Raw genomic sequence first — 56,707 nt, forward strand, 5'->3', positions numbered from 1 at the left:
CCAACGCCGACGACGCCACCCGCTACCGCGGTGACGCCGAGGTCGAGGCATGGCGCGCCCATGACCCGATCGAGCTGCTGGAGGCCGAGCTGACCGCGCGCGGGCTGATCGACCAGGCCGGCATCGAGGCCGTCCGGCAGGAAGCCGAGACGATGGCCGCCTCCCTGCGTGACGGCATGAACCGGGACCCCGAGCTGAACCCCATGGACCTCTTCGACCACGTCTACGCCGAGACCACGGCCCAGCTGCGCGAGCAGCGCGCCCTGCTGCGCGCCGAGCTGGAGGCCGAGCAGGAGCAGCACGGCGCGCAGGAAGGCGGCGCCCGATGACCACCGTCGCCGTCAAGCCCGCCACCATGGCCCAGGCCCTCACCCGGGCGCTGCGCGACGCCATGGCCGCCGACCCCACCGTGCACGTCATGGGCGAGGACGTCGGCGCCCTCGGCGGTGTCTTCCGGGTCACCGACGGCCTCGCCAAGGAGTTCGGCGAGGACCGCTGCACCGACACCCCGCTCGCCGAGGCCGGCATCCTCGGCACCGCCGTCGGCATGGCCATGTACGGGCTGCGCCCGGTCGTGGAGATGCAGTTCGACGCCTTCGCCTACCCGGCGTTCGAGCAGCTGATCAGCCATGTCTCGCGGATGCGCAACCGCACGCGCGGCCGGATGCCGCTGCCGATCACCGTCCGCGTCCCCTACGGCGGCGGCATCGGCGGCGTCGAGCACCACAGCGACTCCTCCGAGGCCTACTACATGGCCACCCCGGGGCTGCACGTCGTCACGCCCGCGACCGTCGCCGACGCCTACGGCCTGCTGCGCCAGGCCATCGCCTCCGACGACCCGGTCGTCTTCCTCGAACCCAAGCGGCTGTACTGGTCCAAGGACTCCTGGAACCCCGAGCAGCCCACGGACGTCGAGCCCATCGGGCGGGCGGTCGTCCGCCGCGCCGGCCGCAGTGCCACCCTCATCACCTACGGCCCCTCCCTCCCGGTCTGCCTGGAGGCCGCCGAGGCCGCCCAGGCCGAGGGCTGGGACCTGGACGTCGTCGACCTGCGCTCCCTGGTGCCGTTCGACGACGAGACGGTCTGCGCGTCCGTCCGGCGCACCGGCCGCGCGGTCGTCGTCCACGAGTCCACCGGGTTCGGCGGACCGGGCGGCGAGATCGCGGCCCGGATCACCGAGCGCTGCTTCCACCATCTGGAGGCGCCCGTGCTGCGCGTGGCCGGGTTCGACATCCCCTACCCGCCGCCCATGCTGGAGCGGCACCACCTGCCCGGCGTCGACCGCATCCTGGACGCCGTGGCCAGGCTCCAGTGGGAGGCCGAGGGCTGATGGCACAGGTGCTGGAGTTCAAGCTGCCCGACCTCGGCGAGGGCCTCACCGAGGCGGAGATCGTCCGCTGGCTGGTCCAGGTCGGCGATGTCGTCGCCATCGACCAGCCCGTGGTCGAGGTCGAGACGGCCAAGGCGATGGTCGAGGTGCCCTGCCCCTACGGCGGTGTGGTCACCGCCCGCTTCGGCGAGGAGGGCACCGAACTGCCCGTCGGCGCCCCGCTGCTGACCGTTGCCGTCGGCGAACCGTCGGCGGCCCCGGAGAGCTCGGGGAACGTCCTGGTCGGCTACGGCACCTCCGAGGCGCCGCCCCGGCGCCGCAGGGTCCGTACGGCCGCCACGGCGCCCGTCCCGGCGGAGCGCCCCGCGCCCGCCCCGGCCGCCGCCGCCCCCGCAGCGACCGCGGCCCCCGCTGCGCCCGGCCCCGCGCCCGCGCGGCCCGCCGCGGCGGGCACCGGCCCGGTGCCCGTCATCTCCCCGCTGGTGCGCAGGCTCGCCCGGGACAACGGCCTGGACCTCAGGCAGCTGTCCGGTTCCGGCCCGGAGGGGCTCATCCTGCGCGCGGACGTCGAGGGCGCCCTGCGGGCCAGGGCCGCAGGCCCGGCGACGGCCCAGCCGCTCCACCAGGCCCCCGCCCCGGCGGAGCCCGGCCACGCCACAGCGGCCACGGTCCGGCCGACGCCCGTCGGTACCCCGCGGGACGGCGTCCGCGTGCCGCTCAAGGGCGTCCGCGGTGCCGTCGCCGACAAGCTGTCCCGCAGCCGCCGGGAGATCCCGGACGCGACCTGCTGGGTCGACGCCGACGCGACGGAACTCATGCGGGCGCGGGCCGCGATGAACGCCGCCGGAGGCACCAAGATCTCCCTGCTCGCGCTGCTCGCCCGGATCTGCACCGCCGCGCTGGCCCGGTTCCCCGAGCTGAACTCCACCGTGGACACCGAGGCCCGCGAGATCGTCCGGCTCGAACAGGTCCACCTCGGCTTCGCCGCGCAGACCGACCGCGGGCTGGTCGTGCCCGTCGTCCGGGACGCCCAGGCGCGCGACGCCGAGTCGCTGACCGCCGAGTTCGCCCGGCTCACCGAGGCGGCCCGCACCGGCACCCTGACACCCGGGGAACTCACCGGCGGGACCTTCACGTTGAACAACTACGGGGTGTTCGGCGTCGACGGCTCCACCCCGATCATCAACCACCCGGAGGCGGCCATGCTCGGCGTCGGCCGCATCGTCCCCAAGCCATGGGTGCACGAGGGCGAGCTGGCCGTGCGTCAGGTCGTACAGCTCTCGCTCACCTTCGACCACCGGGTGTGCGACGGCGGCACGGCGGGCGGCTTCCTCCGCTATGTCGCCGACTGCGTGGAACACCCGGCGGTGCTCCTGCGCACCCTGTGACGCACCGCCCCTGACGTCCGGGCCGCTGTCCGCCCTGTGAGGCACCGGCCCGGCCGCGGGAGCGCGCAGGACATACTCGGAGGGTGACCTACACCGCCCCCGCCACCCCCGCGGGCCCCGGCCCCGCGCCGTACGACGCCGTCGTGCTGGCCGGCGGGGCCGCCCGGCGGCTCGGCGGGGCCGACAAGCCGTCCGTCCGCGTCGGCGGCCGCGCGCTGCTCGACCGGGTGCTCGCGGCCTGCGCGGGCGCCGGTACGACCGTCGTCGTGGCCGCCCCCCGGCCCACCGCCCGCGCGGTGCGCTGGACGCGCGAGGAGCCGCCCGGCGCCGGCCCGGTCGCCGCGCTGGAGGCGGGCCTGCGGCACACCACGGCCGAGTACGCCGTCGTCCTCTCCGCCGACCTGCCCTTCCTCGCACCGGCCGTGCTGGAACGCCTGTTGACCGCGGTGCGGGACACCGGCGCCGACGGCGCGCTGCTCACCGACGCCGACGGCCGCGACCAGCCGCTCGTGGCCGCCTACCGCACCGCCGCCCTCCGCCGCGAGCTGACCGCCCTCGCCGCCGCGCCCGACGGCCTCACCGGGCTTCCCCTGCGCCGGCTGACCGGCGCCCTCCGCCTCACCCGCGTCCCGGACCCGCTCGCGTCCTTCGACTGCGACACCTGGGACGACATCGTCAACGCCAGGGCACGCATCAGGGAGCATGGGCACGTGTTGGATGAATGGATCTCCGCAGTCAAGGACGAGCTGGGCATCGACCTGGACGTCGACACCGGCCTCCTGCTCGACCTGGCCCGGGACGCCGCACACGGCGTCGCCCGGCCCGCCGCCCCGCTGACCACCTTCCTCGTCGGCTACGCCGCCGCCCGCGCCGAGGGCGGCCCCGAGGCCGTGGCCGAGGCCGCCCGCAAGGCCACCGCGCTGGCCCTGCGGTGGGAAGCGGAGAGCGGCGGGGGCACCGGCGCCCCGGACGCCGGATGACCGCCCCCGGAACCCGCGCCGGGGAGAGCGACGACCTCGACGTCGAGGAGGCCCTGGCACTCGTGAGGGAAGCCGGTAAGGACCCCGACCACGACCCCGGCAGGAACCCCGGCGCGGAGACCGGCAGGGAACCCGGCGCCGGCGACGCCGGGCACGTCCCGGCCCCGGCAGCCCCCGCACCCGACCGGCGCGCGGCCGCACGGCACCGGGCCACGCCCTGGCCCGAGGCCCGCGAGACCGCTGCCCGGGCCGCCCGCACCCGGGCCCGCCGCGCCCCCGTCTCCGTGCCGCTCGGCGACGCGCTCGGCCTGGTCCTGGCCGCCCCGCTCGACGCGCTCACCGACCTGCCCTCCTTCGACACCTCCGCCATGGACGGCTGGGCGGTCGCCGGGCCCGGCCCCTGGCAGGTACGGGACGAAGGGGTGCTCGCCGGACACGCCCAGCCCGCGCCGCTCACCGACGGAGAGGCCGTGCGGATCGCCACCGGCGCCCGCATCCCCGCCGACACCACCGGCGTCCTGCGCACCGAGCACGGCCGCACCGACGCCCAGGGACGGCTGCACCCCACCCGGGAGATGGTCCACGGCCAGGACATCCGCCCGCGCGGCCAGGAGTGCCGCAGTGGTGACCAGTTGCTGCCCGCCGGCACCCTGGTCACCCCTGCCGTCCTGGGCCTCGCCGCGGCGGCCGGCTACGACACGGTCGCCGCCGTCCCGCGCCCCCGCGTCGACGTCCTCGTCCTCGGCGACGAGTTGCTGACCGAGGGACTGCCGCACGACGGGCTGATCCGGGACGCGCTCGGCCCGATGCTGCCGCCCTGGCTGCGTGCGCTCGGCGCCGAGGTGTCCGCGGTGCGCCGCATCGGTGACGACGCCCGGGCGCTCCTCAAGGCGGTCACCGGCTCCACCGCCGACCTGATCGTCACCACCGGCGGCACCGCCGCCGGACCCGTCGACCACGTCCACCCCACCCTGGAACGCATCGGCGCCGAACTCCTCGTCGACGGCGTCAAGGTGCGCCCCGGCCACCCCATGCTGCTCGCCCGCACCAAGGACGACCAGCACCTCGTGGGCCTGCCCGGCAACCCCCTCGCGGCCGTCTCCGGCCTGCTGACCCTCGCCGAGCCGCTGCTGCGGACCCTGGCCGCCCACCCGGCCCCCGAGCCGTACACACTGCCGCTGAGGGAGGCGGTGCAGGGCCACCCGTACGACACCCGGCTCATCCCGGTGACGCTGCGCGGCGACCGCGCCGTACCGCTGCACTACAACGGCCCCGCCATGCTCCGGGGCATCGCCGCCGCCGACGCGCTGGCCGTCGTACCGCCCGGCGGAGCACGGCAGGGCGCGGAGACGGAACTGCTGGACCTGCCCTGGGCGACCGGCGGAATCGGGGTGTGTTTCACGTGAAACAACCCGGCCATCACGCCATCGCCCATGGCGCGGTGTGTTTCACGTGAAACAACCGGGCCATGAGGCCATCCCCCCCGACGCGCCCGGCACCCGGGTGACCTCGGACACCCGCCCCGCGCGAGACGGGTGACAAGCCCGGCGGCGGAGTAGCGTCACGGGCATGTATGCGATCACGATTCCCGAATTCGGCGATCCTGACGTGCTGGTGTGGGAAGAGGTTCCCGATCCGGTGCCCGGCGAGGGCGAGGTGCTGGTCGAGGTGGCGGCCAGCGCCGTCAACCGCGCCGACATCATGCAGCGCCAGGGCTTCTACAACCCGCCGCCCGGCGCCTCCTCCTACCCCGGCCTGGAGTGCTCCGGCACCATCGCCGCACTCGGCCCCGGGGTGTCCGGCTGGGCCGTGGGCGACACGGTGTGCGCGCTGCTCGCGGGCGGCGGCTACGCCCAGAAGGTCGCCGTACCGGCAGGGCAGCTGCTGCCCGTGCCCGAGGGCGTCGGCCTGAAGCAGGCCGCCGCACTGCCCGAAGTGGTCTGCACCGTCTGGTCCAACGTGTTCATGGTCTCCCATCTGCGGCCCGGAGAGACCCTGCTGGTGCACGGCGGCTCCAGCGGCATCGGGACCATGGCGATCCAGCTCGCGAAGGCCGTCGGCGCCAAGGTCGCGGTGACCGCCGGCACCAAGGAGAAGCTGGAGCGCTGCGCCGAGCTGGGCGCGGACATCCTCGTCAACTACCGGGAGCAGGACTTCGTCGAGGAGATCCGGCAGGCCACGGGCGGGGCGGGTGCCGATGTCATCCTCGACAACATGGGCGCCAAGTACCTGGACCGCAACGTCCAGGCGCTCGCCGTCAACGGCCGGCTCTCGATCATCGGGCTCCAGGGCGGGGTCAAGGGCGAGCTGAATCTCGGCATGCTGCTCGGCAAGCGGGCCGCGATCAGCGCGACGTCGCTGCGGGCGCGGCCGCTGGACGAGAAGGCGGCGATCGTGGCGGCGGTGCGGGAGCATGTGTGGCCGTTGGTCGAGGCCGGGCACGTCCGGGCGGTCGTGGACCGTGAGCTGCCGATGGACCAGGCGGCGGAGGCACACCGTGTGGTGGAGGCCAGCGGCCATATCGGCAAGGTGCTGCTGGTCGCGCCGTAGTCACGTCCGGGTGAGGGCCGTGGCCGTGGCCGTGGTCGCAGGCGCGTCTCAGCTCTTGCGCAGCCGCAGGCCCAGGAACGCGAGGCCGAGGCCCAGCCCGATGAAGACCAGGCCGCTGCCCAGCGGAAGGATGTCCAGCACCGGCTCGCCGGCGTCCTGGCTCTGCTGGGCGGCGTTCTGGGTGGCGGCCGGCCGCAGCGGGGGACGCGCGGGGTCGAGGCCGGCCTCCTCCGGCGGCTGCGAGGCCGCCGGTGACTGTCCGGCGGGATCCGCGGTCTCCGGCTCCTCCGGTATGCCGGCGGGGTCGGGCGGCTGTGTGGGTACGGCGTCGTCGTCGCCCTCCACCTCGGCGGCGGGCCCGTCCGGCCGGCCCGGACGCATCCGCCCCTGGCCCGCCAGGCTCCCCGCCCGGGACGGATCGGGGTCCGCGGGCCGGAACGAGGCGGACGCGGAGTCGGAGGGCATGACCACGGGCGACTCCTCGGCCGGAGCGGGCGGATCCTGGCCGGGGGCGTCCGTCGCGCCGGCCGATGCCACGGGAGCGTCCGGTGTGTCGTCGTGCGGCCGCCCGTGCTGCCGGGCGTCCTGCCGGACATGGCCGGGGGAGCCCGAGGCGGCCGGATGCCCGGAGCCGAAGAGGTGCGTGGGACCGGGCTCCGGGGCGTGTACGGGCGCGGCGCAGGCGGGGGTGGCGGTGTACGCCGCCAGGGTCGCCGTGAGGGCGAGCAGCAGCCGTACGCGGTGGAAGGTGAGTCGCTGCCTTGGAGTCACGTCGGTGACCTCCCGGAGCCCAGAGGCCGTAATCGATGGATAACGAGAGAACAAGCCTCACATTCATGACTTAACAGGGCATTTTGGATTGCTCCGTCAGGTCTAAACGGTGGATCAGTCCCGCGAGGGGGCACCACGGTGATGAGGTGTACTGGTGCGAGAGAATGGCGGCATGGAGATGCCGAGGAACGAACGGTCGCCGGAGAATCCCCAGATCCTCGTCGTGGGCCAGGACGGGATGGCACTCGGCGGCGGGGACGAGGAATCCCGCGAGACCCCGGTGACGGAGCAGGTCGAGCAGCCGGCCAAGGTCATGCGGATCGGCAGCATGATCAAGCAGCTCCTGGAGGAGGTGCGCGCGGCTCCTCTCGACGAGGCCAGCCGGGCCCGGCTGAAGGAGATCCACCACAGCTCGGTGAAGGAGCTGGAGGACGGCCTGGCGCCGGAGCTGGTCGAGGAGCTCGAGCGGCTGTCCCTGCCGTTCAACGACGACACCACCCCCAGCGACGCGGAACTGCGGATCGCCCAGGCGCAGTTGGTGGGCTGGCTGGAGGGCCTGTTCCACGGGATCCAGACCACGCTGTTCGCCCAGCAGATGGCCGCGCGGGCCCAGTTGGAGCAGATGCGCCGCGCGCTGCCGCCGGGCATGAGCCACGAGGGCGGGGACGACCCCCGCACCGGTGGCCGCTCGGGCGGGCCGTACCTGTAGACCGTCAGCACGACATCCGAGATCACACCGCATGAGAAGGGGCCCGGCGGACGACCGCCGGGCCCCTTCGTCAGCGCGTGCGCCTCACTGCGGCGGGTTGCCCGTCGACACGCTCAGCTCGATGGTGCCCGGGTCCTTCTTGTCGACGTCCGAGCCCTGGGACGGGAACTGGTCCAGCACGGTGCCGTCACCCCAGGTGTTGTTGTCCACCTTCTTGATGTTCATCATCCAGCCCGCGGCCTGGAAGCAGGCCTTCACGGAGTTGATGTCCTTGTACCGGAAGTCGGGCAGTTCGATCTTGCTCGCGTCGTCCCACGCCTTGGTGGGCTCCGTGCACTGGGTCTTGTCGATCACCTTGGAGCGGTCCGGGGGGCGGTAGCCCGACCGGTGCGCGGAGGACGTCGAGGCGCTGGCGCTGGCGCTGGCCCCGCCGCCCCCGCCGGTGTCGTCGCTGCTGCTGCTCATCGACATCGCGACGATCAGACCGACGACCGCGACGAGCGACACCGCGATCGAGCCGATGATCACCGGCTTGTTGCTCTTCCCGCCGCCGGAGCCGCCGGAGCGCCCTCCGGTCTGCGTGGCCGGCTGGGGCGAGATCGTGTACGGCGGCGGGGTCGCGGCGCCCTGCGGGCCGTAGCCGACCGGGGGCGCCGTCTGCTGGGCCTGCTGCGGGTAGCCGTAGGCAGGCGCGGGGGTGTGCGCGGCCGGGGCGGCCGTCTGCGGGCCGTACGGACCCGGCTGGTACGGCGTCTGCACCGGCCCGGGGGCCGTCTGCGCGGCCTGGCCGACCGGCGGGAACACCGCGGAGCCCACGCCCGAACCGCTCTGCTGCGGCCCGGCGCCCGGCACGATGCTCGGCGGGGCCGCCTGGAAGGACGCGGCGATCCGCAGGCACTCGTCCCGCATGGCCTCGGCGGTCGGGAAACGCTCGTTCGGGTTCTTCTTCAGCGCGCGGGCGACGAGCGCGTCCACGGCGGGCGGCAGGGAGCGGTTGATCGAGGAGGGCGCGACCGGCTCCTCCTGCACATGCGCGTAGGCGATCGCCAGCGGCGAGTCCGCGTCGAACGGCAGCCGCCCGGTGACCAGCTGGAACAGCATGATGCCGACCGAGTACAGGTCGGAGCGGGCGTCCACGCCCCGGCCGAGCGCCTGCTCCGGCGAGAGGTACTGCGGGGTGCCGACGACCATGCCGGTCTGGGTCATCGAGGTGACACCGGACTGCATGGCGCGGGCGATGCCGAAGTCCATCACCTTGACCACGCCGCGCTTGGTCACCATCACGTTGCCCGGCTTGATGTCGCGGTGGACCAGCCCCGCCTCGTGGCTGATCTCCAGCGCCGCGAGCACGTCCGCGGTGACCTTCAGGGCCTTGTCCGCGGGCATGGCGCCGTACTGCCGGACGTCCTCCTCGAGGACCGAGCCCAGCGGGCGGCCCTCGACGTACTCCATGACGATGTACGGCATCGCCATGCCGTCCAGCTCGTCCTCGCCCGTGTCGAAGACGGAGACGATGTTGGTGTGCGTGAGCTTCGCCACGGCCTGCGCCTCGCGGCGAAAGCGCTCGCGGAAGGCCTGCTCCCGGCCGAGTTCCGTATGGAGCGTCTTGATCGCGACCTGGCGGTCGAGCACGGCGTCGTACGCCAGGTGCACCGAGGCCATGCCGCCTTCGCCGAGCAAGTCGCGCAGCTGGTAGCGGCCGCCGGCCAGGCCCTGCCCCGCGTACCGGCCGTGTGCGCCGTCCTGGCTCATGTCTCCGCGTCCCCCACTGCCCGTCCGGCGCCGTCGTCGATCGCGTCGTATCCGCTGCTGATCAGACGCCGGCCGCGCAGGCCTTGATCGAATGTGTCATTACCGGCCAAGTCTGCCCCAGGCCACTGACACGTCAAGCTCGGTGCCCGTTCCGTGACCGTACGCGAAAGAAGCGTCGCGCAAGCGTTACAGGGGGCGTACGACCGGCACACAGAATTTGCACGACAGCGCGTGCTACAGGTTTGATGGCCGGTCCGGCGCCGGACCGGTCCCGGTTCCGGTTCCGGACCGGCGGGCCCGACGGAGGCTGTAGCGTGGCCGACGGAGACCGTGACAACACCGCGCGCACCGCGGGCAGAAACGACGGCGAGGACTGATGGCACAGACGCAGCGCGCCCAGGGCCCGTCCGACCCCGAGGCGACTGGCGGCGGCATGTCGGACGCGCCGGAGATGTGGGGCAACGGCGGGCTCGTCGGCGACGGCCGGTACCGGCTCACGCACCGGCTGGGCCGGGGCGGCATGGCCGAGGTGTTCGCCGCCGAGGACGTCCGTCTGGGCCGTACCGTCGCGGTGAAGCTGCTCCGCGCGGATCTCGCCGAGGACCCGGTCTCCAAGGCCCGCTTCACCCGTGAGGCGCAGTCGGTCGCGGGCCTCAACCACCACGCGATCGTCGCCGTGTACGACTCCGGCGAGGACGTCGTCGGTGGCCAGTCCGTGCCGTACATCGTGATGGAGCTGGTCGAGGGCCGCACCATCCGTGACCTGCTGATGACCGCCGACGCGCCGGGTCCCGAGCAGGCGCTGATCATCGTCTCCGGGGTGCTGGAGGCGCTCGCCTACTCGCACCAGCACGGCATCGTGCACCGTGACATCAAGCCGGCCAACGTCATCATCACGCACAGCGGCGCGGTCAAGGTGATGGACTTCGGCATCGCCCGCGCCCTGCACGGCGCGTCCACGACGATGACCCAGACCGGCATGGTCATGGGCACGCCGCAGTACCTCTCGCCGGAGCAGGCGCTCGGCAAGGCCGTCGACCACCGCTCCGACCTGTACGCGACCGGCTGTCTGCTGTACGAACTCCTCGCGCTGCGGCCCCCGTTCACCGGCGAGACCCCGCTGTCGGTGGTCTACCAGCACGTCCAGGACATGCCGGTGCCGCCGTCGCAGGTCTCCGAGGGCTGCCCGCCGGAGCTGGACGGCCTGGTCATGCGCTCGCTCGCCAAGGAGCCGGACGACCGGTTCCAGACGGCCGAGGAGATGCGCGGCCTGGTCCAGTACGGCGTGCAGATGCTGTACGACCAGGGCGGCTACACCGGCACCTGGAACACCGGCCCGGTGGAGGCGCACGACGGCCGGCACACGCCGGCGGGCGGCTTCGCGGGGACGACCGCGATGCCGCACCCCATGGACGGCGCCGGCACCGCGCAGATCCCGCAGTCGATCCTGCCGCAGGGCTACGGCGGCGGTGACGACGGCGGCTTCGAGGGACACGGCAACAGGGGCAGCGGCCGCGGCAAGCTCTGGGTGCTCGCCGTCCTCGCGGTGATCGCCATCGCGGCGGGTGTGGCGCTGGCGCTCAAGAACACGGGCACCACCCACAGCCCCGGCACGGACACCAAGCCGACGACGACCCACTCCAAGTCCACGGACCACAAGACCGACTCGCCGACCCCGTCCGACAACGGCACCGGTCAGACCTCTGACACCGGAACGGGCAGCGGCTCGGACACCGGCTCCGGCTCCCACTGGACGTCGCCGACGCCCACGCCGTCGGACACCCCGTCGCAGCCGGACACCACCGACCCGTCCACCGCGCCCACGGACCCGGCGACCTCGCAGTCGCCGCCCACCAGCCCGACGGACGGCGGCACCGGCACCGGCACCGTGGACGGCGGCACCGGCACGGGCACCGTGGACGGCGGCACGGACACCGGCACCACGGTCGGCGGCGGTACGGACACCGGGGCCACGGACGGCACCACGGGCGACACCGGTCCTTGAAGGTCACCCACGGCGACCGTCCCGCCGGGCACCCCGTCGCCCCGCGGGACGTCGTCCTGAGGGCGGTCGCCGTCAGCCGGTGAACGCGTCGCACACCGCGTCGTACGCGCGTGTCCACCACACCACGAGCGCCGACGCGGCCGGGAACTGGCAGTCCGCGCGCGTGTCGCCGCGTTCGTAGTGCCAGCGCAGCATCCAGAAGTCGTTCAGCCGCTCCCACCACACCCGGTGCACGGCCGCCGCCAGCTCCGAGGGCGCCGCACCGGCCGCGCGCCGGTACGCGCGCGCGTAGGCGCGCACTTTCGGCAGGTCCAGCGTGCCCGCCGGCCGTACGAAGAAGATCGCGGCGGCGCGTACGGCCTCCTCCGCGCGTGGCTGCACGCCGAGCCGGTCCCAGTCGACGATCGCCGCGGGTGCGTCGTCGTCGGTGTAGAGCAGGTTGAACGGGTGGAAGTCGCCGTGCACCCAGCCCACCGAGGCGCCGCGCGGCGGGCGCCGGTCGGCGTGCTGCTCCAGCAGGGCGCGGCGCTCCTGGAGCCGGTGCCGGGCCAGTTCGTCGAAGGCGTCCGCGGGGCGGTGGCGGTCGACGTGCGCGAGCAGGCCGTCGATGACGGTGAGGGTGTCGGCCGGGTCGGCGCTCTCCACCGGGTGGGGGCTGGTGGCCGGGCGGGTGCGCCCCTTCGGCGGCATCACGCGCTCCAGGCAGGCGTGCACGGCGCCCAGGAGTGCGCCGAGGCGTGCGCTCTCCCCACGGGTGAGCTGGCCGCCGTGGCGGTGTCTGCCGTCGATCCACGGGTGCAGGGCGTAGGCGTGGCCGCCGATGACGGCGACGGTGCGGCCCTCGCGGTGGGTGAGCGGCAGGGCGACCGGGACACCGAGGTCGGCGAGGCGCTGGGTGGCGCGGTGCCGGCGTTCGATGGCGGCCGGATCGGCGGTGTCCGGGTCGAAGTGGTGCTTGAGGAAGTAGCGGCCGCGGGTGGTGCAGAGCCGGTAGCCGCGGTTCAGCAGGCCCTGTTCGACCGGTTCACAGGTGAGGGCCGTACCAGCGGCGTAGAGGTGCAGCAAGGGGCCGAGAGGGGGCGCGTGGGGCACGGCGGGTGGTACACAAGAGCGCGGCACGCGGCAGATGCTAGGGCACGAAAAGAGGCCTGTGAGCTGCGGGTTATCACAGACAGTCGCTGGTGATCGCTTTCGGTCATGCGGCGGGCTTTATCAAATGTTTCCGTTGCTTCCGCTCTTTTCCGCCTGCATTCGGACTACATCGGGCCGCGCAGGAATTCTTGATCGTCTTCTCGGCGGGACACCCCGCTGGGGAGGATTGCCATGATTTTTCGGTCTTGGCACGGCGAACCGGTCTCGCACGCAAACTCTTCCCGTGAGCTGGGTGAGCGGGATAACGTGCGCATGTTCCGGCCGCGACAAGGCTGTGACCAGCACGCTTGCACACCACCCCGATTTACTTGGAAATCCAAGCAAAATCGCAGGTCAGGTGGGGTTTCACAGAATTGTGAAGCACTGGGTAACGTAATGGTTGCAGGGCGCTCGCCGGGGCACCTGTCACGCCTGTTCCCGGCCGAGTGGCACCCACCCCGTGCCCCGTGGTCGAACAGGTGAGCCGCACTGGCCTACCGGCAACCCCGGGGGCCGGAACGACGGAGGAGCACACGTGACCGTGGAGAGCAGTGCCGCGCGCAAGCCGCGACGCACCGCCGCAGGCAAGGCCGGCACCACCGGCGACAAGACCGGTACCGCCGGGAAGACGTCCGGGGCCACCGGCACCAAGCGCACCACCCGTACCAACCGCACCACCGCCCGGAGCACCGGGCCGGAGCTGGTACAGCTCCTGACCCCCGAGGGCAAGCGGGTCAAGAACGCCGAGTACGACTCCTACGTCGCCGGTATCACCCCCGAAGACCTGCGCGGCCTGTACCGCGACATGGTGCTCACCCGCCGCTTCGACGCCGAGGCCACGGCCCTTCAGCGCCAGGGCGAACTGGGCCTGTGGGCGTCCCTGCTCGGCCAGGAGGCCGCCCAGATCGGCTCCGGCCGCGCGCTGCGCGACGACGACTACGTCTTCCCGACCTACCGCGAGCACGGCGTCGCCTGGTGCCGCGGGGTCGACCCGACCAACCTGCTCGGCATGTTCCGCGGCGTGAACAACGGCGGCTGGGACCCGAACGGGAACAACTTCCACCTGTACACGATCGTCATCGGCTCGCAGACGCTGCACGCCACCGGCTACGCCATGGGCGTCGCCAAGGACGGCGCGGACTCGGCCGTCATCGCCTACTTCGGCGACGGCGCCTCCAGCCAGGGCGACGTGGCCGAATCGTTCACCTTCTCCGCGGTCTACAACGCGCCCGTCGTGTTCTTCTGCCAGAACAACCAGTGGGCGATCTCCGAGCCCACCGAGAAGCAGACCCGCGTCCCGCTCTACCAGCGCGCCCAGGGCTACGGCTTCCCCGGCGTCCGCGTCGACGGCAACGACGTCCTGGCCTGCCTCGCGGTCACCAAGTGGGCGCTGGAGCGCGCCCGCAGCGGCGAGGGCCCCACCCTGGTCGAGGCGTACACCTACCGCATGGGCGCCCACACCACCTCCGACGACCCCAGCCGCTACCGCGGCGACGAGGAGCGTCTGTCCTGGGAGGCCAAGGACCCGATCCTGCGCCTTCGCCGCTACCTGGAGGCCGCAAACCACGCGGACGAGGGATTCTTCGCGGAACTCGAGGCCGAGTCCGAAGCGTTGGGCAGGCGAGTGCGCGAAGCGGTCCGCGCCATGCCCGACCCGGACCACTTCGCCATCTTCGAGAACGTGTACGCGGACGGGCACGCGCTCGTCGACGAGGAGCGAGCCCAGTTCGCCGCCTACCAGGCGTCGTTCGCGGACGCAGAAGGGGGTCACTGAGATGGCCGAGAAGATGGCGATGGCCAAGGCCATCAACGAGTCGCTGCGCCGCGCCCTGGAGACGGACCCCAAGGTCCTCGTCATGGGCGAGGACGTCGGCAAGCTCGGCGGTGTCTTCCGGGTGACCGACGGCCTCCAGAAGGACTTCGGCGAGAGCCGGGTCATCGACACCCCGCTCGCCGAGTCCGGCATCGTCGGCACCGCGATCGGCCTGGCCCTGCGGGGCTACCGCCCGGTGGTGGAGATCCAGTTCGACGGCTTCGTCTTCCCGGCGTACGACCAGATCGTCACCCAGCTCGCCAAGATGCACGCGCGCTCGCTGGGCAAGGTCAAGATGCCGGTCGTGGTCCGCATCCCCTACGGCGGCGGCATCGGCGCGGTCGAGCACCACTCGGAGTCCCCCGAGGCCCTGTTCGCGCACGTCGCCGGCCTGAAGATCGTCTCTCCGTCCAACGCCTCGGACGCCTACTGGATGATGCAGCAGGCCATCCAGAGCGACGACCCGGTGATCTACTTCGAGCCCAAGCGCCGCTACTGGGACAAGGGCGAGGTCGACACCGAGGCCATCCCGGCCCCGCTGCACAAGGCGCAGGTCGTCCGCGAGGGCACCGACCTGACCCTGGCGGCCTACGGACCGATGGTGAAGCTCTGCCAGGAGGCCGCCGCCGCGGCCGCCGAGGAGGGCAAGAACCTGGAGGTCGTGGACCTCCGCTCGGTCTCGCCGCTCGACTTCGACACCCTCCAGACCTCGGTGCAGAAGACCCGCCGTCTGGTCGTCGTCCACGAGGCGCCGGTCTTCTTCGGCTCCGGCGCGGAGATCGCCGCGCGGATCACCGAGCGCTGCTTCTACCACCTGGAGGCCCCGGTGCTCCGGGTCGGCGGCTACCACGCCCCGTACCCGCCGGCGCGTCTGGAGGAGGACTACCTGCCGGACCTGGACCGCGTGCTCGACGCCGTCGACCGCTCGCTGGCGTACTGAGGGAGAGGGTCGTGACGACGATGACGGAAGCGTCCGTACGCGAGTTCAAGATGCCGGACGTGGGCGAGGGCCTCACCGAGGCCGAGATCCTCAAGTGGTACGTCCAGCCCGGCGACACGGTCACCGACGGCCAGGTGGTGTGCGAGGTCGAGACCGCCAAGGCGGCCGTCGAACTCCCCATCCCCTACGACGGCGTGGTCCGCGCACTCCACTTCCCCGAGGGCACCACGGTGGACGTGGGCACCTCGATCATCGCCGTGGAGGTCGCGGGCGCCGCACCGGCGCAGGCACCGGCCGCCCAGCCCGCCGCCCAGCCCGCCGCAGAGCCCGCGGCACCGGCGGAAGAGCCCAAGCCCGAGGGCCGCAAGCCGGTCCTGGTCGGCTACGGCGTGGCCGCCTCCGCCACCAAGCGCCGCCCCCGCAAGGGCCCCGAGGTCACCGTCCCGGCAGCCGCGCAGGCGCTCCAGAAGGAGCTGAACGGCCACAGTGCCGTGCCGCAGGACCGCCCGCTGGCCAAGCCGCCGGTGCGCAAGCTGGCCAAGGACCTCGGTGTCGACCTGGCCACCGTGGTCCCGTCCGGCCCGGACGGCGTCATCACGCGCGAGGACGTCCACGCGGCGGCCGCGCCGAGGACCGCGGAGCCGGCCGCCCCGGCGGCCCCGGTCACCCCCGCCCCCGCGCCGGCGGTCACGTCGTACGACACGGCACGCGAGACCCGCATCCCGGTCAAGGGCGTCCGCAAGGCGACGGCGCAGGCCATGATCGGCTCGGCCTTCACCGCCCCGCACGTCACGGAGTTCGTGACGGTGGACGTGACCCGCACGATGAACCTGGTCGAGGAGCTGAAGCAGGACAAGGAGTTCCAGGGCCTGCGCGTCAGCCCCCTCCTCGTCATCGCCAAGGCCCTGCTGGTCGCCATCAAGCGCAACCCCGACGTCAACGCGTCCTGGGACGAGGCGAACCAGGAGATCGTGCAGAAGCACTACGTCAACCTGGGCATCGCCGCGGCCACCCCGCGCGGCCTGATCGTGCCGAACATCAAGGACGCGCACGACAAGACCCTGCCGCAGCTGGCCGCCGCGCTGGGCGAGCTGGTGACGACGGCCCGCGAGGGCAAGACCTCCCCGGCGGCCATGCAGGGCGGCACGGTGACCATCACCAACGTCGGCGTCTTCGGCGTCGACACCGGCACGCCGATCCTGAACCCCGGCGAGTCGGCGATCCTCGCGGTCGGCGCGATCAAGCTCCAGCCGTGGGTCCACAAGGGCAAGGTCAAGCCGCGCCAGGTCACCACCCTGGCCCTCTCCTTCGACCACCGCCTGGTCGACGGTGAACTGGGCTCCAAGGTCCTCGCCGACGTGGCGGCGATCCTGGAGCAGCCGAAGCGGCTGATCACCTGGGCGTGAGGCGGTAACACCGCACCACCCGGAGGGGGCGAGCGCGACACGGGCTCGCGACCGCCCCCTCGCTCACACCCCGCGCTCAGCTCCGGGGCGCGGGCTGCGCACGGAACCAGTGGCCACCGGTGCTCCAGCCCAGCAGGCGGCGGCCCGTGCCCGCGTCGGCCGGGGTGCCGGCCAGGGCCTGGCTCAGGCCGGTGAGGGCCGGAGCGAGACGTCCCGCGACATGCCAGGGCTGACGGGCGGTCTCCTCGGCCAGGCGGCCGACAGCGTGCCGCTGGGCGTCCGCTGTGCACAGCGACAGGAAGAACACCATCTGCCGCCAGGCGTAGGCGACGTCCTTGATGGTGCCGAGTGGGCGCGGGTGGTGCTGCACCTGTCCGGTGAGCCGGCATACGGTGCCGAAGCAGCGCAGCGCCAGCTCGTCCCAGCCGATGCCGGGTTCGATGCCCGCCCGGTGCACGAGCGTGGCCAGGTTGTGGGTGGTGAGGATCTGCGCCTGCTCGATGACCGTCCCGTTCCGGGCGACCCAGGAGGTGGACGTCCCCGCGCCCGGAGCGAACCGTTCCGCCCGCTCCCGGCACAGCGCGGCGAAGCCGGGCGACGTATGCGCCCCGCCGGACGGGTATGGCCCAGGGGACCGCAGTGCCGTGTTCCCCGCCTCCACGATCGCGAGGTTGCGCAGCGCCCGGTAGTCGATGGCGTAGTACCGCTCGTAGAGGGAGCCGTGGAGGAGTTCGGCCGCGACCCGCGCGGCCGTCAGGAACTTCGGGCTGAAGGTGCCCATGAAGATGTCCGCCGCGAGTTCCTCGGTGAAGGGCGCCCCCAGCTCGGCCTGGCGGGCCAGCACGGACAGCTCGCGGATCAGCGGGTTGGGCAGGATCGTGCCGGGGAAGGCCCGCACCGCGAGCCCGCCCAGCTCGCGCAGCGCGGCGGCCGCCACCTCGTCCGCCCCGGCGTCCGTCCGGTGGGCGGCGACGGCCCGGACCCAGGGCAGCTCCTCCACCCGTACCTGCCGCTCCAGGTTGAACAGCAGCAGGGAGCGGCGGTTGCGGAACGCCCGGTAGTTCGCGGCGGCCAGCGAGCGCAGGGCCGGTTCACGGTGGGCCGCGGCGGTGGTGGCGGCGACCAGCTGGGGGACCAGCTCGGCGAGGACCTCCGCCGAGGGCACGACACCGCGGTCCACGAGCGTCCCGACGGGTGCGCTGAGCGCCGCCTCGACCGGCCGGCGCACGGCCGGTGGAATCACCGCGCCCACCGGTACACCTGCGCCGCCGGGCACACGGGCGCCGCCGGGCACACGGGCGCCGCCGGGCACACGGGCGCCGCCGGACACACGGGCGCCGCCGGGCACACCGGTGCTGCCGCCTGCCCCGGTCGCGTCCGGCACGGCCGTGGCGGCGGCCTCCTCGGCGCTCACCGGTGCGACGGCCGCCGCGACATCGCTCACCCCGTCGTCCCCGGGCAGGCCGGACAGCCGCCCCAGCACCACACGGGCCAGCGCATGGTGCGAGGGCAGTGCGGCCTGGGCGGCCTGCGCCCGGCGCAGCGCGGTGTGCTCCGCGGAACCGGGCAGGCCGCGCCGCCGGACCATGGACGCGACGGCGTGCCGCACCAGCCCGAGCCGCCGCGGTGCCAGATCCTTCCCGGTGACGACCTCCGCCAGCGCCCCGCACAGGATGCCCAGGTTCTCCTTGGGCTTGCGGTGCTTGGTGCAGTGGGTGTGGCGCCGGCCCAGTTCGCGGTAGCGCCGCAGCAGCCCGGCCGAGCGGGCGTGCCAGTCGCCGTCGGTGGCGCGCGGGAGGCGGACGTACCCCTGCTCGTCCGTCACCTCCAGCCAGTGCCGCAGCAGTTCGTCGCCGAAGGGCTGCCAGACGGCCAGGGCCTCGCGCTGGGTCTCGACGGCCGTGCTGGGCTGCCGGCGGGCGAGCGCCGCACGGGCGTCGGCGACGGTGGAGCGGTGCACGGCGTCGGGCCGGGGCGCGGGCCGGTCGGCCGGCCGCGGACAGAACCGCAGCCGGTCCGCGAAGGGGGCCAGCTCCTCGACCAGGTCCAGTGCCGCGTCCGTCTCCCCGGCCCGGACCAGCCAGGCCACGGTGAGCAGGGCGGCCTCCTCCGGCACGGTCACCTCGTAACGACCGCTGTCGAGAAGGCCGTAGAGCCGCGCGAGTCCCTCCTCGGTCAGGAAGGAGGCGAACAGCGCCTGCCGCTCCTCCCGGACGCCGGCCCGGCGCGCGGCGGCGATCTCGTGGTCGAGCAGCGGGCCGCCCGCGCTCGGCCGGCCGGTGGCGAAGCCGCCACGCACCACCTCGGGCGTGACCCAGGCGGGCAGTCCGGCGACGGGGGTGCGGGAGCCGATCGTCAGCCGGCCGCTCGCCATCCCGTCCAGGACCGCACGCCACCTGCGGCCGCGTTCCTCGCCACGGCGGCGGGTCTCGGGGTCAGGGTGGGTGGCGGCCGTACGGAACGCGGCGGCCAGCTGACCGGCCGCGTATCCGGGGTTCGCCTGCGCGAGGTGCTGCTGCTCAGCGTCGTCCTTCATAGCCGGCATGGCGGGTTCCGCCCCCGCGCCCTCCGGGTGAAGAGCCCGGTGCTCTGCTGCTGAGCTACATGCCGATGCCCCGAAGCTAGACGGCGGGCCGCTGCCGTACAAACGGGTTTTCGCCGCGCAGGCCGGGAGGCGTCGATCACCTCGCCCGGAGGGGGCACGGAACTGCCGTAGATTGACTGCATGTTGACGGGGACCAAGGAATCGGCTCGGCATGCGAGGCGGCGGACCGCGGCGGACGGGGGCGGGCTCGCCCGGTCGTCCGCGCTGATGGCCATGGGGACCGTGGTGTCCCGCGGGACCGGTCTGATCCGCAATGTGCTCCAGGCCGCCGCGCTCGGCACCGGTCTCCTCGCCACCACGTACAACACGGCGAACACCGTGCCCACCAGCCTCTACACCCTGATCGTCGGCGGTGCCCTGAACGCGGTGCTCGTGCCGCAGCTCGTACGGGCCCGGAACACCCACCCCGACGGCGGGCGGGCGTACGAGCAGCGGCTCGTCACCCTCGTCGTGACCGTGCTGGCCGTCGGTACGGCCCTGGCCGTGTGGGCGGCGCCGGAGATCGTGGACCTGTACATCCGCGACACACCCGACAGTCACCAGGCATATCAGCTGACCGTCGTCTTCGCCCGGTTCCTGCTGCCGCAGATCTTCTTCTACGGCCTGTTCTCCATCTACGGCCAAGTGCTCAACGCGCGCGAGAAGTTCGGCGCGATGATGTGGACACCGGTGCTGAACAACGTGGTGCTCATCGCCATGTTCAGCGTCTACCTCGGCATGATGACCGTGCCGCACACCGTCGCCGACGTCACCGACGTCCAGGTGCGGTGGCTCGGCGTCGGCACCACCGCCGGTATCGCCCTACAGGCGCTGGCGCTGCTGCCCTTCGCGCGTGCCGCCGGATTCCGGTTCCGGCCCCGGTTCGACTGGCGCGGCACCGGGCTCGGCTCCGGGATCCACGCGGCCAAGTGGACGCTGCTGTTCGTGCTCGCCAACCAGGTCGCGCTGACGGTCGTCACCAACTACGCCAACGCCGCCGACCGCGCGCTGCCGAATGCGGGTGTGGGCTACACCGCCTACAGCTATGCGCAGACGATCTGGCTGCTCCCGCAGTCGATCGTGACCGTCTCCCTGGTCACCGCCCTGCTGCCGCGGATGAGCAAGGCCGCGGCGGAGGCCCGGGTCGGCGATCTGCGGGCCGATCTGTCGCGGGCGCTGCGCATCAGCGGGGTGGTCATCGTGCCCGCCGCCTTCCTGTTCGTCGCCCTCGGGCCGCAGATCGCGACGCTCCTCTTCGCGCACGGCACCGCCGACCCGGCCTCCGCCCGGCCGCTCGGGCACATGCTCCAGGCGTTCGGGCCGGGGCTGATCCCGTTCTCGGCCCAGTACCTGCTGCTGCGCGGCTTCTACGCCTTCGAGGACACCCGTACGCCCTTCTTCATGGCCGTGTGGATCGGCGCCGTGAACATCGCCCTCGCCACCGCCTGCCATCTGCTGCTGCCCGCGCAGTGGGCGGTGACGGGGATGGCGGGCGCGTACACCGTCTCCTACCTCGCCGGACTCACCCTCACCGCCCGGCTGCTGGCCCGCCGCGTCGGTGGCCGGCTGGACGACGGCACGCTGCGCACGACGTACGCCAAGCTGCTGTGCGCGGGCGGCGCGGGAGCGGTCGCGGGATGGGCGGCGGCCCGGGCGGGTACGGGGGTTCTGGGCGGCGGTACGGCGGGCACCGCGCTGGCCACGGCCGCGGGCACCCTCGCGCTGGGCGCGGTCTTCCTGCTGCTGGCCCGGGTACTGAAGATCACCGAACTGCGCCGGCTGCCCGGGTTCCGGTCCTGAGTCGGAGCGGTGCGGGATCGGTGCCGGATCGGAGCCGGATCGGTGCGGGATCGCTGTCGGGTCGCTGTCGGCCGCTGGATCACGACCTGACCCTGACCCTGACGCTGGGTCAGGGGTGGCTCGGGGTCGGGCCAGGGCTGTCACGGATAGTGCTGGGCGGGCCGCGGGCGGCACGCTGGTGTCATGTCGAAATCGCGTGTTGCTCCGGTCCGTTGGTCCTCGTTCGTGCGTCGTCTCGCCGGTGCCGCAGGCGCGGTGGCCCTCGCCGGTACGGCGGCGGTGTGCACGGCGGGAGCTGCCCAGGCGACCCCGGCCACGTCCACTCTTTCCGCGTCTTCCACTGCTTCCACCACTTCCATCGGCTCCGCCGCCTCGGCCGCCGACTTCCGTGACTGCCCGCCCCTGCCCGCGGGCGTCGACCCGGCCCGCTGGAGATGCGAAGTGCACACGGCCGCGCCGCGGTTGACCCTGGGCAAGGTCGCGGTGGACCTGGCGCCGATCACCATGACGCATGCCGAGGGCCCCATGCCCGACGGCGGCAACGGGCAGGTGTGGGGCACCATGCACACCCCCCCGACCGCTGTGCCGGGCGGGTTGACCGGGACCCCGGCCGGTGACCGCTCGCCGGTGCTGGGGCTGGCGATACAGCCGGAGTACGGCGGTCGGTTCGACGCCTACACCGGGACGTTCAGCCTGCGGTTCCGGCTGCTGAGCCCGATGCTGCCGCAGGGCTGCACGGTCGGGGCGAGCGCGCCGGTCGACTTCCGGCTGAAGCGCTCGGGCCCGTCGAAGTGGATATCCCAGGACCCGCCGGTGATCGAGTTCTCCGCCTACGACGACACCTTCACCGCCCCGGCGGCCGAGCACTGCGGCCCACTGGCCGGGCCCCTCAACCGCAGGCTGGGGCTCCCGGCGGACAGCGGCAACCTGCTGTCGTACGACGCGTCCTACACCTTCAGGACATACGACCAGCTGCGCTGAGAGAGGAGCCCGACCCTGGCCGGCGACCCGGCCTTCGACCCGGGCCGTCCAGCCCAGCCGTCATCCTCGGTCGTCGTCGCCGGCCTTCGTCCCCGGCCGTTCAGGCCGACTGCCGTGCCCGCAGGGTGTTCAGCAGGGCCGCGCCCCGCTCCGCGTCGTCCACGCTCACCGCGAAGTCGGTACGGCGGCCCCGGGGCCGTATCACCAGACAGTCACCGGCGCGGAGCATGACGGTCGTGCCGAGGCCGCTGAAGCGGTATCCCCAGCCGCCGACCTGGGCCGGCCGGCGCTGCTCGGCACGGGCGGACTCGATGGCGGTCGCGGACCAGTGGCGGGCGGGCCAGCCGAGCGGACCGAACGTCACCTCCAGGCCGGCGTCCGACACCTTGGCCTGGACGGAGGAGCAGGCGGCGCCGGTGAGCGAGATGACGGTGCCGGCCACCAACACGGGCCAGAGAAGGCAGGCAGAGGCCAGACCGAGAGCGAGTGCCACCAGCGCGGCGACGGCGACCAGACCGGTCAGCGCCGCCATCAGCTGGAGCCAGGGGTTGGCCGCGCGGGAGAACCACACCACCCGCTCGTCCTCGGGGAGGTCCAGCCGGGGACCCGTCGCCGGGGCCGTGGCGGCGGCGTGGCGGACGGTCAGCCGCCAGGCCGCCACCCCCGCGAGGGCGGCCAGGACCAGCATCGCCACGCTGCCCAGGACGGGCTCGCGGGCGTCGTGCCAGTCGGCGCGGTCCAGGTTCGCGCGGACCACGCAGAGCTCGGCGCCGGTGAGGATCACCGCGGTGGGGGCCAGCGCGATCGCCACCCAGGGGCGGGGCGAGGGCCAGGAGCGGCGCCACCGCACGCTGATCGCGATGGCGAGGAGCAGCCACAGCGCGGCCGGGAAGAGGGAGGCGGTGCGCAGCGGCATCGAGCCGTCGGGGGCGGCACCGCCGCTCCAGTGGGTGGCCAGCCGGTCGGGGAGCCGGTCCCGCACGGCCCACGGCAGCCCGGCGATCAGCGCGGCCACGGCGGCGATCCCGCCGGCGCACGCCCCACGCCGGGCCCCACTGCCCGGCCCCCACCCTCTGCCCCGCCTCTGTTCCTGTTCCCGGTCGAGAGTCCGGTCCCGGCCTTGCTCCCGCCTCCCGTCCTGTCCGTCGTCCTGTCCCTGCTGCCGTCCGCGGTCGTGCTCTGTCGCGGTGTCGTCGGGCACTGGCTCGTCCGTCATGACAACCCCCGGATCATGTCGATGAGATCGGTCCGGCTGTAGCCCAGCCGGGAGGCCTCCGTGACCAGTTCCCGCACCTTGATCTGGAGACCGGAGTGCCGGGACGCGTCCTCGGCGACGGTGATGCCCCGGCCGCGGCGGAACTCCAGCAGGCCCTCGTCCCGGAGTTGGCGCAGTCCGCGCAGGACGGTGTTGACGTTGATGTCCAGGGCCGTCGAGAGGTCGCGGGCCGAGGGCAGGCGGTCACCCGGGCGGCACTCGCCCTCGGCGACGGCCCGCCGGATCGCGGCCGCGACCTGCTCGTGCAGGGGGCGGGTGTCGGTCTTGTCCAGGCGCAGCAACATGGTGCTAATGAAGCTAGCACCATTCATTCCATCTGTCTTGGCAATCCGGTGGCTCCGGGAGGGCCGGGCAGCAGAACGGGCCCGCAGCCGGGGGCTGCGGGCCCGTCAGGGCCTCAGAGGTGAGGAGGGGTCAGCGGAGCCGGGCGAAGCCGTAGTCGAGGAGCTTCGTGGCGTCCTTCGCGCGCTGCGCGTACGAGGAGGAGGCCAGGACGGTTCCGATGACGGTCTTGCCGTGGCGGGTGGCGGCGAAGACCAGGCAGGCGCCGGCCTCGGGGCCGGAGCCGGTCTTCACACCGATGGTGCCGCTGTAGCTGGACAGCAGCGTGTTGGTGTTGGTCCACGGGGTCATGGTGCGGGTGCTGCCCGTCCTGGTGACCGTGTGGGCCGTGTAGGACTTGGTCTTGACGATCGTGCGGAACGTGGCGTTCTTCATCGCGCTGCTGGCGATGGTCGTCAGGTCGCGCGGGGTGGAGTAGTTGTTGCCGTTGCCGATGCCGTCGAAGGAGTCGAAGTGGGTGTTCTTCAGCTTCAGGCTCTTGGCGGCCGAGTTCATCTTGCCGATGAAGTTGGAGACGCGCGCGGCCCGGGTCTTGCCGGAGCCGAACGTGTCGGCGAGGGCGTAGGCGGCGTCGCAGCCGGACGGCAGCATCAGGCCGTAGAGCAGCTGGCGGACGGTGACCCGGTCGCCGACGATCAGGTGGGCCTGGGAGGCCTGGTTCTTGACGACGTAGTCGCTGTACGCCTTCTGGATCGTCACCTTGGCGTTCAGGTTGAGGTTCGGCTGCGCGAGCACGACCTTGGCAGTCATGATCTTGGTCGTGGAGCCGGTGGAGCGCTTGGTGTCCGCAGCCTTGGTGTACAGCGTCCTGCCGGTGGCGTTGTTCATCACATAGCCGCCCTTGGCCACGATCGAGGGAGTCGTGACGGCCTGGGCGGGTGCAGCGGTGAGGGCACCGGTAGCGAGCAGGGCGCCGGTCGTCACGGCGGCGGCGGTTGCTCTGCGAAGGCGGGTGCCCTTGATGCCGGTAATCAAAGTAAAGTACCCCGATTGTCTGGAAAACCCCTGGAATGCGGCCCAGTTGAGGTGAAAGGAGCGGGGCCGCATATGTGTGACACGTAAGTAGCACAGAAGGTTGTGCGGTCGCTGCGGGCCGGTTTGGGCCACGTCCGCATGATGGACGGCGGCAGCGCTTGCGTACGTGTTGTATCTATGATGTGGACATGAACACGGCCGTTCAGCAGACCGCCCCCAAGACCCCTCAGCCCCTCAAGCAGCCGCCCGCCGCCGACCGCGTCTACGCCCATGTCAAGCACGGAGTGCTCGACCGTCGCTACGAGGGCGGGACGCTCCTCACCGAGGGGGAGCTGGCCGAGGCCGTCGGGGTCTCCCGTACGCCCGTCCGGGAGGCGCTGCTCCGGCTGGAGGCGGAGGGGCTGATCCGGCTCTACCCGAAGAAGGGCGCCCTGGTCCTGCCCGTCTCCGCGCAGGAGATCGCCGACGTGGTGGAGACCCGGCTGCTCGTGGAGGAGCACGCCGCCCGCAAGGCCGTACCCGCACCGCAGCGCCTGCTGGAGCGGCTGGCCGAGCTGCTGGAGCAGCAGAAGGCGCAGGCCGCCGCCGGTGACCTGGCCGCCGCCGCGGTGACCGACCGCTGCTTCCACGCCGAGATCGTCCGCAGCGGGGGCAACGAGATCCTGTCCCGCCTCTACGACCAGCTGCGCGACCGGCAGCTGCGGATGGGCGTCGCCGTCATGCACTCGCACCCCGACCGGGTCGCCAAGACGCTCGCCGAGCACGAGGAGATCCTCCAGGCGCTGCGCGCCGGGGACGCGGAGGCGGCCGTCGGAGTCGTGCACCGGCATGTGAGCTGGTTCTCGCACCTCGCGCGGGGTGAGGTCCGATGAGCACTCCGGCCAGGAACGCCACCCTTCCGGGTGATCCGCCGGGCGGCCGTCGTGCGCTCGCCGTGTGGTCCATAGGCGTCGCCGTCTACTTCGTCGCCGTCATCTTCCGTACGTCGCTGGGCGTGGCGGGGCTGGACGCGGCGGACCGCTTCCATGTCAACGCGTCCGCGCTGTCCACGTTCTCGATCCTCCAGCTGCTGGTCTACGCCGGCATGCAGATACCCGTCGGCCTGCTGGTGGACCGGCTGGGCACCAAGAAGGTGCTCAGCCTGGGGGCGGTGCTCTTCACGGCCGGGCAGCTGGGCTTCGCGTTCTCGCCGACGTACGGCACCGCGCTCGCCTCCCGGGCGCTGCTGGGCTGCGGAGACGCGATGACCTTCATCAGCGTGCTGCGGCTCGGCACCCGCTGGTTCCCGGCCCGGCGCGGGCCGCTGGTCGCCCAGTTCGCCGGGCTGGCCGGCATGGCGGGCAACCTGGTCTCCACCCTCGTCCTCGCCCGGCTGCTGCACGGCCTCGGATGGACGCCGGCGTTCGCGGGCAGCGCGCTCGCCGGGGCCGTCGTCCTGGTCCTGACGCTGCTGTTCCTCAAGGACCACCCCGAGGGGTACGCGCCCGAACCGTCGCCGCACCAGGGCTCGGCCTATGTGCGGCGGCAGATCGCCGCGGCATGGCGGGAACCGGGGACCCGGCTCGGACTGTGGGTGCACTTCACCACCCAGTTCCCGGCGATGGTGTTCCTGCTGCTGTGGGGGCTGCCGTTCCTGGTCCAGGCGCAGGGGCTCAGCCGGGCCACCGCGGGTGAGCTGCTCACCCTGGTCGTGCTCTCCAACATGGTGATCGGGCTCGTCTACGGCCAGATCGTCGCCCGGCACCATGCGGCGCGGCTGCCGCTGGCGCTGGGCACCGTGGGGGTGACCGCGCTGCTGTGGGCGGCGACGCTGGCCTATCCCGCGGTGCACGCGCCGATGTGGCTGCTGGTGGTGTTGTGCGTGGTGCTCGGGGCGTGCGGACCGGCCTCGATGCTCGGCTTCGACTTCGCCCGGCCGGCCAATCCGCCCGAGCGGCAGGGCACCGCGTCCGGGATCACCAACATGGGCGGTTTCGTCGCCTCGATGACGACGTTGTTCGCGGTCGGGGTACTGCTGGACGCGACCGGGGACGACTACACCGTGGCGTTCAGCGCCGTGTTCGTGCTCCAGGCGCTGGGGGTCTCGCAGATCCTGCGGTTGCGGGGGCGGGCGGCTCGCCGGGAGCGGGAGCGGTTGGTCGCCAGCCGGGTGGAGACGGTGCATGTGCCTGCGTAGCCGCACGGTGCATGTGCCTGCGTAGCCGCCCGGGGCCGGTGGGGGACGAGCTGGGGGCTGTCGCCCCCAGATCCCGTTCCGCCCTCAGCGGCGGGATGGCCCGCGGCTAGCGCCGATGCGCGCCTACGGCGTCACCGCGAAGTTGCGCAGGATCGCCGAGGCCAGGTCCTGGTCGCCCTCCGTCTTGATGCGGTCGGCGGCAGCCTCCGGGGTCACCCGGCCGCAGGCCAGGCGGACATAGGTCTCCCAGTCGAGGGCGAGCGCGGCCACCGGGCCCAGGGCGGGGGCCGTCTCCAGGGTGCCGCGGCCCTGGATGTCGACGCGGACGGTGCGCAGGAACTCGATGGGGCCGTGCACGTCGAAGACGATCGCCGAGCTGCGCGGCGCGTTCGCGTCCTTGGCGACGACCTTCGGGAGCGCTTCGAGGAGGACGTCCCGGGCGATGTGCGCGCCCGGCGAGTCGAGGTTGCCGGGGCGGCCGAGGGCGGTGCGCAGGTCCTGTTCGTGGACCCAGACGTCGAAGGCGCGGGCGCGGTAGGCCTGTTCGACGGTGATCTCCGTGCCCAGCGGGCCGCGCACCAGGGCGTCGGGGGCGCGGTTCTCGTTGCGCAGCTGGCGGTTGCGGCGGATGACCGTGTACTCCAGCTCCGCCGTCATCTCGGGCGCCGTGTGGTGGCGGCGGACGTCGACCTGCATCTCCATGTAGCGCTGGTGATCGGTGGCGACGTGGAAGAGGTCGCGGGGCAGCGCGTGGATCGGGCGGGGGTCGCCGAGCATCTCGCAGTCCAGGCCGATGACATGCGACACGATGTCCCGGACCGACCAGCCGGGACAGGGGGTCCGCCGGTTCCACTCGCCCTCGACCAGTGACTGCGCCATCTCGGATATCGCCTCGATCGAGTGCGACCAGGCGTCGGCGTAGGGCTGGAGGGTGGGATGCAGACTCACGGAACGGGACCCCTCGGCGGTCGGTACACGGGCAGGTTGTGGAGGCGTTGCCAGCGGGCGGCGGCTGCACTTCGGCGGGCGTCTTGAGAGTCCCCCAGGTTCTCGGCTGAGCTCGAACAGGGAGTGCCCCCCAAGTTACGCTGCTGGCAGGCACCCCGGCAGTGCTTTCGTGTGACGATCGTAGGCCCGTGTGGACGGGTCGAATGCCAGGACGGTGGTAGTGTGCGCGCCTCTCTGATCCAGATCGCCGTGGACGAGGGCGAATCGGTCGCCTCACGCAGACAGCGCGTTGCCGCGCTGGTGCGGCAGCAGGCCGGTGCCGACCTCGTGGTGCTGCCCGAGCTGTGGACCACCGGCGCCTTCGCCTTCGAGGAGTTCGGCCGGGAGGCCGAGCCGCTGGAAGGGCCGACGTACGAGGCGATGGCCAAGGCGGCGAGCGACGCGGGCGTGTGGCTGCACGCCGGGTCCGTCCCGGAGCTGGACGCGCGCGGAACGCTCTACAACACCTCCCTCGTCTTCTCCCCCACCGGGGAACTGGCCGCCGCCTACCGCAAGATCCACCGCTTCGGCTTCGACAAGGGCGAGGCGGTGCTGATGGGCGCCGGGCGGGACCTGGTGACGGTACGGCTGCCGGAGACCACGGTCGGCCTGGCCACCTGCTACGACCTCCGTTTCCCCGAACTCTTCCGCGGACTCGTCGACGCCGGCGCCGAACTGCTGGTGCTCCCGGCGGGCTGGCCCGAGCGGCGGCGCGCGCACTGGACGCTGCTGGCTCAGGCGCGGGCGGTGGAGAACCAGGCGTTCGTGCTCGCCTGTGGAACGGCCGGGACGCATGCGGGAGTTCCGCAGGCGGGTCACTCGATCGTGGTGGATCCGTGGGGCGAGGTGCTCGCCGAGGCGGGGCACGACGAGGAGGTCCTCACCGTCGACCTCGACACCGCGAAGGTCGCGGCCACCCGCGAGCAGTTCCCGGCGCTGAAGGACCGTGTGCTGGGCCTGGAGCGGCCCGCGCGGTGACCTTGCCGGGGCGGGGGCGCGGCGATGCCGGGGCGCGAGGGGAGCCTCTCCGACGCCGGCACCGCTGTCCCCGCGGGCCTCAGTCCTCCCCGTGTTCCGCCCGCTCGCCCCGTTCCTCGCGTTCCTTCTGCGCCAGGTGGATCACGCACACCGCCACCGCGATGAGCAGCGCCGGGTCCGCGTCGTCCCGCACGATGTCGACGCCGTAGGTGTCCCGCACGCGCAGGAAGCGGCGCGAGACCACGGCGAGCAGCTCACCGTCGTACTCGATGGCGAACTCGTGATCCAGGATCCTGCCGCTGACGTCCAGTTCGGTGCCGTCGGCCAGGGCCACCCGGTAGTGGTTGCGCAGCAGCGACAGCCGTTTGCGTTTGATGGTGGCCAGGCCCTCGCCGTCCCGCTCGATCACCATGGTGTCGCGCAGCGCCAGCATCTTCTGGTGGATGTCGATCAGCACGCGGCCCTGGGCGTCCTTCAGCTCGAAGGTGTCCCGCAGCCGCATGGCCTTGCCGTCGACGAGGTAGACCTTCCGGCCGTGCTCGTCCTCGATCCAGTAGTCGTCACCGATGCCGAGCAGCCGGTCTCGTACGAGGAGTCTCATGCGGGTACCGTTCCCCGCCGCGCGGCGATCATCACGGGCGCATGGGGGCGAACCGCCCGCGGTGGTCCGGCCACACCCTTCCTGACCAGGTCCGGGGGAGTTTTCCACAGGCGGTGAGCGGGGTGTCGGCGGCGGGTGGCACCCTTGGAGCCATGACCGACTCCGCACCCCGACGCGCCCGTGTCCGCGCCCCCGAGCTGATCGGCAAGGGCGGCTGGCTGAACACGGGAGACACCCAGTACACCCTGGCCGACCTGCGCGGACGCATCGTCGTCCTGGACTTCTGGACCTTCTGCTGCATCAACTGCCTGCACGTCCTGGACGAGTTGCGCGAGCTGGAGGAGAAGCACCGGGACACGGTGGTGGTCATCGGCGTGCACTCCCCGAAGTTCGTGCACGAGGCCGAACACCAGGCGGTCGTGGACGCGGTGGAGCGGTACGGCGTCGAGCACCCGGTGCTGGACGACCCGGAGCTGGCCACCTGGAAGCAGTACGCGGTGCGGGCGTGGCCGACCCTCGTCGTGATCGACCCCGAGGGGTACGTGGTCGCGCAGCACGCCGGCGAGGGCCATGCGCACGCCATCGAGCGGCTGGTCGAGGAGCTGGAGGCGGAGCACGAGGCGAAGGGCACCCTGCGCCGCGGCGACGGCCCCTATGTGTCGCCGGAGCCGGAGCCGACCACCCTGCGCTTCCCGGGCAAGGCACTCCTCCTGCCGAGTGGGAACCTCCTGGTCAGCGACACCACCCGGCACCAGCTGGTGGAGCTGGCCGAGGACGCCGAGACCGTCGTACGGCGCATCGGCAGCGGAGTGCGCGGGTTCACCGACGGCGACGCCGGGCAGGCCGCCTTCAACGAGCCGCAGGGCCTCGCCCTGCTGGACGACGGCTCCGTGGCGGTCGCCGACACCGTCAACCACGCGCTGCGCCGCCTCGACCTCGCCACGGGTGCGGTGACCACCCTGGCCGGCACCGGGCGGCAGTGGTGGCAGGGCTCGGCCACCTCGGGCCCGGCCCGCGAGGTCGACCTGTCCTCCCCGTGGGACGTGGCGGTCTTCGGCGGCAAGGTGTGGATGGCGATGGCCGGCGTTCACCAGCTGTGGACGTACGACCCGGTGGACGGGACCGTCGCCGTGGCGGCCGGCACCACCAACGAGGGCCTGGTGGACGGCCCCGGCGCCGAGGCCTGGTTCGCCCAGCCCTCCGGGCTCGCCGCCACCGCCGACCGGCTGTGGCTCGCGGACTCCGAGACCAGCGCCCTGCGCTGGGTGGACCTCGACGGGCAGGTGCACACCGCCGTCGGCACTGGCCTGTTCGACTTCGGCCACCGGGACGGCGCCGCCGGACAGGCGCTGTTCCAGCACCCGCTGGGCGTCACCGCGCTGCCCGACGGCTCGGTCGCGGTCGCCGACACCTACAACCACGCCCTGCGCCGGTACGACCCGGCCACCGGCGAGGTCACCACCCTCGCCACGGATCTGCGCGAGCCCAGTGACGCCGTGCTCGTCGGCGCGGACATCGTCGTGGTGGAGTCGGCCCGGCACCGGCTGACCCGGCTGCGGTTGCCCGAGGAGGCGGTGCGGGTGGAGTCGGTCGCCCATCGCACCCAGCGCGCGGCGACCGAGGTGGCCCCCGGCAGCCTCCGGCTGGACGTCATCTTCCAGGCGCCGGCCGGGCAGAAGCTGGACACCCGCTACGGCCCGTCGACCCGGCTGCTGGTCTCCTCGACCCCGCCCGAGCTGCTCCTCAAGGGCGCGGGTGCGGAGGCGGATCTCTCCCGTGAGCTGGAGCTGAACCCGGCCGTCACGGAGGGTGTCCTGCATGTCTCGGCGATGGCCGCGTCCTGCGACGACGACCCTGCCAACGAATATCCCGCCTGCCATGTGCACCAGCAGGACTGGGGTGTTCCGGTCCGCCTCACCGAGGGCGGGGCGGACCGCCTGCCGCTCGTCCTGGCGGGGATGGACGAGCAGGAGGCGGCGCCTCAGACGCCGTAGCCGTCGCGGTAGCCCTCGGTGTAGCCGTCGACGTGGTGGTGCGGCTTCTCCTCCACCACCGGCGTCGGCGGCATCACGATCCGCCGGCGCCGCGCGATACCGCTGAACGTGGCGACGCCGATCAGGCCCACGGCCATCAGGATGACCCCGACGACCGGCAGGTTGACGCCGCGCATGTGCCAGTCGGTCGCGAACGTCAGGATGGCTCCCGCGGCGATGAGGATGATGCATCCGCCGAGCCCCATGAGAATTCGCCTCCCCTTCCGGTTCCGGACTCTCCGGTCCCGTCCGGGTACCCGCCCAGCCCGCTCCTAGGCCGGAACCGGCCCAGGAGCAGGCTCGGCACCTAGCCCGCGAGGAAGGCCGTCAGGGCGTTCGCCAGCAGGAACGGGTCGTCGGCGCCGCACAGTTCGCGTGTGCTGTGCATGGAGAGGATCGGCACGCCGATGTCCACCGTGCGGATGCCGTGCCGCGCCGCGGTGATCGGACCGATGGTGGTGCCGCACGGCATGGAGTTGTTGGACACGAAGGACTGCACGGGCACGCCCGCCTTCTCGCAGGCGGCGGTGAACAGCGCGGCGCCGGAACCGTCCGTGGCGTAGCGGTTGTTGACGTTGACCTTCAGGATCGGACCGCCGTTGAGCCGCGGGTGGTGCGTCGGGTCGTGCCGCTCCGCGTAGTTGGGGTGGACGGCGTGTCCGGTGTCGGAGGACAGGCAGACCGTGCCGGCGAAGGCGCGGGCCCGGTCCTCGTACGAGCCGCCGCGCGCGAAGACCGAGCGCTCCAGCACGGTGCCGAGCAGCGGGCCGTCCGCGCCGGTGTCCGACTGGGATCCGGTCTCCTCGTGGTCGAAGGCGGCGAGCACGGGGATGTGGGTGAGCGGGACGCCGGAGGTCGCGACGGCGGCCAGGGCGGCGACGCCGGCGTGCACCGACAGCAGGTTGTCCATGCGCGGGCCGGCGAGCAGCTCCCGGTCCCGGCCCAGGTAGGCCGGCGGCTCCACCGGGTGCAGCATCAGGTCCCAGCCGGCCACCGAGCCGGCCGCGAGCCCGGCCTCCTCCTCCAGGAAGGCGATCAGGTCGCCGTCGAGCGATTCGCCGAGGCCCCACACCGGCTGCATATGGCGCTGCTTGTCGAGCTTGAGCCCGTCGTTGCTGACGTTGCGGTCCAGGTGGATGGCGAGCTGGGGCACGCGCAGCAGCGGGCGGTCCACGTTCACCAGGGCCGTGGAGCCGTCGCGCAGGGTCAGCCGGCCGGCCAGGCCCAGGTCCCGGTCGAGCCAGGAGTTCATCAGCGGACCGCCGTACAGCTCCACGGCGAGCTGGCGCCAGCCGTGCGCGCCGCTGTCCGGGCGGGGCTTGACCCGCAGGCTGGGGGAGTCGGTGTGGGCGCCGGCGATGTGGAAGGGCGTGTGCGGCTCGGCGCCCTCGGGGACGTACCAGGCCACGATCGTGCCGCCGCGCAGCAGGTACGTGCCGCCGACCGAGCCGTCCCAGGCCTCGGTCTCGGCGACCTGCCGGAAGCCCGCCTTCTCCAGCCGCGCGGCGGTGTTCGCCACGGCGTGGTACGGCGTCGGGCTCGCCGCCAGGAAGGACATGAGGTCGTCGGTGTGGCCGCGGTCGAAGCGGAGGGGTGCGCTCATGGGATTCACCTTAACGACGGACACGGGCCCGCTCCCGGGAAGGGAGCGGGCCCGTGCGGGAAACGACGGGGCGTCCGGAGGGGCTAGAACGCGGCCTCGTCCAGCTCCATCAGGTCCAGGTCCACGTCGGCGGCGACCTTGCGGGCGAGCGTGACGCCCGGCAGGACGTTCGCCGCGAAGAACTTCGCCGCGGCGATCTTGCCGGTGTAGAAGGCCTTGTCCTTGGCGGAGGCCGTGGCCAGCTTCTCGGCGGCGATCGCGGCGCCCTTGAGCAGCAGGTAGCCGATGACCACGTCGCCGGAGGCCATCAGCAGGCGGGTGGTGTTCAGGCCCACCTTGTAGATGTTCTTGGTGTCCTGCTCGGTGGCGGCGAGGTCGGTCAGCATCAGGCCGACGATCGCCTCCAGCTCCACGGCGGCCTTGGCCAGGTGCTCACGGGCGCCGGCCAGCTCCTCGCCGCCGGTGCCGAGCGCCAGGAACTTCTTGATGTCCTCGGCGAGGGAGTTCAGCGCGGCGCCCTGGTTGCGGACGATCTTCCGGAAGAAGAAGTCCTGGCCCTGGATCGCGGTGGTGCCCTCGTACAGGGTGTCGATCTTGGAGTCCCGGATGTACTGCTCGATCGGGTACTCCTGGAGGAAGCCGGAGCCGCCGAAGGTCTGGAGCGACTGGGCGAGCTGCTCGTAGCCCTTCTCGGAGCCGTAGCCCTTCACGATCGGCAGGAGCAGGTCGTTCAGCGCGTGGTCGGCGGAGGCGTCCTCGCCGTTCGTCTCCTTGATCTGGATGGCGTCCTGGACCGAGGCGGTGTACAGCACCAGGGCGCGCATGCCCTCCGCGTACGCCTTCTGCGTCATCAGCGAGCGGCGCACGTCGGGGTGGTGGGTGATGGTGACCTTGGGCGCGGTCTTGTCCATGAAGTTGGCCAGGTCCTGGCCCTGGACGCGCTCCTTGGCGTACTCGAGCGCGTTCAGGTAGCCCGTGGACAGCGTGGAGATCGCCTTCGTGCCGACCATCATGCGGGCGAACTCGATGATGCGGAACATCTGGCGGATGCCGTCGTGCTTGTCGCCGACGAGCCAGCCCTTGGCGGGGTGCTTGTCGCCGAAGGTCATCTCGCAGGTGTTGGAGGCCTTCAGGCCCATCTTGTGCTCGACGTTGGTGGCGTAGGCGCCGTTGCGCTCGCCCAGCTCGCCGGTCTCGAAGTCGAAGAGGTACTTCGGCACCATGAAGAGGGACAGGCCCTTGGTGCCGGGGCCGGCGCCCTCGGGGCGCGCGAGCACGTAGTGGATGATGTTCTCGGACATGTCGTGCTCACCCGAGGTGATGAAGCGCTTCACGCCCTCGATGTGCCAGGAGCCGTCCTCCTGCTGGATCGCCTTGGTACGGCCGGCGCCGACGTCCGAGCCGGCGTCGGGCTCGGTCAGCACCATGGTGGCGCCCCACTGCTTCTCCGAGGCGATCTTGGCGATCTTCTTCTGGACCTCGTTGCCCTCCTCGAAGAGGATGCCGGCGAACGCCGGGCCGCAGGAGTACATCCACACGGCCGGGTTGGCGCCCAGGATCAGCTCGGCGTAGGCCCAGATCAGGGAGCGCGGGGAGGTGGTGCCGCCGATCTCCTCGGGCAGGCCGAGCCGCCAGTACTCGGAGTCCATGAAGGCCTGGTAGCTCTTCTTGAAGGACGCCGGGATGGGCGCGGTGTTGGTCTCCGGGTCGAAGACCGGCGGGTTGCGGTCGGCGTCGGCGAAGGACTCGGCCAGCTCGTTCTCCGAGAGGCGGGTCATCTCCTCCAGGATGCTCTTCGCGGTGTCGACGTCCATCTCCTCGAACGGGCCGGTGCCGTACACCTTGTCGCGCCCCAGTACCTCGAAGAGGTTGAACTCGATGTCGCGGAGATTCGACTTGTAGTGCCCCATGGCAACGGCTCCGTAGAGGGATCGGCGAGGCACTGACTCCTCGCACCTAGTTCACGTACCAACAAGTAGCTACGATGATGCTACCCGTCGGTAATAAGAGGCAACCCCTTTCCGCCGAAGTGTGAGCAGGGTCTACCCGGCCGCGCCCGTGAGCAGGGCTGTCCGCCGGTCGGTCGTCGCGTCCAATACCGGTCGGTCGCCTGGGTTTCGGCGAGGGTCCGCAGGATGGGAGCGCCCGACGCCCCGCCCCCGCGCCTCGGTACGCTTGCGCCCATGTACGGCTACGACCAGAACGTGGGTGCCCAGCAGCAGTACGCCCCGCCCCAGCAGCCGATGGCCGGCGGATACGGGCAGCAGCCGCCGCTGTACCCCGAGCCGTCCCCGCCCTCCCTCGCCGACGCGGTGCGCGCCTTCACCACCGGGCAGATGTCCGCCGAGGACTTCCAACAGATCTTCGCCACGTCGAAGGTGTACTGCCCGCGCGGCGACACCCCCGGCTTCCTGGCCCTGCACAACACCCAGCAGCCGGTGATCCCGATGTTCACCTCGCTCAAGGAGTTGCGCCGGTACGCGGGCAAGGAGTCCAAGTACTTCGTGATCACGGGGGCGGAGGTGATCGACCTCCTCCCCACCGGCTACGGCTTCGTCCTGGACATGGAGGGTGAGCACCGGATCGTGTTCGACGCGAAGGCGGTCGAGCAGATGGTCGACTTCGCGATGCGCCGGATGTACGGCGGCGGCTGAGCCGTCGGCGCGCAGGAGTGGAGCCCGGAGGGAATGCCCTCCGGGCTCTCTGTGTTGTGGGTGGCAGAAAGTTCAATGCTCAACTAAAGTGGGCGCACAAGGAGGTACCGACCATGCCTGCAGTGACCGTCGAGAACCCGTTGACGCTGCCCCGCGTGACCGCATCCGCCGACGCCGTGGCACGTCCCGTGCTCGCCGTGACGACGGCTCCGAGCGGTTTCGAGGGCGAGGGCTTCCCGGTGCGCCGGGCGTTCGCCGGGATCAACTACCGCTACCTCGACCCGTTCATCATGATGGACCAGATGGGCGAGGTGGAATACGCGCCGGGCGAGCCCAAGGGCACCCCCTGGCATCCGCACCGCGGCTTCGAGACCGTCACCTACATCATCGACGGCACCTTCGACCACCAGGACAGCAACGGCGGTGGCGGCACCATCACCAACGGCGACACCCAGTGGATGACGGCCGGCTCCGGCCTGCTGCACATCGAGGCGCCGCCGGAGTCCCTGGTCGTGTCCGGCGGTCTCTTCCACGGCCTCCAGCTGTGGGTGAACCTGCCCGCCAAGGACAAGATGATGGCGCCGCGCTACCAGGACATCCGGGGCGGCCAGGTACAGCTCCTGACCTCGCCGGACGGCGGCGCGCTGCTCCGCGTCATCGCCGGTGAGCTGGACGGCCACGCGGGTCCGGGCATCACCCACACCCCGATCACGATGATCCACGCGACCCTCGCGCCGGGTGCGGAGATCACCCTGCCCTGGCGGGAGGACTTCAACGCCCTGGCCTACGTCCTCGCGGGCCGCGGCAGCGTGGGTGCCGACCGGCGTCCGATCCATCTCGGGCAGACCGCGGTGTTCGGCAACGGCGGCTCGCTGACCGTCCGCGCGGACGAGAAGCAGGACTCCCACACCCCCGACCTGGAGGTGGTCCTGCTCGGCGGCCGGCCCATCCGTGAGCCCATGGCCCACTACGGCCCGTTCGTCATGAACACCAAGGACGAGCTGATGCAGGCCTTCGAGGACTTCCAGAAGGGCCGCCTCGGCACCGTCCCCGCGGTCCACGGGATGACGCCGAACGGTCCGCAGGACTGACCCACAGGGATTGACCCACAGGGCTGACCCGGGCGCACCCACCCGGCGGATCCGCGCAGGACACCTTCCCGGTGCCCGTGATCCGCTGGGTGGGTGCCGCTGCTTCCCGACCCCCTGCGCCGGCTCGCCGCCTGGTGCGCCGTGCTGCTGCTCCTGGCCGGTGTCGGCTGGGTGGCGGTCCGGCTGTGCGCGGAGTTGCGTACGGCCGTCACCTCGGTGCTGCTCGCCCTGCTCGGCACCGCGCTGCTCGGCCCGCTGCACCGGCGTCTGGTGCGGGCCGGGGTGCAGGCGTCGGTGGCGGCCGGGCTCACCTGTGTCGCGGTCGTGGCCGTCGTGGGCGGCGCGGTGTACATCGTCGTCGCCGCGCTCATCGACACCGGCGACCAGATCGTCGCCTCGCTGCGGGACGCCGCCAAGGGCGTCTCGCAGCACTTCGGGGCCGCCGGCTCCGGGCTGGACGACCTGGCCGCCAACTCGCGGCAGCTGCTGAGCAGGTTCGGCGGGACGGCTGCGTCCAACGTCATCAGCGGGGTGAGCGTCGTCGGCGAGGCCCTGGCGATGGCCGTGCTGGCGCTGCTGCTCGTCTTCTTCTTCCTGCGCGACGGGCACCGCGCTGTCGAGACGCTGCGGTCCGTCGCCCCCGGCGGCACCGCCGACACCGTGGAGGCCGTCGCGCGGCGGGCGTTCGCGGCGGTCGAGGGGTTCATGCGCGGTACGACCCTGATCGCGCTCATCGACGCCTTCTGCATCACCGTCGGCCTGCTGGTCCTCCAGGTGCCCGGGGCGGTCGGCCTCGGCGCGCTCGTCTTCGTCGGGGCCTACATCCCCTACCTGGGCGCGTTCGTCTCCGGCGCGGTGGCCGTGCTGGTCGCCCTCGCCGACCGCGGCTTCGTCATCGCGCTGTGGGTGCTCGGGGTGGTCCTCGCCGTACAGGTGCTGGAGGGGCATGTGCTCCAGCCGGCGATCCAGAGCCGGACCGTGCAGATGCATCCGGCGGTGGTCATGATCACGATCACCGCGGGGGCGTCCGTCGCCGGGGTCCTCGGCATGCTGCTCGCGGTCCCGCTGACCGCCGCCGCCTTCGCGGTCGTACAGGAGCTGCGGACGTACTACGCCTCCCGCCCCGAGCGATCGCCCGAGCCGTCCACGGAGACCGGGCCGTCCCCCGAGACCGGGCCGTCCACGGAGACCGGGCCGTCCGGGGACTCGTAGAGCTCGAACCAGATGCTCTTGCCCTCGCCCCGCGGGTTCACCCCCCAGCGCTCCGCGAGCAGTTCGATCAGCACCAGACCGCGGCCGGAGGAGGCCAGCTCGCCGGGGCGGCGCTTGTGCGGGAGGTCGTCGCCCGCGTCGGCGACCGTCACCCGCAGCCGGCGGCCGCCCCGCTCGCCGATGACCTCGGCGAGCAGCAGCGCGTCGCTGTCGGTGTGCACCAGCACGTTGGTGACCATCTCCGAGACCAGCAGCACCGCCGAGTCCACCTGGTCCGCCGAGGCCCAGTCGTGCAGCAGCTCGCGCAGCTGGCGGCGGGCCTCGGCGATCAGCTCCGGCGCGTCCTGCGCCACCGACAGCAGGGTGCGCCGCACCTGGGGCGCCGGGGCGGTCTTTGCCAGCCGGCTCAGCAGCACCAGCGCGATGTCGTCCTCGCGGCGGTCGGCCAGCGGGCCGGTGGTGTGGTGCGAGGACGGCCCGTGCACGCCCTGCACCAGCGCGTCGGCCAGCGACTCCGCGTCCCCCTGGTGCTCCTCCAGGATCGCCCGCAGCCGCCGCCAGCCGCTCTCCAGGTCGTGCCCGCCGGTCTCGAGCAGCCCGTCGGTGCAGAGCATCATCGTCTCGCCGGGTTCGAGGGCGAACCGGGTCGTCGGGTAGTCGGCGTCCGGGTCGACGCCCAGCGGCAGCCCGCCCGCCGTCGGCCGCATGATCACGGTGCCGTCGGCCATCCGGACCGCCGGGTCCGGGTGCCCGGCGCGGGCCAGCTCCAGCATCCCGGTCTCCGGGTCGGCCTCGACGTACAGGCAGGTGGCGAAGCGCGGCTCCGGCGGCTCCTGCCCGTCCGGGAAGCCGTCCGTGACATGGGTGTCGTGTGCGTCGTGCGTGATCCCGTGCAGAAAGCGGGAGGCGCGGGAGAGGACCGCGTCCGGGCGGTGGCCCTCGGCGGCGTAGGCGCGCAGGGCGATCCGGAGCTGGCCCATCAGCCCGGCCGCGCGCACGTCATGGCCCTGTACGTCCCCGATCACCAGCGCGAAGCGGCCGGAGGGCAGCGGGATCATGTCGTAGAAGTCGCCGCCGACCTGGAGCCCGCCGCCGGTCGGGATGTAGCGGGCGGCCACCCGCATGCCGGGGATCCCCGGGCCGAGCGAGGGCAGCATGGAGCGCTGGAGCCCCTCGGTCAGCGCCCGCTCGGACTCCTCGGCACCGGCCCGGGACAGCGCCTGGGCGAGCATCCGGGCGACCGTGGTCAGCACCGCGCGCTCGTCCGGGGTGAACGCCACCGGATAGGTGAAGGCCGCCATCCAGGCGCCCATGGTGCGCCCGGCCACCGTGAGCGGCAGGAACGCCCAGGACCGGCGGCCGAAGTGCTGGGCGAGCGGCCAGGCGACCGGGTAGCGGGCCTGGTACTCCTCGGGCGAGGACAGATACACCGCGCGGCCGGTCCGGGCCACCTCCGCCGCCGGATAGTCGGTGGTCAGCGACATGTTGGTGAAGGGACCCATGTCCCCGGCCCGGTGCCCGTGCTGGCCGGTGACGGTCAGCCGGTCGCCCTCCACGCCGAACACCACGAGCCCGTCCGGGGAGAACCCCGGCATGGACAGATTGCCCGCCACCCGCAGCACCTCGGCCGTGGACCGGGCCTCCGCCAGCGCCCGGCCCGCGTCCAGCAGGAACGCCTCCCGGGAGCGCCGCCAGTCACCGGTGACCGCGCTCCGCCCGGCCGCGGTGCCCGGCGTCGGTTCGGTGACCTCCTGGAGGGTGCCGATCAGCTCGTAGGCCCGGCGCTCGCGGTCGAAGGACGGCTTCGAGCGGCTGCGGACGACCCTCAGGACGGTGCCCTGCTCGTCCATGATCCGGACGCGCACCTCGGCGAGGGTGCCCTCGGCGACCGCCAGCTGCACCACCCCGGTGATCTCGTTCCAGTCGACCGGGTGCAGCCGGGCCCGGGTCTGGGCCTCGGTGAGGGTGTGCGGTTCCGCGGGCAGACCGAGCAGCCGCGCCGCCTCCGCGTCCACGGTGACCAGCCCGCTGGCCGTGTCCCAGTGCCACAGCCCGGTCGCGAGGGCGGCGAGGACGTCCTCGACCGAGGGGAGGGGCTCGCCAGTGCGCATTGCCCTACTTTAGGAAGATGTGATCCGAACGTGCCACCGTGCGGCCGGGAGAAAAGTGTGGGGAGCCGGGCTGGGGCCGCCCGGTACCCTTGATGGGTCCGGGCCCCGTGCCCGCCTCCCGCCGGTCCCCGGGACCCGGCAGGAGAGAACCCCACCACGAAGGACGATGAACGACGATGCATCGGTACAGGTCCCACACCTGCGGCCAGCTCCGCGCCTCTGACGTCGGTACCGACGTCCGGCTCAGTGGCTGGCTGCACAATCGGCGCGACCTGGGCGGCATCCTCTTCATCGATCTGCGCGACCACTACGGCATCACGCAGCTCGTGGCCCGCCCGGGCACCGCGGCCTACGAGGCCCTCGACAAGGTCTCCAAGGAGTCCACGGTCCGCGTCGACGGCCGCGTTGTTTCACGTGGAACCGAGAACGTGAACCCCGACCTGCCCACCGGCGAGATCGAGGTCGAGGTCGCCGAGGTCGAGCTGCTGGGCGCGGCCGGCCCGCTGCCCTTCACCATCAACACCGAGGACGGGGTCAACGAGGAGCGGCGCCTGGAGTACCGCTTCCTGGACCTGCGCCGCGAGCGCATGCACCGCAACATCATGCTGCGGACGGCGGTCATCTCGGCGATGCGCCACAAGATGACGGCGATGGGCTTCAACGAGATGGCGACGCCGATCCTGTCCGCCACCTCCCCCGAGGGCGCCCGTGACTTCGTGGTGCCCTCCCGCCTGAACCCGGGCAAGTTCTACGCCCTTCCGCAGGCCCCGCAGCAGTTCAAGCAGCTGCTGATGATCTCCGGCTTCGACCGCTACTTCCAGATCGCGCCCTGTTTCCGCGACGAGGACGCCCGCGCCGACCGCTCGCCGGGCGAGTTCTACCAGCTCGACATCGAGATGTCCTTCGTCGAACAGGAGGACATCTTCCAGCCCGTCGAGAAGCTGATGACGGAGCTGTTCGAGGAGTTCGGCGGCGGCCGCCACGTCACCTCGCCGTTCCCGCGCATCCCGTTCCGCGAGGCGATGCTGAAGTACGGCTCCGACAAGCCGGACCTGCGCGCCAAGCTGGAGCTGGTGGACATCACCGATGTCTTCGAGGGCTCGGAGTTCAAGGCGTTCGCCGGCAAGCACGTGCGTGCGCTGGCGGTGCCGGCGGTCCAGGACCAGCCGCGCAAGTTCTTCGACCAGCTCGGCGAGTTCGCGATCTCGCTCGGCGCCAAGGGCCTGGCCTGGGTCCGCGTCGGCGAGGACGGCGCCCTGACCGGCCCGATCGCGAAGTTCCTCACCGAGGACAACGTCGCCGAGCTGACCAAGCGGCTCTCCCTGGCCCCCGGCCACGCCGTCTTCTTCGGCGCGGGCGAGTTCGACGAGGTCTCCAAGATCATGGGCGCGGTCCGTGTCGAGGCCGCCAAGCGCGCCGGCCAGTTCGAGGACGGCGTCTTCCGGTTCTGCTGGATCGTCGACTTCCCGATGTACGAGAAGGACGAGGACACCGGCGCGATCGACTTCTCGCACAACCCCTTCTCCATGCCGCAGGGCGGCCTGGAGGCCCTGGAGAACCAGGACCCGCTGGACATCCTGGGCTGGCAGTACGACATCGTCTGCAACGGCGTCGAGCTGTCCTCCGGCGCGATCCGGAACCACGACCCGGAGATCATGCTCAAGGCCTTCGAGATCGCGGGCTACGACCGGGAGACCGTCGAGGAGAAGTTCGCCGGCATGCTGCGCGCCTTCCGCTTCGGCGCCCCGCCGCACGGTGGCATCGCGCCCGGCGTGGACCGCATCGTCATGCTCCTCGCCGACGAGCCGAACATCCGCGAGACCATCGCCTTCCCGCTCAACGGCAACGCCCAGGACCTGATGATGGGCGCGCCGACGGAGCTGGAGGAGGCCCGCCTGCGCGAGCTGCACCTCAGCATCCGCAAGCCGCAGCCGAAGTAAGGCACCGGCGCGACGAGAAGGGCTCGGAACCGGGACGGTTCCGAGCCCTTCTCGTCTGTCCGGGTGAGGCGTGCGCTGGTCAGGACAGGGTCGTGTACCCGCCCCAGCCCGTCGCGATCCGCGTACGGCCGCCGAACTGGTAGGTGAGGCCGCCGGAGGAGTTCAGGGTGAGCAGGTCGCCCCGGCCGTCCGGGCCGTCGGGGCTGCCGAAGTCGTGCCGGACCGCCGGACCGCGGCTCAGGAAGCCCTGCCCGGAGGCCACGGTGACCGCGGAGCCGGTGCCGGTGCCGGTCGCCTTCGGGGACCAGGTGAACGCGCCGTTCGGGAACGGCGTCCCGCCGGCGGTCCTGCCGTCCCGGTCCACCGGCACCCGGGACGGGGCCGCGCCCCCGGTGAACGTCCGGGTGGGCCGGTTGTTCTGCACCGCGGTGTACGTCAGGGACCAGGAGGTGACCGCCAAGTGAGCGGACTTCACCAGCCCTTGGTCGGCTCTTGACGTGCCGCCCTCAGTCCCCGTCCCCCGGCTCGGCCTCGGCGTCCGGGGACGCGCCGTCCTCCAGCAGCCGCTCGGCGATGTCGTCGGACCACGCCTGCGCCCAGGCCCGCACCGCCGCGACCTCCTCCTCGCTCAGGCCGTAGCGCCGGAAGTCGGCGTCGGCGTAGAAGTCGGTGCCGGTCAGCCGGGACTGGAGGGTGGGCAGATCGAGGGGGTCATGGGCGTGCCGGCGGCCCAGTTCCTCCAGGTCCGGCAGGGAGAACCGGGCGGCGGCGGCCCGGGCGTCGATCAGGTCGACCGCGGCACCCCGGTCGTACAGCGCGCGGATCTTGGTACCGACCGCGTCCTCCAGGGCCAGGGCCGGGCCGTACTCGGTGAGTTCGGGCGGCTGCCAGAAGGCCTCCTTGTGCAGGGCCAGGGCACAGATCTCACCGCTCGGCGGGTCGGTGACCGTCAGCTGGGCGGTGCGCGCGGTGCCGGTGCCGGCCCGCACCTGACGGCCCCGCGCCTCCAGGGCGGCGGTCACCGACTCGGCGATCCGGTCCATGGCCTCGGCGCTCTCCGTGGCGAAGTCGAGGTTGGCGTGCGGGCGCAGCAGCAGGCCGTGGGCCTGGAGGGCATAGCCGCCGGCGAGGACCAGACCGTACGCGCTGCCGGCCGTGACGACGTCCGCGAGGAGCCGCCGGTGGGGTTCGGGAAGGTTCACGGCACCCGTACTCTGCCAGAACCGGGCCCGCGGGCGGGCCACCCGCGCCGGATCGCGACCTCCGCCGGTTCGATCCGCGCGGTTCTCCCCCGGCGCGGCAACCTCTCCCGGCGCGGCGGCCACTGAGGGGCCGTAAGGCATGTCGCAAGGCATGTACGGCAGACCCGTAAGGAACCCCCCTCGTGGCAGCTCCCTCCCACCGCCGCTCCCGCCGCGGGCGGCGCACCCTCGCCGTGTCCGCCGCCGTCGTCGCCGCGGGCGTTGGCGCCGGTGTGTTCGTGCTGAACGCCCATGCGGACCCCGCCGACCTCTACCACCAGACGCTGCCCGCCAGGGACGGCTGGGCCGCGGCCGGCACGGGCACCACCGGCGGCGCGCAGGCCGACTCCGCGCACACCTTCACCGTCTCCACCCGGGCCCAGCTGGTGAAGGCGCTGGGCCCGGCGTCCGACACCACACCCCGGATCATCCGGATCAAGGGCACCATCGACGCCAACACCGACGACCACGGCACCAAGCTGACCTGCGCGGACTACGCGAAGGGCACCGGCTACTCGCTCCCCGCCTACCTCAAGGCCTACGACCCCGCCACCTACGGCCGCTCCAGGCTGCCCTCCGGCCCCCAGGAGACGGCGCGTGCCGCCGCCCAGCAGAGGCAGGCGCACAACGTCGTGTTCACGGTGCCCGCCCACACCACCGTCGTGGGCGTGCCCGGCACCAACGCGGGCATCCTGGGCGGCAGCCTGGCGCTGAAGGGCGTCGACAACGTCATCATCCGCAACCTGACCTTCTCCGCCGTCGAGGACTGCTTCCCGCAGTGGGACCCGACCGACGGCGACCAGGGCAACTGGAACTCGGAGTACGACGCGGTCACGCTGCGCGGCGCGACCCATGTCTGGGCGGACCACGACACGTTCACCGACGCACCGCACTACGACACGAGCGATCCCGCCTACTTCGGCCGCCAGTACCAGGTCCACGACGGCTCCCTCGACATCACCAAGGGCTCCGACCTGGTGACCGTCGAGCACAGCCGGTTCACCGACCACGACAAGACGATGCTGATCGGCGGCAGCGACACGGACAGCACCGGCAAGCTGCGCGTCTCCCTCCACCACAACGTGTGGAAGGGCATCGTGCAGCGGGCCCCGCTGGCCCGCCTCGGGCAGATCCACATCTACAACAACGTCTACGACACGAGGACCGTCGACGGCTACGCGCCCCTCTACAGCATCAACGCGCGCGCGAACGCCCAGGTCGTGGCGGAGAACAACTACTGGAAGGTGCCGTCCGGCGGCAAGGTCGCGAAGCTGCTCAGCGGCGACGGCACCGGCTCCCTTGCGGGCAGCGGCAACCTCGTCAACGGCAGGCTCACCGATCTGGTCGCCGTGTACAACGCCGCGTCCTCGAAGAAGATCAAGCCGACGGTGAACTGGAAGCCGGCGCTGACCGCGGGCCTGGAGCCCTCGGCGGCCGGCCTGCCGGCGGAGCTGGCGGCCACGACCGGCGCCGGGGTGCTGAACTAGCGTCGTACAACCGTGCGGGTCCCTGGCGGGTCTCCTCTGACACAGCGATGTGATCAAGAGGAAAAACAGGGGAACGGACGGTTACATGCGAAAAGTTCGCACAGTCGCGGCGCTCGCCACGGCCACGCTCGTCTCGGCGGGCAGCGTGGTGCTCGGCCTCGGCGGTCCCGCCGTCGCGGCCGGCACCACGGCCGAGGCGGCCTCCGCCGCCGGGAAGACGGCGGACTTCAACGGGGACGGCTACGGCGACCTGGCCGTCTCCGCGAACGGCTACATCACGGTGCTGTACGGAACGGCGACCGGCCTCACTCCCTCCCGCCACCAGATCCTCGGAAACGGCAGCACCAGCGGGTACGTCGACCTCGGCGGCTCGATGGCCAAGGGCGACCTGGACGGCGACGGCTACGACGATCTCGTAGCCGTCGGCTCCGGGGCCGTGCAGGCCTACTGGGGCGGCCCCACGGGCCTGTCCGCCCCCACCCGGCTCGGGATCACGCCCAGCTACTCCCCGAGCCCGGTCGTGGTGGCCGACTTCGACGGCGACGGCAGGAACGACCTGGTCACCGGCGTCTCCGACGTGGGCACCGAGCTGCTCCGGGGCCCCTTCACCCGGGACGGCGCGAGCGCCTCGAGCAGCATCGTCCACAACTGGCTCCACCCCTACTCCCTGGCGGCCGGAGACGTGAACGGTGACCATGTCGCCGATCTGCTGTCCGTGGGCAGGGGCGACGGCGGTGCCGCCGACGCCAGCCTGCTGCTCGGCTCCAAGAGCGGCTTCGGCCCCGTCAAGGACTTCGCCACCAAGGTCAACTCCGGCTCCATCGCGGACGTCGACGGCGACGGATACGGTGACGTGGTGCTGGGTGCCGGCCTGGAGGGCTACCAGCCGAAGGGCGTCGTGGGCGGCTCGATCCTCGTCGAGTACGGCAGCGCCGACGGGATCAGCACCACCCGCAAGCCGGTGCGCATCAGCCAGGACACCTCCGGTGTGCCCGGCGCCGGCGAGACGTACGACCGGTTCGGCTACAACCTCGACACCGGGGACGTCGACGGCGACGGCTACGCCGATGTGGCGATCGGTGTGGAGCAGGAGAGCGTCTCGGGAGTCAGCACCACCGGTGCGGTGACCGTGCTGCGCGGCTCCGCCAAGGGCCTGACCGGCGCCGGTGCGGTGTCCTGGCACCAGAACACCACCGGTGTGCCGGGCATGAACGAGCCGTACGACAGGTGGGGCCAGCAGGTCGCCTTCGCCGACATGAACGGCGACGGCCGCAGCGAACTCACCGTCGGCACGGAAGCCGAGAACCGCGACCAGGGCGCCCTCTGGTACTTCAGGTCGGGCAGCACCGGCCTGACCACCAACAGGTCCCTCTCCGTCGGCCCCAGGACGTTCGGCATGGAGCCCGTGCGCCGCTGGTTCGCGCGGACGGTGCTCAAGTAGGCGAGCGGTAGCGGCACGGGCAAGGCCCCGGCGCGCAGTGCGCCGGGGCCTTGCCCGTGCCGTCGTCCGTACCGGGGCTCAGGCGGGCTCGCCGCCGAAGCGCTCCTTGTACGACTCCAGGTCCTCATCGGTGATCTTCGCGAAGAGCACCGGCGGAACCGTGAACGGGGTGCCGGCCGGGACGGCGGCCAGGGCCTTCGCCTCGTCCTCGGTCACCCAGGCCGCGGTGTCGCCGGCCAGCGCGAACGCCGCGCGCATGGTCTTCGCCGTGGCCGGGATGAACGGCTCCGAGACCACCGCGTACAGGTGGATCAGGTTCATCGCCGTCCGCAGGGTGAGGGCGGCGCCGTCCTTGTCGGTCTTGATCTCCAGCCAGGGGGCCTTCTCCTCCAGGTAGGAGTTGCCGGCCGACCACAGGGCGCGCAGCGCGGCCGCGGCCTTGCGGAACTGGAGGGCCTCCATGTGCTCCTCGTACTCGCCGAGCAGCCGGGCGATCTCCTCGCCGAGACGGGCCTCCGCCGCGCCGGGCTCGCCGCCCGCCGGGACCTCGTCGCCGAACCGCTTGCGGCTGAAGGACAGCACGCGGTTGACGAAGTTGCCGAGGGTGTCGGCCAGGTCCTTGTTCACCGTGGCGGTGAAGTGCTCCCAGGTGAAGGACGAGTCGTCCGACTCGGGGGCGTTGGCGATCAGGAAGTAGCGCCAGTAGTCGGCCGGGAGGATGTCCAGGGCCTGGTCGGTGAAGACACCGCGCTTCTGCGAGGTGGAGAACTTCCCGCCGTAGTACGTCAGCCAGTTGAAGGCCTTGACGTAGTCGACCTTCTTCCACGGCTCGCGCACGCCCAGCTCGGTGGCCGGGAACATCACGGTGTGGAAGGGGACGTTGTCCTTCGCCATGAACTCGGTGTAGCGGACGGTGTCGTCCGCCTCGTACCACCACGACTTCCAGTCGCGGTTCCCCGGGTCCTGGTCGGCCCACTCCTTCGTCGCGCCGATGTACTCGATCGGGGCGTCGAACCAGACGTAGAAGACCTTGCCCTCGGCGGCCAGCTCCGGCCAGGTGTCGGCCGGGACCGGGACGCCCCAGTCCAGGTCGCGGGTGATGGCGCGGTCGTGCAGGCCCTCGTTCAGCCACTTGCGGGCGATGGAGGAGGCCAGCTGCGGCCAGTCCTCCTCGTGCCGGGCGACCCAGGCCTCGACCTCGTGCTGGAGCTTGGACTGGAGCAGGAAGAGGTGCTTGGTCTCCCGGACCTCCAGGTCGGTGGAGCCGGAGATCGCCGAGCGCGGGTCGATCAGGTCGGTCGGGTCCAGGACGCGGGTGCAGTTCTCGCACTGGTCGCCGCGGGCCTTGTCGTAGCCGCAGTGCGGGCAGGTGCCCTCGACGTACCGGTCCGGGAGGAAGCGGCCGTCGGCGGGCGAGTACACCTGCCGGATCGCCCGCTCCTCGATGAAGCCGTTCTCGTTCAGCTTGCGGGCGAAGTGCTGGGTGATCTCGCGGTTCTCCGCGGAGGAGCTGCGGCCGAAGTAGTCGAAGGCCAGCGCGAAGCCGTCGTAGACCGCCTTCTGCGCGTCGTGCGCCTGGGCGCAGAACTCGCTCACCGGCAGACCCCGCTCCTTGGCCGCCAGCTCGGCCGGGGTGCCGTGCTCGTCGGTGGCGCAGATGTAGAGGACGTCGTGGCCGCGCTGGCGGAGGTACCGGGAGTACACGTCCGCCGGGAGCATGGACCCCACCATGTTGCCCAGGTGCTTGATCCCGTTGATGTACGGAAGGGCGCTGGTGATGAGGTGTCGAGCCATCGGGGGCTGCTCCCAGGTCGCTGCGTGAGACGTACGAACCTTGAAATCGTAGCCGACGTGTGTATGCCGCCCGCTTCCCGTTTTACGGGGTGAGAAGCGGGCGGCACGGGGTGGGGCAGCGGGGGTCAGGGGCGCCAGTGCGCCAGGACGCCCTCGTACAGCTCGGTGTCCGTCAGCTCGCGGGGGGCGGGGCCCGCGTGGAAGAAGGACGTGTTGCCGGTCTTCAGCTTGCGGAGGTAGTCGAAGGCCTTGTTGTCGTGCTCACCGAAGGCGACGAAGGAGAAGAAGAGGGCGGGGTACTTCTTCGCGGTCTCGGTGAGGGCCTGGGTGGCGGGGGTCTTCGCGTCCGGGGCGCCGTCGGTCTGGAAGACCACCAGGGCGGGGGTGCCGGCGGGGTGGTGGGCCGTGTAGTGGGCGGTGACGGCCTCCACGGCGGCGTGGTAGCTGGTACGGCCCATGCGGCCGAGGCCCGCGTGCACGTCGTCGATCTTCGTCTCGTGGTCCTCGGTGAGGGTGAGGTCGGTGGTGCCGTCGACCTCCGTGGAGAAGAAGACGACGTGGACCGTGGCCTCCGGGTCCAGGTGGGCGGCGAGGGCGAGGGTCTGGTCGGCGAGGGCCTGGGCGGAGCCGTCCTTGTAGTACGGCCGCATGCTCGCGGAGCGGTCGAGGACGAGGTAGACCTTGGCGCGGGTGCCGGTGAGGTTGGTCTTGGCGAGGGTGGCTGCGGCGGCGGTGTGGGCGGTGGCGAGGGAGTCTCCGACGGTTTGGCCGGGTTCCTCGGTTTCGCTCGCGGGGGTTTCGTCGCCGGGGGCGGGTGCTGCCTCGGCGGTGGTGCCGGCTGCCTCGGCTTCGCCTTCGGCGCTGGGTGCGGGTGCTGCTTCGGCGGTGGTGCCGGCTGCCTCGGCTTCGCCTTCGGCGCCGGCGTCGTACCCACCCGCTCCACCCGTGCGGCTTTCGTCGCCGGGTGCGGGTGCCTCCTGTGGGGCGTCCTCACCGTCGGCGGCTTCCGGCTCGTGCGCGGTTACCGGCGGCTGGGCCGCTGCGTCGGCCTGTGCTTCCGCAGGCGCCTCGTCGTCGGCCGGCACCACCGGCTCCGGGGCCGTCTCGCCGACGGAAACCTGCGGCTCCGCCTCCGCGGTCCCTTCCTCAGCCTCGGCCTCGGGCGCGGGCTCAGCCTCGGCCTCGACTGGAGCCTCCGTGTCGGCCTCCGCCTCTGCCGCCGCTTCGGCAGCAGTCTCCGCGTCGGCCTCCGCCTGCGCCTCGGCTTCTGCCTCGGCCTCGGCCTTGCCTTCGGCGTTCTCCTGGGTGGCCTCAGCTTCGTCTTCGGTCTTTGCCTCTCCGTCGGCTTCTGCGACGGCGCTCGCCTCTGCCTCCGCCTCTACGTCGGCCGAAGCCTCAGCTTCGGCGTCGGCCTGTGCTTCGGCCGCAGCCTCCGGCTTCGCCTCAGCCTCCGCCTCCGCCTCGGCTCCTGACCCCGGCTCCGCCTGGGCCTCAGCTTCTGCCTCGGGCGTGGTGTCTGCGTCCGCCGCTACGTCGGCCTCAGCCTCCGCCACCGCGTCAGCCTCCGGCACCGACTGTGCCTCGGCTTCGGTCTCAGGCTGCGCCTCGACGTTCTCCTCGGCCTCAGCTTCGGCGTCGGCCTGTGCTTCGGCCGCAGCCTCCGGCTTCGCCTCAGCCTCCGCCTCCGCCTCGGCTCCTGCCCCCGGCTCCGCCTGGGCCTCAGCTTCTGCCTCGGGCGCGGTGTCTGCGTCCGCCGCTACGTCGGCCTCAGCCTCCGCCACCGCGTCAGCCTCCGGCACCGACTGTGCCTCGGCTTCGGTCTCAGGCTGTGCTTCGACGTTCTCCTCGGCCTCAGCTTCTGCCTTGGTCGCAGCATCTGCGTCCGGCTCTTCGTCGGCCGCAGCCTCGACCTCTGCCTCGGCCTGTGCTTCGGCTGCAGCCTCCGCCTCCGCCTCCGCCTCGGCTTCTGCCTCCGCCTCCGGCTCCGCCTCGGTGGCCGCCTCCGCTTCCGTTTCGGCCGCAGAAGCCTCGGTCTTTACCTCGGCCTCAGGCGCAGCCTTGGTCTCGGCCTCAGCTCCAGCTCCAGCCCCAGCCCCAGCCCCAGCCTCGGTCTCTGCCTCGGCTGCAGCCTTGGTCTCTGCTCCCGCCTTGGTCTCCGCCTCTCCCCCTCCCTCTGCCTCGGCCTCCGACTCCGTACTCGGGTGCGGGATTTTGATGTTGTCGAAGGCTGCTGCCACCAGGTCGTGTTCTTCGGCGGCGTTGCGGGGTTCCGGGAGGGAGGGGGTCGGGGGTTCGGTTTCGGGGTGGTGGGGTTGCGTGGGGAGGTGGTCCGCTCCCTCTGCCTCGGCCGCGCGTTCCTTGCGTGAGCGGCCGAATGCGTTCCGCAGGAGAGAGAGAATGCCCATGTGCGCAACCCTTCGCATGAGGTGTGACCGTCGATCGCTGGCCAGGACGGACACGTAAGGTTAGCGAAGCGCTCAGTGCGGAGAAGCGATCGCCCGCGCCGCGGCGACCTCTTGTCGCAAGGGCTCCAGGACACTGTCGGGCGGGCCGGTCAGATCGGTGCGTACCGGCGTGAGCGTTTCGGCGTTGCGGACGCCCTCCGCCAGCTCGTGGAGTTGCCGGGCGACCTGCGAGATCTCCGCCGGGGACGGGGCCGGGGCGCCGTGCCGGACCCGGACCCGCGCCGCCGTCGTGGCGTCCACGATGCGTTCCACCGCCACCACCAGCGGCCACCAGGCAGCCGCACGCCGGCCGGTCGGCGGCGGTTCGGTCAGCGCCCGCTGGAACTCGGTGCGGATGGCGGAGAGGTTCCGGTACAGCCGGCGCCGCATCCGGGCCCGGGCCGCGGGGTCGGTGTCCGCGCCGAACGCCGTCTCCACGTACCGCGCGGTGTCCGCCACCGCGTCGGCCAGCCGGTCGCCGACCCGGGTGTGCCAGCTCTCCGGCCAGAGGAGATAGCCGGCGATAAGGGCGATCGCGCAGCCGAGCAGGGAGTCGGTCAGCCGGGGCAGCAGCAGGGCGGTGCCCTTGTGGTTGAGGATGTCGGAGAGCAGCAGGATGACCGGGGTGATGGCGGCCGTCTGGTAGCCGTAACCGCGCGGGGTGAGCGCCGGGATCAGCGCGGCCAGGACGAACATGACCGGGACGTCCCACCAGCCCAGCGGGACCTCCGCAAGCACCACCGCCGCGAGCACCAGCCCGGCCACCGTGCCGAGGGCGCGCAGCAGGGCCCGGGAGAAGACCGAGCCGAAGTCGGGTTTGAGGACGAAGGTGATGGTCAGGGCCACCCAGTAGGAGCGGGGGACCGGGATCAGGGACACCAGGGCCTGGGCGAGGGCGATGCAGACCGCGAGGCGTACGCCGTAGCGCCAGGAGTTGGCGGACAGTACGACGTTGCGGGCCGCCCGCGCGGTGCGGATGCGCAGGCCCGCCGGTCTGCCCAGCCGGTCGTCGATGCCCAGGGGGTCCACGTCGGGCGCGGTCACGACCTCGGCGGTGTGCCGCAGCGCGTGGTCCACCGCGCGGGCCGTCTCGGTGCCCGGGACCGGCAGGGCGAGGGCTATCGGGCCCAGGTAGCCCGTCTCGACGGCGTGCGCCAGGTGGTGGACCGCCTCGGGGATCGCGGGCGACAGCGGCACCCCCGTGAGGTGGGCCGCGGGGGCCGCCTCCACCACCGGGGTGATCGCGTTCAACTGGGCCAGCAACCGGGCGAGTTCGCCGCTGCGGCCGTGGTGGCGGGCGCGCCGGGCGAGGATCAGGTCGTACGACTGGTTCAGTGACTGGGTGACGGCGCGCCGGGCCTCGTCGTACTCCTCGTAGCGGTCCGTGCCGGAGACGGCGAGGAGCGCGGCGACGGCGCGGTAGGTCGCCGCCACCGCCGAGCGTTCCGGCACGCCCGAGCGCAACGGCCAGGCCAGCAGGGCGAGGAGCAGCACCAGCAGGCCGCCGCCCGTCATCAGGGCCGGGGCCACCCACCAGGGGCGGGGCAGCGGCAGGCCCGCGCCGACCACGCAGTTCAGCAGGAGCAGCAGCCCGGAGACGGAGGCCACCGCGCCGATGGTGGAGATCATCCCGGAGACGAGCGCGATGCCGGTGACGGCGGCGACGGCGTACCAGCCGTGCCCGTACACCAGCGCGCCCAGCGTCACCCCGACCGCGCCGAAGAACTGCGGGATGGCGATGTTCAGGATGCGCATCCGGTAGGCGTCGGCGGTGTCGCCGATGACGCCGGACAGGGCGCCCATGGAGGCGAGCGCGCCGTAGGCCGGGTAGCCGGCCGCGAGGCCGAGGGCCAGGGGCAGGCTCATCGCGACGGCGGCGCGGGCGATCGCGGCGCGGTTCAGCGGTGCCTGCTGGGGTTGGAGGTTCCGCACCAGCCAGTCGGGAGGCGTGAGGCCGATGGGGAACTCTCGTGGCATGCGCCCATTATGGAGGGATTGCGGCGCTCCATCCGTGCTGCTGACCGTGCGTCTATCCGTGCAGGGTCACGTCCACCAGCAGGGCCCGGTGGTCGCTGCCCGCCACCCGCAGGAAGCGGGCGTCGGCCGCGGTGAACGTGCGGGAGAGCAGGACGTGGTCGATCTGGACGCCGATGACGGAGGCGGTGCGGGACGGCCAGCTCGCGGTGCGGTCGTGGCCGGCCAGCCGGGCCGCGTCGGTCAGCCGGCCGGCGTCCAGGATGCGGCGGAAGGCCGCGTGGTCCTGGGTGGCGTTGAAGTCGCCGGCGAGGATGGTGGGGGTGTCGGGGTCGGCCGCGGCGAAGGCGCGCAGCCGGCCGAGTTCGCGCTGCCACAGGGGCACCTGGCCGGGGAGCGGCGGCATGGGGTGGGCGAGCTGGACCCGTACCGGGTGACCGTGGATGTCGGCGACGGCGCCGGGCATGCCCATGGTGCCGGGGACGCCCGCGGTGGGCCGCAGCGGGAAGCGGCTCAGGAGGAGCGAGCCCCGTGAGCCGTCGGCGGCGACCGCGCGGCGGTAGCGGTAAACGGTACCGACGTCGTGTTCCAGCGTGGCCTGACAGGTGTACTCGCACTCCGCCACGAAGACCAGGTCCGGATGGCGGGCGCGGATCAGCGGGACCAGTGCGGGGGCGCCCCGGCCGAACTCGACGTTCGAGGTGAGCACGCGCACGGTGGCGAGGGGCGGCCCGCCGGGGTCGGCGGTCTTGCCGTACGGCTCCAGGTACCAGGCGAGCAGGCCGAGTACGGCGACCCCCCACACCAGCCCCGGCCACCAGCGGCCGAGCAGCGCGCACAGCAGGGCGAGGGCCGTCGGCAGCAGGAACCAGGGCAGGAAGGCGAGCAGCTGGGGCACCGGCGTGATGCCGTCGGTGTCGGCCACCCGGCAGCCGACGACCACGCTCACCCCGGCGAGCAGCACCCCGGCGGACCAGATCGCGAACCGCCGCCCGGGCCGTCGTCCGGAGCCGGGAGCAGGGCCGGGGTCGGGGTCGGGGCCGGTGTGCGCGGACACGGCGCCGAGCCTACGGCCGCCCGCCGGGCCGCGCCAGAAAGCCGGACCCCCTCCGTCTCCAACCCCGGCCCCGGAAGGACGGACTTCTCAGCCGTCCACCCGATCCAGGAACGCCCCCAGCACCCGGTTGAACTCCTCCGGGCACTCCAGGTTGGGCAGATGGGCCGCGCCCGGGACGACATGCAGCTCGGAGTCGGGGAGGGCCGCGTGCATGGACTCGGCGTCGGACACGGGGGTGTAGGTGTCGTCGGCGCCGACCACGACCAGCGTCGGCGCCTTCACCCGGGTCAGCAGGGGCCGGTAGTCGGGCCGTTCGGCACGGCCGCGCAGGGACGCGGCGGCCCCCTCCGGAGCGGTGGCCGTCATCATGTGGTGGACGTGCGCCTTGACCTCGGGCCGGGCGTACGGCGCGACCATCTTCTCCAGCACCTCGTCGGCGTACCCCCGCATCCCCTCGGCGAGCAGCCGCTCGGCCATCGCCGCGCGGAATTGCCGGCCCTCGGCGGTCTCGGGGGCGGGGAAGGTGTCGGCGAGGACCAGGCCCCGGATCCGGTCCCCGAAGCGGTCGTGGCACTCCATGACGATCTGGCCGCCCATGGACAGCCCGGCCAGCACGAAGCCGTCGACGCCCAGGAAGTCGAGGAGTTCCCCGATGTCCTCGGCGTGGCGGGAGAGCGGGACCGTGCCGGGGGTCACCGGGGAGGCGCCATAGCCGCGCAGATCGGGGGCGATCACCCGGCGGCCGGCGGAGAACTCCGTCAGCTGCGGCTGCCACATCGTGCGGTCGAAGGGGTGGCCGTGGACGAGGACGAGCGGCACCCGCGACGCATCGGCGGGGCCTTTGTCCTCATATGCGAGGAAGGGGGGCATGTCATCGACCCTAGGTGCCCCAACTCCTCGGTGCAATAAGATCTTTGCCCTCGGTGCAATCCCCGTCTGCGGGGGAGTGGGGGGCGGATGGACGACTACCGGCGGATCGCCGACCGGATCGCCGGTGACATCGCCGAAGGCCGGCTGCGGCCCGGTCAACAGCTGCCGCCGCAGCGGGCGTTGGCGCGCCGGCACCGGATCGCGCCCTCGACCGCCGGCCGGGTGTACGCCGAACTCGTGCGCCGGGGACTGGTGGTGGGCGAGGTCGGACGCGGGACGTTCGTCCGGGCCACCGCGCCGGACGGGCAGCCGGGGCACGCCCTCGTCGAGGCGGCGGCCGGGCGGCCCGGGCTGGTGAACCTGGAACTCAACTACCCCGTCCTGCCCGGCCAGGCGGAGCTGCTGGCCGCGTCCCTCTCCGCCCAGCTGCACCCGGACGCCCTCGGGCAGGCGCTGCGGCCGGCCGCCGTCGCGGGCACCCCGGCCGCCCGGCAGGCGGTCGCCGCCCTGCTGGGGCGGAGCGGGCCGCGGACCGGCCCGGAGCGGATCCTGTTCACCGGCAACGCCCGCCAGGCGATCGCCGCCGGGCTCGCCGCCCTGGTCCGGCCCGGCGGCCGGGTCGGGGTGGAGCCGCTGACGTATCCGCTGGTCAAGGAGATCGCGGCGCGGCTCGGCCTGGTCCTCGTACCGCTCCGGGCGGACCCGGAGGGCGTCCTGCCCGAGGCCGTCGCCGCCGCCCACCGCAGCGCGCCGCTGTCCGCCCTCTACCTCCAGCCGAGCCTGCACAACCCGACCGCGCGCACGATGGGCGAGGACCGGCGGCGGCAGCTCGCCGAGACCGTCCACAGGCTGGGGATGCCGGTGGTCGAGGACCGGATCTGGTCCTTCCTCCAGCCGGGCGGCCCGCCGTCGCTCGCCGCGCTCGCCCCGGGGCTGGTGTACCAGGTCGACGGGCTGTCCAAGCGGGTCGCGCCCGGCCTCACCATCGGCTTCATCGTCGTACCGGAAGGACCGGAAGGACCGGAAGGACCGGAAGGACCTGAAGGACCGGAGGGGCCAGAAGAGGCGGAAGGACCGGGAGGGCCGGGAAGACCGGCAGGGCCGGGAAGGGCGGCGGTGGCCCGGGCCATCCGCTCCGGCGGCTGGAACGCGGGCGGCTTCGCGCTGGAGGCGGCCGTACGGTGGCTGGAGGAGGGCCTCGTGGACCGGCTGGTGGCCGCCAAGCGGGCGGACGCGCGGCGGCGGCACCGGCTGCTGGTGCGGGAGCTGGCCGGGTTCGCCGTACGGTCCGACCCGGCCGCCTGTTTCGCCTGGTGGGAGCTGCCCGCGCCCTGGCGGGCCGACACCTTCACGGCCGCCGCGTGGGCGCACGGGATCGCGGTGACCCCGGGTACGGCCTTCGCCGTCGACCCGAGTCACACCCCGGACGCGGTCAGGCTCGGACTCGCGTCGGAGCCTGAGCCGGTGCTGGCGCGGGCGCTGCGGACGCTCGCCGCCGTCGCACGGGGCGGACCAGCGGCAGCGGGGGCAGATACCGGGTCAGCCAGGCCGTGACGGCCACCGCGAGACCGACGGCGAACAGCAGCCAGGCGACGGTGCGCAGGGTGCCGGTCAGGGCGTCGTAGACGGCCCCTGCTGCCGGGTGGGGGACATCGGCGGGCAGGTCGGCGAGGGTCAGACCGCGGCCGACGCAGAGGGCGAGGCCGAGCAGGGCGCCGCCCAGGGCCGTGCCCAGCGCGGTCGCGGCGACGGCCCGGCGGCGGTGGACGGCCAGGGCGATCCCGGCGACGGCGAAGGCGACGGCCGCCACCGGCAGCCAGAAACCGGCGACTTCGAGCACGTGGAACCCCTTCCGGAGCGCCGCCAGCCCGTCCGCAGGCAGCACGGCGACCGCCGTGTGCTCCACCGGGATGCGCGCGGCGAGCGGCACATGGTCGTGCGTGAGCTGACGTTTGACCTGGTCGGTGACGGGCGCGAAGTCGACGGTGACGGGACGGTCGTCGTCGTCCTCCGGGTCGTCGCGCAGCGCCCGCAGAATCGCGTCGTGGGTGACCCGGTTGCCGGTGTCCCAGGCCAGCCGGAAGGCCTCGGTGTGGGTGAAGGAGCGCACCGCGTCGCGCACGAACGGGCGGACGGAGGGGACGGGGGCGGCGGAGCGGCGGCCCCGGCCGACGTTCAGCTGCTGGTCCACCTCGTGCACGATCCCGTCGCCGACGGTGTCCGCGACGGCCTCCCGCACGTCCGGGTCGGCGGCGAGCGGGGCCATCGCGGTGACGTACC

Annotated in this window: 44 protein-coding genes and 1 tRNA gene (1 of these 45 only partly in view); 24 read left to right on the forward strand and 21 right to left on the reverse strand. The window is 72.6% G+C overall.

Annotation, left to right across the window (positions count from 1 at the left end; genetic code table 11):
• From pdhA (ACZ5CZ_RS15620) to ACZ5CZ_RS15645, 6 genes are all read left to right on the forward strand, one after another.
• Positions 1-329: the 3' end of a pyruvate dehydrogenase (acetyl-transferring) E1 component subunit alpha gene (gene pdhA, locus ACZ5CZ_RS15620; protein ID WP_468943002.1), read on the forward strand. 826 nt of this gene lie to the left of the window's left edge; 329 of the gene's 1,155 nt are visible here — the last part of the coding sequence; its start codon lies off the left edge, out of view; its stop codon occupies positions 327-329.
• Positions 326-1,330, forward strand: coding sequence for an alpha-ketoacid dehydrogenase subunit beta (locus tag ACZ5CZ_RS15625; protein ID WP_468943005.1), 1,005 nt, complete (start codon positions 326-328; stop codon positions 1,328-1,330). The genes pdhA (ACZ5CZ_RS15620) and ACZ5CZ_RS15625 overlap by 4 nt, the downstream gene beginning before the upstream one ends.
• Positions 1,330-2,718 (forward strand): dihydrolipoamide acetyltransferase family protein, encoded by a 1,389-nt coding sequence (locus tag ACZ5CZ_RS15630; protein WP_468943008.1) that lies wholly within the window; start codon positions 1,330-1,332, stop codon positions 2,716-2,718. Before ACZ5CZ_RS15625 ends, ACZ5CZ_RS15630 begins: the two co-directional genes overlap by 1 nt.
• Positions 2,719-2,801: 83 nt before the next feature.
• Entirely contained in the window at positions 2,802-3,698 is an 897-nt protein-coding gene (locus ACZ5CZ_RS15635) for an NTP transferase domain-containing protein (RefSeq protein ID WP_468943011.1), read from the forward strand.
• Entirely contained in the window at positions 3,695-5,104 is a 1,410-nt protein-coding gene (locus ACZ5CZ_RS15640; protein ID WP_385841618.1) for a molybdopterin molybdotransferase MoeA, read from the forward strand. The genes ACZ5CZ_RS15635 and ACZ5CZ_RS15640 overlap by 4 nt, the downstream gene beginning before the upstream one ends.
• A gap of 163 nt (positions 5,105-5,267) precedes the next feature.
• Positions 5,268-6,248 (forward strand): NAD(P)H-quinone oxidoreductase, encoded by a 981-nt coding sequence (locus ACZ5CZ_RS15645; RefSeq protein ID WP_467545814.1) that lies wholly within the window; start codon positions 5,268-5,270, stop codon positions 6,246-6,248.
• Between the two features lie 48 nt (positions 6,249-6,296).
• On the opposite strand, the gene ACZ5CZ_RS15650 is transcribed toward ACZ5CZ_RS15645, so the two are convergent.
• The gene (locus tag ACZ5CZ_RS15650; RefSeq protein WP_468943014.1) at positions 6,297-7,019 is read right to left on the reverse strand and encodes a hypothetical protein; all 723 of its coding nucleotides are present in this window, start codon (positions 7,017-7,019) and stop codon (positions 6,297-6,299) included.
• A 172-nt stretch (positions 7,020-7,191) separates the two neighbouring features.
• On the opposite strand from ACZ5CZ_RS15650, the gene ACZ5CZ_RS15655 reads away from it, so the two are divergent.
• Complete coding sequence (locus ACZ5CZ_RS15655; RefSeq protein ID WP_385841621.1) at positions 7,192-7,728, forward strand: bacterial proteasome activator family protein; 537 nt, start codon at positions 7,192-7,194, stop codon at positions 7,726-7,728.
• 84 nt (positions 7,729-7,812) lie between these two features.
• Here ACZ5CZ_RS15655 and ACZ5CZ_RS15660 read toward each other — a convergent pair whose 3' ends face one another.
• Complete coding sequence (locus tag ACZ5CZ_RS15660; protein WP_385841622.1) at positions 7,813-9,480, reverse strand: Stk1 family PASTA domain-containing Ser/Thr kinase; 1,668 nt, start codon at positions 9,478-9,480, stop codon at positions 7,813-7,815.
• Between the two features lie 376 nt (positions 9,481-9,856).
• On the opposite strand from ACZ5CZ_RS15660, the gene ACZ5CZ_RS15665 reads away from it, so the two are divergent.
• Complete coding sequence (locus tag ACZ5CZ_RS15665; protein ID WP_385841623.1) at positions 9,857-11,485, forward strand: protein kinase domain-containing protein; 1,629 nt, start codon at positions 9,857-9,859, stop codon at positions 11,483-11,485.
• Between the two features lie 72 nt (positions 11,486-11,557).
• Here ACZ5CZ_RS15665 and ACZ5CZ_RS15670 read toward each other — a convergent pair whose 3' ends face one another.
• Positions 11,558-12,577 carry a phosphotransferase gene (locus tag ACZ5CZ_RS15670; protein ID WP_467545868.1) on the reverse strand — a complete coding sequence of 340 codons (1,020 nt, stop codon included), beginning with the start codon at positions 12,575-12,577 and terminating at the stop codon, positions 11,558-11,560.
• 574 nt (positions 12,578-13,151) lie between these two features.
• Here ACZ5CZ_RS15670 and pdhA (ACZ5CZ_RS15675) point away from each other — a divergent pair.
• From pdhA (ACZ5CZ_RS15675) to ACZ5CZ_RS15685, 3 genes are read left to right on the forward strand one after another with little or no spacing between them, the layout of a single operon-like run.
• Positions 13,152-14,390: a pyruvate dehydrogenase (acetyl-transferring) E1 component subunit alpha gene (pdhA, locus tag ACZ5CZ_RS15675; RefSeq protein WP_385841625.1), complete on the forward strand. Its 1,239-nt coding sequence runs from the start codon at positions 13,152-13,154 to the stop codon at positions 14,388-14,390.
• Position 14,391: 1 nt separating this feature from the next.
• Entirely contained in the window at positions 14,392-15,369 is a 978-nt protein-coding gene (locus ACZ5CZ_RS15680; protein ID WP_385841626.1) for an alpha-ketoacid dehydrogenase subunit beta, read from the forward strand.
• A gap of 11 nt (positions 15,370-15,380) precedes the next feature.
• Positions 15,381-16,775: a dihydrolipoamide acetyltransferase family protein gene (locus ACZ5CZ_RS15685; protein WP_468943021.1), complete on the forward strand. Its 1,395-nt coding sequence runs from the start codon at positions 15,381-15,383 to the stop codon at positions 16,773-16,775.
• 76 nt (positions 16,776-16,851) lie between these two features.
• Here ACZ5CZ_RS15685 and ACZ5CZ_RS15690 read toward each other — a convergent pair whose 3' ends face one another.
• Positions 16,852-19,311: a hypothetical protein gene (locus ACZ5CZ_RS15690; RefSeq protein ID WP_468943023.1), complete on the reverse strand. Its 2,460-nt coding sequence runs from the start codon at positions 19,309-19,311 to the stop codon at positions 16,852-16,854.
• 2 nt (positions 19,312-19,313) lie between these two features.
• Positions 19,314-19,385: transfer RNA gene (locus tag ACZ5CZ_RS15695), tRNA-Lys, on the reverse strand.
• Between the two features lie 115 nt (positions 19,386-19,500).
• Between ACZ5CZ_RS15695 and murJ the strand changes: the two genes are divergently transcribed.
• Positions 19,501-21,159 (forward strand): murein biosynthesis integral membrane protein MurJ, encoded by a 1,659-nt coding sequence (murJ, locus tag ACZ5CZ_RS15700; RefSeq protein ID WP_468943026.1) that lies wholly within the window; start codon positions 19,501-19,503, stop codon positions 21,157-21,159.
• A gap of 183 nt (positions 21,160-21,342) precedes the next feature.
• Complete coding sequence (locus tag ACZ5CZ_RS15705) at positions 21,343-22,140, forward strand: hypothetical protein (RefSeq protein WP_468943028.1); 798 nt, start codon at positions 21,343-21,345, stop codon at positions 22,138-22,140.
• 100 nt (positions 22,141-22,240) lie between these two features.
• On the opposite strand, the gene ACZ5CZ_RS15710 is transcribed toward ACZ5CZ_RS15705, so the two are convergent.
• The 3 genes from ACZ5CZ_RS15710 to ACZ5CZ_RS15720 all read right to left on the reverse strand — a co-directional run bounded on the left by ACZ5CZ_RS15710 (position 22,241) and on the right by ACZ5CZ_RS15720 (position 24,733).
• A complete protein-coding gene (locus tag ACZ5CZ_RS15710; RefSeq protein WP_468943119.1) occupies positions 22,241-23,164 on the reverse strand; it encodes a DUF1648 domain-containing protein in 924 nt (307 codons plus the stop codon).
• 188 nt (positions 23,165-23,352) lie between these two features.
• Positions 23,353-23,700 (reverse strand): GntR family transcriptional regulator, encoded by a 348-nt coding sequence (locus ACZ5CZ_RS15715; protein WP_385841633.1) that lies wholly within the window; start codon positions 23,698-23,700, stop codon positions 23,353-23,355.
• Between the two features lie 130 nt (positions 23,701-23,830).
• Positions 23,831-24,733 (reverse strand): D-alanyl-D-alanine carboxypeptidase family protein, encoded by a 903-nt coding sequence (locus ACZ5CZ_RS15720; protein WP_385841634.1) that lies wholly within the window; start codon positions 24,731-24,733, stop codon positions 23,831-23,833.
• Between the two features lie 188 nt (positions 24,734-24,921).
• On the opposite strand from ACZ5CZ_RS15720, the gene ACZ5CZ_RS15725 reads away from it, so the two are divergent.
• Both ACZ5CZ_RS15725 and ACZ5CZ_RS15730 read left to right on the forward strand, forming a co-directional pair.
• Entirely contained in the window at positions 24,922-25,605 is a 684-nt protein-coding gene (locus tag ACZ5CZ_RS15725; protein ID WP_385841635.1) for a GntR family transcriptional regulator, read from the forward strand.
• Positions 25,602-26,909: an MFS transporter gene (locus ACZ5CZ_RS15730; protein ID WP_385841636.1), complete on the forward strand. Its 1,308-nt coding sequence runs from the start codon at positions 25,602-25,604 to the stop codon at positions 26,907-26,909. The genes ACZ5CZ_RS15725 and ACZ5CZ_RS15730 overlap by 4 nt, the downstream gene beginning before the upstream one ends.
• Positions 26,910-27,032: 123 nt before the next feature.
• Here ACZ5CZ_RS15730 and ACZ5CZ_RS15735 read toward each other — a convergent pair whose 3' ends face one another.
• Entirely contained in the window at positions 27,033-27,857 is an 825-nt protein-coding gene (locus ACZ5CZ_RS15735; RefSeq protein ID WP_385841638.1) for a maleylpyruvate isomerase family mycothiol-dependent enzyme, read from the reverse strand.
• A gap of 222 nt (positions 27,858-28,079) precedes the next feature.
• Between ACZ5CZ_RS15735 and ACZ5CZ_RS15740 the strand changes: the two genes are divergently transcribed.
• Positions 28,080-28,874, forward strand: coding sequence for a carbon-nitrogen family hydrolase (locus tag ACZ5CZ_RS15740; RefSeq protein WP_385841639.1), 795 nt, complete (start codon positions 28,080-28,082; stop codon positions 28,872-28,874).
• A gap of 79 nt (positions 28,875-28,953) precedes the next feature.
• Here the strand turns inward: ACZ5CZ_RS15740 and ACZ5CZ_RS15745 are convergent, their stop codons facing one another.
• Positions 28,954-29,475: an LURP-one-related/scramblase family protein gene (locus tag ACZ5CZ_RS15745; protein WP_467545846.1), complete on the reverse strand. Its 522-nt coding sequence runs from the start codon at positions 29,473-29,475 to the stop codon at positions 28,954-28,956.
• A 152-nt stretch (positions 29,476-29,627) separates the two neighbouring features.
• Between ACZ5CZ_RS15745 and ACZ5CZ_RS15750 the strand changes: the two genes are divergently transcribed.
• Entirely contained in the window at positions 29,628-31,469 is a 1,842-nt protein-coding gene (locus ACZ5CZ_RS15750; protein WP_468943035.1) for a thioredoxin-like domain-containing protein, read from the forward strand.
• Here ACZ5CZ_RS15750 and ACZ5CZ_RS15755 read toward each other — a convergent pair.
• The 3 genes from ACZ5CZ_RS15755 to ACZ5CZ_RS15765 all read right to left on the reverse strand — a co-directional run bounded on the left by ACZ5CZ_RS15755 (position 31,457) and on the right by ACZ5CZ_RS15765 (position 35,021).
• On the reverse strand, positions 31,457-31,714 hold the full coding sequence (locus ACZ5CZ_RS15755) for a hypothetical protein (RefSeq protein WP_385841643.1): 258 nt from the start codon (positions 31,712-31,714) through the stop codon (positions 31,457-31,459). The genes ACZ5CZ_RS15750 and ACZ5CZ_RS15755 overlap by 13 nt on opposite strands.
• A gap of 101 nt (positions 31,715-31,815) precedes the next feature.
• Positions 31,816-33,111: a M18 family aminopeptidase gene (locus ACZ5CZ_RS15760; RefSeq protein WP_468943038.1), complete on the reverse strand. Its 1,296-nt coding sequence runs from the start codon at positions 33,109-33,111 to the stop codon at positions 31,816-31,818.
• Positions 33,112-33,194: 83 nt separating this feature from the next.
• Positions 33,195-35,021 carry an acyl-CoA dehydrogenase gene (locus ACZ5CZ_RS15765; RefSeq protein WP_385841645.1) on the reverse strand — a complete coding sequence of 609 codons (1,827 nt, stop codon included), beginning with the start codon at positions 35,019-35,021 and terminating at the stop codon, positions 33,195-33,197.
• 273 nt (positions 35,022-35,294) lie between these two features.
• Here ACZ5CZ_RS15765 and ACZ5CZ_RS15770 point away from each other — a divergent pair, with 273 nt between their 5' ends.
• From ACZ5CZ_RS15770 to ACZ5CZ_RS15780, 3 genes are all read left to right on the forward strand, one after another.
• Positions 35,295-35,765: an SseB family protein gene (locus tag ACZ5CZ_RS15770; protein WP_385841646.1), complete on the forward strand. Its 471-nt coding sequence runs from the start codon at positions 35,295-35,297 to the stop codon at positions 35,763-35,765.
• A gap of 113 nt (positions 35,766-35,878) precedes the next feature.
• Positions 35,879-36,856, forward strand: coding sequence for a pirin family protein (locus tag ACZ5CZ_RS15775; RefSeq protein ID WP_385841647.1), 978 nt, complete (start codon positions 35,879-35,881; stop codon positions 36,854-36,856).
• 93 nt (positions 36,857-36,949) lie between these two features.
• Entirely contained in the window at positions 36,950-38,068 is a 1,119-nt protein-coding gene (locus ACZ5CZ_RS15780) for an AI-2E family transporter (protein WP_468943042.1), read from the forward strand.
• Here the strand turns inward: ACZ5CZ_RS15780 and ACZ5CZ_RS15785 are convergent.
• The gene (locus ACZ5CZ_RS15785) at positions 37,966-40,179 is read right to left on the reverse strand and encodes a SpoIIE family protein phosphatase (RefSeq protein ID WP_468943045.1); all 2,214 of its coding nucleotides are present in this window, start codon (positions 40,177-40,179) and stop codon (positions 37,966-37,968) included. The genes ACZ5CZ_RS15780 and ACZ5CZ_RS15785 overlap by 103 nt on opposite strands.
• Before the next feature lie 176 nt (positions 40,180-40,355).
• Here ACZ5CZ_RS15785 and aspS point away from each other — a divergent pair, with 176 nt between their 5' ends.
• Complete coding sequence (gene aspS, locus ACZ5CZ_RS15790; protein ID WP_385841651.1) at positions 40,356-42,119, forward strand: aspartate--tRNA ligase; 1,764 nt, start codon at positions 40,356-40,358, stop codon at positions 42,117-42,119.
• A 79-nt stretch (positions 42,120-42,198) separates the two neighbouring features.
• Here aspS and ACZ5CZ_RS15795 read toward each other — a convergent pair whose 3' ends face one another.
• Both ACZ5CZ_RS15795 and ACZ5CZ_RS15800 read right to left on the reverse strand, forming a co-directional pair.
• Positions 42,199-42,594, reverse strand: a complete 396-nt coding sequence (locus ACZ5CZ_RS15795) for a hypothetical protein (protein WP_468943048.1) — start codon at positions 42,592-42,594, stop codon at positions 42,199-42,201.
• 31 nt (positions 42,595-42,625) lie between these two features.
• Complete coding sequence (locus ACZ5CZ_RS15800; protein WP_468943050.1) at positions 42,626-43,321, reverse strand: hypothetical protein; 696 nt, start codon at positions 43,319-43,321, stop codon at positions 42,626-42,628.
• A 182-nt stretch (positions 43,322-43,503) separates the two neighbouring features.
• Between ACZ5CZ_RS15800 and ACZ5CZ_RS15805 the strand changes: the two genes are divergently transcribed.
• Entirely contained in the window at positions 43,504-44,847 is a 1,344-nt protein-coding gene (locus ACZ5CZ_RS15805) for a pectate lyase family protein (RefSeq protein ID WP_468943053.1), read from the forward strand.
• A gap of 85 nt (positions 44,848-44,932) precedes the next feature.
• Positions 44,933-46,288: an FG-GAP and VCBS repeat-containing protein gene (locus ACZ5CZ_RS15810; protein WP_468943055.1), complete on the forward strand. Its 1,356-nt coding sequence runs from the start codon at positions 44,933-44,935 to the stop codon at positions 46,286-46,288.
• Between the two features lie 78 nt (positions 46,289-46,366).
• On the opposite strand, the gene metG is transcribed toward ACZ5CZ_RS15810, so the two are convergent.
• From metG to ACZ5CZ_RS15835, 5 genes are all read right to left on the reverse strand, one after another.
• A complete protein-coding gene (gene metG / locus ACZ5CZ_RS15815; protein WP_385841656.1) occupies positions 46,367-48,082 on the reverse strand; it encodes a methionine--tRNA ligase in 1,716 nt (571 codons plus the stop codon).
• A 125-nt stretch (positions 48,083-48,207) separates the two neighbouring features.
• Positions 48,208-49,881, reverse strand: a complete 1,674-nt coding sequence (locus ACZ5CZ_RS15820) for a VWA domain-containing protein (RefSeq protein ID WP_468943121.1) — start codon at positions 49,879-49,881, stop codon at positions 48,208-48,210.
• A gap of 678 nt (positions 49,882-50,559) precedes the next feature.
• Complete coding sequence (locus ACZ5CZ_RS15825) at positions 50,560-52,503, reverse strand: FUSC family protein (protein WP_385841658.1); 1,944 nt, start codon at positions 52,501-52,503, stop codon at positions 50,560-50,562.
• A 52-nt stretch (positions 52,504-52,555) separates the two neighbouring features.
• The gene (locus tag ACZ5CZ_RS15830) at positions 52,556-53,557 is read right to left on the reverse strand and encodes an endonuclease/exonuclease/phosphatase family protein (RefSeq protein WP_468943059.1); all 1,002 of its coding nucleotides are present in this window, start codon (positions 53,555-53,557) and stop codon (positions 52,556-52,558) included.
• An 87-nt stretch (positions 53,558-53,644) separates the two neighbouring features.
• Positions 53,645-54,427, reverse strand: coding sequence for an alpha/beta fold hydrolase (locus tag ACZ5CZ_RS15835; RefSeq protein WP_468943061.1), 783 nt, complete (start codon positions 54,425-54,427; stop codon positions 53,645-53,647).
• 87 nt (positions 54,428-54,514) lie between these two features.
• Between ACZ5CZ_RS15835 and ACZ5CZ_RS15840 the strand changes: the two genes are divergently transcribed.
• Complete coding sequence (locus ACZ5CZ_RS15840) at positions 54,515-55,981, forward strand: aminotransferase-like domain-containing protein (RefSeq protein ID WP_468943064.1); 1,467 nt, start codon at positions 54,515-54,517, stop codon at positions 55,979-55,981.
• The last annotated feature ends 726 nt before the right edge of the window (positions 55,982-56,707 follow it).

The organism is Streptomyces sp. NPDC031418 (assembly GCF_055581605.1).

What these genes read in the sequence shown, in the direction of transcription:
- ACZ5CZ_RS15625 (WP_468943005.1), top strand. Translation starts at nt 326, where the DNA reads ATGACCACCGTCGCCGTCAAGCCCGCCACCATGGCCCAGGCCCTCACC.
- ACZ5CZ_RS15630 (WP_468943008.1), top strand. Translation starts at nt 1,330, where the DNA reads ATGGCACAGGTGCTGGAGTTCAAGCTGCCCGACCTCGGCGAGGGCCTC.
- ACZ5CZ_RS15640 (WP_385841618.1), top strand. Translation starts at nt 3,695, where the DNA reads ATGACCGCCCCCGGAACCCGCGCCGGGGAGAGCGACGACCTCGACGTC.
- ACZ5CZ_RS15645 (WP_467545814.1), top strand. Translation starts at nt 5,268, where the DNA reads ATGTATGCGATCACGATTCCCGAATTCGGCGATCCTGACGTGCTGGTG.
- ACZ5CZ_RS15655 (WP_385841621.1), top strand. Translation starts at nt 7,192, where the DNA reads ATGGAGATGCCGAGGAACGAACGGTCGCCGGAGAATCCCCAGATCCTC.
- ACZ5CZ_RS15660 (WP_385841622.1), bottom strand. Translation starts at nt 9,480, where the DNA reads ATGAGCCAGGACGGCGCACACGGCCGGTACGCGGGGCAGGGCCTGGCC.
- ACZ5CZ_RS15665 (WP_385841623.1), top strand. Translation starts at nt 9,857, where the DNA reads ATGGCACAGACGCAGCGCGCCCAGGGCCCGTCCGACCCCGAGGCGACT.
- ACZ5CZ_RS15680 (WP_385841626.1), top strand. Translation starts at nt 14,392, where the DNA reads ATGGCCGAGAAGATGGCGATGGCCAAGGCCATCAACGAGTCGCTGCGC.
- ACZ5CZ_RS15690 (WP_468943023.1), bottom strand. Translation starts at nt 19,311, where the DNA reads ATGAAGGACGACGCTGAGCAGCAGCACCTCGCGCAGGCGAACCCCGGA.
- murJ (WP_468943026.1), top strand. Translation starts at nt 19,501, where the DNA reads ATGTTGACGGGGACCAAGGAATCGGCTCGGCATGCGAGGCGGCGGACC.
- ACZ5CZ_RS15705 (WP_468943028.1), top strand. Translation starts at nt 21,343, where the DNA reads ATGTCGAAATCGCGTGTTGCTCCGGTCCGTTGGTCCTCGTTCGTGCGT.
- ACZ5CZ_RS15715 (WP_385841633.1), bottom strand. Translation starts at nt 23,700, where the DNA reads ATGTTGCTGCGCCTGGACAAGACCGACACCCGCCCCCTGCACGAGCAG.
- ACZ5CZ_RS15725 (WP_385841635.1), top strand. Translation starts at nt 24,922, where the DNA reads ATGAACACGGCCGTTCAGCAGACCGCCCCCAAGACCCCTCAGCCCCTC.
- ACZ5CZ_RS15730 (WP_385841636.1), top strand. Translation starts at nt 25,602, where the DNA reads ATGAGCACTCCGGCCAGGAACGCCACCCTTCCGGGTGATCCGCCGGGC.
- ACZ5CZ_RS15745 (WP_467545846.1), bottom strand. Translation starts at nt 29,475, where the DNA reads ATGAGACTCCTCGTACGAGACCGGCTGCTCGGCATCGGTGACGACTAC.
- ACZ5CZ_RS15750 (WP_468943035.1), top strand. Translation starts at nt 29,628, where the DNA reads ATGACCGACTCCGCACCCCGACGCGCCCGTGTCCGCGCCCCCGAGCTG.
- ACZ5CZ_RS15755 (WP_385841643.1), bottom strand. Translation starts at nt 31,714, where the DNA reads ATGGGGCTCGGCGGATGCATCATCCTCATCGCCGCGGGAGCCATCCTG.
- ACZ5CZ_RS15760 (WP_468943038.1), bottom strand. Translation starts at nt 33,111, where the DNA reads ATGAGCGCACCCCTCCGCTTCGACCGCGGCCACACCGACGACCTCATG.
- ACZ5CZ_RS15765 (WP_385841645.1), bottom strand. Translation starts at nt 35,021, where the DNA reads ATGGGGCACTACAAGTCGAATCTCCGCGACATCGAGTTCAACCTCTTC.
- ACZ5CZ_RS15770 (WP_385841646.1), top strand. Translation starts at nt 35,295, where the DNA reads ATGTACGGCTACGACCAGAACGTGGGTGCCCAGCAGCAGTACGCCCCG.
- ACZ5CZ_RS15775 (WP_385841647.1), top strand. Translation starts at nt 35,879, where the DNA reads ATGCCTGCAGTGACCGTCGAGAACCCGTTGACGCTGCCCCGCGTGACC.
- ACZ5CZ_RS15785 (WP_468943045.1), bottom strand. Translation starts at nt 40,179, where the DNA reads ATGCGCACTGGCGAGCCCCTCCCCTCGGTCGAGGACGTCCTCGCCGCC.
- aspS (WP_385841651.1), top strand. Translation starts at nt 40,356, where the DNA reads ATGCATCGGTACAGGTCCCACACCTGCGGCCAGCTCCGCGCCTCTGAC.
- ACZ5CZ_RS15810 (WP_468943055.1), top strand. Translation starts at nt 44,933, where the DNA reads ATGCGAAAAGTTCGCACAGTCGCGGCGCTCGCCACGGCCACGCTCGTC.
- metG (WP_385841656.1), bottom strand. Translation starts at nt 48,082, where the DNA reads ATGGCTCGACACCTCATCACCAGCGCCCTTCCGTACATCAACGGGATC.
- ACZ5CZ_RS15825 (WP_385841658.1), bottom strand. Translation starts at nt 52,503, where the DNA reads ATGCCACGAGAGTTCCCCATCGGCCTCACGCCTCCCGACTGGCTGGTG.
- ACZ5CZ_RS15835 (WP_468943061.1), bottom strand. Translation starts at nt 54,427, where the DNA reads ATGCCCCCCTTCCTCGCATATGAGGACAAAGGCCCCGCCGATGCGTCG.
- ACZ5CZ_RS15840 (WP_468943064.1), top strand. Translation starts at nt 54,515, where the DNA reads ATGGACGACTACCGGCGGATCGCCGACCGGATCGCCGGTGACATCGCC.